At 71.8% G+C, this 57,671-nt stretch carries 36 protein-coding genes and 3 pseudogenes (1 of these 39 running past the window's edge); 18 read left to right on the top strand and 21 right to left on the bottom strand.

Annotation, left to right across the window (positions count from 1 at the left end):
- The 3 genes and pseudogenes from IEY86_RS36915 to IEY86_RS29205 all read right to left on the bottom strand — a co-directional run.
- A pseudogene (locus IEY86_RS36915) lies at positions 1-574 on the bottom strand (serine/threonine-protein kinase); its annotated part reaches 683 nt to the left of the window's first position; the annotation flags it as partial.
- Between the two features lie 273 nt (positions 575-847).
- Positions 848-2,335 carry a glycoside hydrolase family 16 protein gene (locus IEY86_RS29210; RefSeq protein ID WP_189134895.1) on the bottom strand — a complete coding sequence of 496 codons (1,488 nt, stop codon included), beginning with the start codon at positions 2,333-2,335 and terminating at the stop codon, positions 848-850.
- 232 nt (positions 2,336-2,567) lie between these two features.
- Complete coding sequence (locus IEY86_RS29205) at positions 2,568-4,280, bottom strand: serine/threonine-protein kinase (protein ID WP_189134894.1); 1,713 nt, start codon at positions 4,278-4,280, stop codon at positions 2,568-2,570.
- Between the two features lie 391 nt (positions 4,281-4,671).
- Here IEY86_RS29205 and IEY86_RS29200 point away from each other — a divergent pair, with 391 nt between their 5' ends.
- From IEY86_RS29200 to IEY86_RS29170, 7 genes are all read left to right on the top strand, one after another.
- Positions 4,672-7,383 carry an FtsK/SpoIIIE domain-containing protein gene (locus tag IEY86_RS29200; protein ID WP_189134925.1) on the top strand — a complete coding sequence of 904 codons (2,712 nt, stop codon included), beginning with the start codon at positions 4,672-4,674 and terminating at the stop codon, positions 7,381-7,383.
- Positions 7,384-7,769: 386 nt separating this feature from the next.
- Positions 7,770-9,158: an ABC transporter substrate-binding protein gene (locus IEY86_RS29195; protein ID WP_189134893.1), complete on the top strand. Its 1,389-nt coding sequence runs from the start codon at positions 7,770-7,772 to the stop codon at positions 9,156-9,158.
- A 10-nt stretch (positions 9,159-9,168) separates the two neighbouring features.
- On the top strand, positions 9,169-10,518 hold the full coding sequence (locus IEY86_RS29190) for a carbohydrate ABC transporter permease (RefSeq protein ID WP_189134892.1): 1,350 nt from the start codon (positions 9,169-9,171) through the stop codon (positions 10,516-10,518).
- A 17-nt stretch (positions 10,519-10,535) separates the two neighbouring features.
- Entirely contained in the window at positions 10,536-11,432 is an 897-nt protein-coding gene (locus tag IEY86_RS29185; protein WP_229698858.1) for a carbohydrate ABC transporter permease, read from the top strand.
- 153 nt (positions 11,433-11,585) lie between these two features.
- Positions 11,586-13,826 (top strand): bifunctional glycosyltransferase/CDP-glycerol:glycerophosphate glycerophosphotransferase, encoded by a 2,241-nt coding sequence (locus IEY86_RS29180; protein ID WP_189134890.1) that lies wholly within the window; start codon positions 11,586-11,588, stop codon positions 13,824-13,826.
- Between the two features lie 112 nt (positions 13,827-13,938).
- The gene (locus IEY86_RS29175) at positions 13,939-16,224 is read left to right on the top strand and encodes a bifunctional glycosyltransferase/CDP-glycerol:glycerophosphate glycerophosphotransferase (RefSeq protein ID WP_189134889.1); all 2,286 of its coding nucleotides are present in this window, start codon (positions 13,939-13,941) and stop codon (positions 16,222-16,224) included.
- Between the two features lie 235 nt (positions 16,225-16,459).
- A complete protein-coding gene (locus IEY86_RS29170; RefSeq protein ID WP_189134888.1) occupies positions 16,460-18,796 on the top strand; it encodes a bifunctional glycosyltransferase/CDP-glycerol:glycerophosphate glycerophosphotransferase in 2,337 nt (778 codons plus the stop codon).
- Here IEY86_RS29170 and IEY86_RS29165 read toward each other — a convergent pair.
- Positions 18,757-19,050, bottom strand: a pseudogene (locus IEY86_RS29165) (GtrA family protein); the annotation flags it as partial. The gene IEY86_RS29170 and the pseudogene IEY86_RS29165 overlap by 40 nt on opposite strands.
- Positions 19,047-20,027, bottom strand: a complete 981-nt coding sequence (locus tag IEY86_RS29160; RefSeq protein ID WP_189134887.1) for a glycosyltransferase family 2 protein — start codon at positions 20,025-20,027, stop codon at positions 19,047-19,049. The pseudogene IEY86_RS29165 and the gene IEY86_RS29160, both read right to left, overlap by 4 nt.
- Here IEY86_RS29160 and IEY86_RS36910 point away from each other — a divergent pair.
- A pseudogene (locus tag IEY86_RS36910) lies at positions 20,011-21,465 on the top strand (DUF6056 family protein); the annotation flags it as partial. The gene IEY86_RS29160 and the pseudogene IEY86_RS36910 sit on opposite strands and share 17 nt — an antisense overlap.
- Positions 21,466-21,506: 41 nt before the next feature.
- Here the strand turns inward: IEY86_RS36910 and IEY86_RS29155 are convergent.
- Complete coding sequence (locus IEY86_RS29155) at positions 21,507-22,640, bottom strand: acyltransferase family protein (protein ID WP_189134886.1); 1,134 nt, start codon at positions 22,638-22,640, stop codon at positions 21,507-21,509.
- Between the two features lie 177 nt (positions 22,641-22,817).
- Entirely contained in the window at positions 22,818-27,752 is a 4,935-nt protein-coding gene (locus IEY86_RS29150) for an NAD-glutamate dehydrogenase (RefSeq protein WP_189134885.1), read from the bottom strand.
- A 462-nt stretch (positions 27,753-28,214) separates the two neighbouring features.
- On the opposite strand from IEY86_RS29150, the gene IEY86_RS29145 reads away from it, so the two are divergent.
- Positions 28,215-28,781: a DJ-1/PfpI family protein gene (locus IEY86_RS29145; protein WP_189134884.1), complete on the top strand. Its 567-nt coding sequence runs from the start codon at positions 28,215-28,217 to the stop codon at positions 28,779-28,781.
- A 190-nt stretch (positions 28,782-28,971) separates the two neighbouring features.
- Here the strand turns inward: IEY86_RS29145 and pruA are convergent, their stop codons facing one another.
- Both pruA and IEY86_RS29135 read right to left on the bottom strand, forming a co-directional pair.
- Complete coding sequence (pruA, locus tag IEY86_RS29140) at positions 28,972-30,600, bottom strand: L-glutamate gamma-semialdehyde dehydrogenase (RefSeq protein WP_189134883.1); 1,629 nt, start codon at positions 30,598-30,600, stop codon at positions 28,972-28,974.
- A 68-nt stretch (positions 30,601-30,668) separates the two neighbouring features.
- Complete coding sequence (locus IEY86_RS29135; RefSeq protein ID WP_189134882.1) at positions 30,669-31,595, bottom strand: proline dehydrogenase family protein; 927 nt, start codon at positions 31,593-31,595, stop codon at positions 30,669-30,671.
- 227 nt (positions 31,596-31,822) lie between these two features.
- Here IEY86_RS29135 and IEY86_RS29130 point away from each other — a divergent pair, with 227 nt between their 5' ends.
- Positions 31,823-33,010 carry a PucR family transcriptional regulator gene (locus tag IEY86_RS29130; protein WP_189134881.1) on the top strand — a complete coding sequence of 396 codons (1,188 nt, stop codon included), beginning with the start codon at positions 31,823-31,825 and terminating at the stop codon, positions 33,008-33,010.
- 326 nt (positions 33,011-33,336) lie between these two features.
- On the opposite strand, the gene IEY86_RS29125 is transcribed toward IEY86_RS29130, so the two are convergent.
- The 4 genes from IEY86_RS29125 to IEY86_RS29110 form a co-directional block, all read right to left on the bottom strand.
- Positions 33,337-33,990 (bottom strand): HAD family hydrolase, encoded by a 654-nt coding sequence (locus IEY86_RS29125; RefSeq protein ID WP_189134880.1) that lies wholly within the window; start codon positions 33,988-33,990, stop codon positions 33,337-33,339.
- A 49-nt stretch (positions 33,991-34,039) separates the two neighbouring features.
- On the bottom strand, positions 34,040-34,546 hold the full coding sequence (locus IEY86_RS29120; RefSeq protein WP_189134879.1) for a DUF6912 family protein: 507 nt from the start codon (positions 34,544-34,546) through the stop codon (positions 34,040-34,042).
- Between the two features lie 118 nt (positions 34,547-34,664).
- Positions 34,665-35,729, bottom strand: a complete 1,065-nt coding sequence (locus tag IEY86_RS29115; protein WP_189134878.1) for an IS110 family RNA-guided transposase — start codon at positions 35,727-35,729, stop codon at positions 34,665-34,667.
- Positions 35,730-35,963: 234 nt separating this feature from the next.
- Positions 35,964-37,043 (bottom strand): patatin-like phospholipase family protein, encoded by a 1,080-nt coding sequence (locus tag IEY86_RS29110; protein WP_189134877.1) that lies wholly within the window; start codon positions 37,041-37,043, stop codon positions 35,964-35,966.
- A gap of 451 nt (positions 37,044-37,494) precedes the next feature.
- Here IEY86_RS29110 and IEY86_RS29105 point away from each other — a divergent pair, with 451 nt between their 5' ends.
- Positions 37,495-37,815 (top strand): Rv3235 family protein, encoded by a 321-nt coding sequence (locus tag IEY86_RS29105; RefSeq protein ID WP_189134876.1) that lies wholly within the window; start codon positions 37,495-37,497, stop codon positions 37,813-37,815.
- A 205-nt stretch (positions 37,816-38,020) separates the two neighbouring features.
- Here IEY86_RS29105 and secA read toward each other — a convergent pair whose 3' ends face one another.
- Entirely contained in the window at positions 38,021-40,810 is a 2,790-nt protein-coding gene (gene secA / locus IEY86_RS29100; protein WP_189134875.1) for a preprotein translocase subunit SecA, read from the bottom strand.
- A 293-nt stretch (positions 40,811-41,103) separates the two neighbouring features.
- On the opposite strand from secA, the gene IEY86_RS29095 reads away from it, so the two are divergent.
- Complete coding sequence (locus tag IEY86_RS29095) at positions 41,104-41,712, top strand: GNAT family N-acetyltransferase (protein WP_189134874.1); 609 nt, start codon at positions 41,104-41,106, stop codon at positions 41,710-41,712.
- Positions 41,713-41,859: 147 nt separating this feature from the next.
- The gene (locus tag IEY86_RS29090) at positions 41,860-43,050 is read left to right on the top strand and encodes a winged helix-turn-helix domain-containing protein (protein WP_189134873.1); all 1,191 of its coding nucleotides are present in this window, start codon (positions 41,860-41,862) and stop codon (positions 43,048-43,050) included.
- Positions 43,051-43,089: 39 nt separating this feature from the next.
- Here the strand turns inward: IEY86_RS29090 and IEY86_RS29085 are convergent, their stop codons facing one another.
- The 7 genes from IEY86_RS29085 to mtnA form a co-directional block, all read right to left on the bottom strand.
- Positions 43,090-43,815 (bottom strand): response regulator, encoded by a 726-nt coding sequence (locus IEY86_RS29085; RefSeq protein WP_189134872.1) that lies wholly within the window; start codon positions 43,813-43,815, stop codon positions 43,090-43,092.
- Between the two features lie 180 nt (positions 43,816-43,995).
- Complete coding sequence (gene hpf, locus IEY86_RS29080; protein ID WP_189134924.1) at positions 43,996-44,673, bottom strand: ribosome hibernation-promoting factor, HPF/YfiA family; 678 nt, start codon at positions 44,671-44,673, stop codon at positions 43,996-43,998.
- 314 nt (positions 44,674-44,987) lie between these two features.
- A complete protein-coding gene (locus tag IEY86_RS29075; protein WP_189134871.1) occupies positions 44,988-45,779 on the bottom strand; it encodes a ComF family protein in 792 nt (263 codons plus the stop codon).
- A gap of 128 nt (positions 45,780-45,907) precedes the next feature.
- Complete coding sequence (locus IEY86_RS29070; RefSeq protein ID WP_189134870.1) at positions 45,908-47,686, bottom strand: LpqB family beta-propeller domain-containing protein; 1,779 nt, start codon at positions 47,684-47,686, stop codon at positions 45,908-45,910.
- A complete protein-coding gene (mtrB, locus tag IEY86_RS29065) occupies positions 47,676-49,856 on the bottom strand; it encodes an MtrAB system histidine kinase MtrB (protein WP_189134923.1) in 2,181 nt (726 codons plus the stop codon). The genes IEY86_RS29070 and mtrB overlap by 11 nt, the downstream gene beginning before the upstream one ends.
- Positions 49,857-49,962: 106 nt before the next feature.
- Positions 49,963-50,640, bottom strand: coding sequence for a two-component system response regulator MtrA (gene mtrA / locus IEY86_RS29060; protein ID WP_189134869.1), 678 nt, complete (start codon positions 50,638-50,640; stop codon positions 49,963-49,965).
- Positions 50,637-51,761: an S-methyl-5-thioribose-1-phosphate isomerase gene (gene mtnA, locus IEY86_RS29055; RefSeq protein ID WP_189134868.1), complete on the bottom strand. Its 1,125-nt coding sequence runs from the start codon at positions 51,759-51,761 to the stop codon at positions 50,637-50,639. The genes mtrA and mtnA overlap by 4 nt, the downstream gene beginning before the upstream one ends.
- 197 nt (positions 51,762-51,958) lie before the next feature.
- Here mtnA and IEY86_RS29050 point away from each other — a divergent pair, with 197 nt between their 5' ends.
- From IEY86_RS29050 to IEY86_RS29030, 5 genes are read left to right on the top strand one after another with little or no spacing between them, the layout of a single operon-like run.
- Positions 51,959-53,341, top strand: coding sequence for a DUF7847 domain-containing protein (locus IEY86_RS29050; protein WP_189134867.1), 1,383 nt, complete (start codon positions 51,959-51,961; stop codon positions 53,339-53,341).
- Between the two features lie 4 nt (positions 53,342-53,345).
- The gene (locus tag IEY86_RS29045) at positions 53,346-54,014 is read left to right on the top strand and encodes a DUF4129 domain-containing protein (protein WP_189134866.1); all 669 of its coding nucleotides are present in this window, start codon (positions 53,346-53,348) and stop codon (positions 54,012-54,014) included.
- Positions 54,011-55,213: a DUF4350 domain-containing protein gene (locus IEY86_RS29040; protein ID WP_189134865.1), complete on the top strand. Its 1,203-nt coding sequence runs from the start codon at positions 54,011-54,013 to the stop codon at positions 55,211-55,213. The genes IEY86_RS29045 and IEY86_RS29040 overlap by 4 nt, the downstream gene beginning before the upstream one ends.
- Positions 55,210-56,175 (top strand): AAA family ATPase, encoded by a 966-nt coding sequence (locus IEY86_RS29035; protein WP_189134864.1) that lies wholly within the window; start codon positions 55,210-55,212, stop codon positions 56,173-56,175. The genes IEY86_RS29040 and IEY86_RS29035 overlap by 4 nt, the downstream gene beginning before the upstream one ends.
- A 6-nt stretch (positions 56,176-56,181) precedes the next feature.
- The gene (locus IEY86_RS29030; RefSeq protein ID WP_189134863.1) at positions 56,182-57,492 is read left to right on the top strand and encodes a DUF58 domain-containing protein; all 1,311 of its coding nucleotides are present in this window, start codon (positions 56,182-56,184) and stop codon (positions 57,490-57,492) included.
- Positions 57,493-57,671: the final 179 nt, after the last annotated feature.

Raw genomic sequence — 57,671 nt, 5'->3', positions numbered from 1 at the left:
GCGGCGGCAGTCCCTCGATGATCTCGGGCGCCAGGTAGTCGGGCGTGCCGATGATCCGGGTCGCGCGGGTGCGGCGGGGGGAGTCGACGAGGCGGGCGATGCCGAAGTCGGTGAGCTTTGCGGGCGGGGCGCCGCCGGGACCCGGGGTGGCGGCCGAGTCCAGCAGGACATTCTCCGGTTTGACGTCGCGGTGGACGACTCCGGCGGCATGGGCGGCGGCGAGGCCGTCGGCGACGTCCGCGGTGATGGCCACCGCGGCGGCCGGGCTCAGGCGCCGTTCGCGTTCGAGGCGGGAGCGCAGGTCGGTGCCGCGGACGAGCTCCATCACGAGCGCCAGATCGCTGCCGTCCACCACGAGGTCGCGGATGCCGACGATCCGGGGGTGGTCGAGGCTGAGCAGGGCGGTGCGCTCCTGGACGAAGCGGCCCACGAGTTCCTGGTCCGAGGCGAGGTCCTCGCGCAGCAGCTTGATGGCGACCGGGCCGTCGGGGCCCTCGCCCAGCCATACCGTTCCGGCGGAACCCCGCCCGAGCACCTGGTGGGCGGTGTACCGACTGCCGATCTTCCGTGCCAAAGCTGCTCCGACCCCTGAGTGGCTTCACCGCTCGCGCGTCGTCTCCGTCGCCGGGGCGGACGCGTTGGCGACAAAGTTACGCGGCCTGCCGCCGGTTCAGGGAACCGACGGCAGGTCTGCGTCGCTTTTCTTCGGAGAAATCACTCTCGGGAGTCGACAAATCTCCTGGGTCACCGCCCCAATTCCTCGATTCGCGGTGATTCCCGGTACCCGTTCCGCTGTCAACTCCAGTGCGGCGCCGCCGACTTCGGTGCGGTCGGCGGCGCCGGTGGGTCATGTGGTGGAGAACGTGAACCAGTTGAGGTTGACGAAGTCGGACGGCTGGCCGCTGGTGAAGGTCAGATAGACGTCGTGCTTGCCGGTCGTGCCGCCGATGTTGGCCGGAACGGTCTTCCAGCTCTGCCAGCCACCGGTGTCGGCGACGGCGAAGCTGCCGACAGGCGCGCTGGTGGGGCTGTCCAGGCGCACCTCGACAAGGCCGCTGACGCCGCCCGCCGCGCCCGAGGCGACCCGGGCCTTGAACTGCCGCGCGGGCGTGGAGCCGAAGTCCACGGAGTACTTCGCCCAGTCGCCGTTGGCGAGGCTGCCGAGGTTCTGGCCGCCGCCGGTGTCGGAGCAGGCCTCGGTGATGGTGCCGGTCTGGGCGAGGTAGTTCTCGGCCTGGAGGGTGGAGTAGGCGTCACCGCCGCCACCGGAGGTGCCCCCGGTGGTCGTGCCTGTGGTGGTGCCGGTGGTCGTACCGGTCGTGGTGCCGGTGGTCGTACCGGTCGTGGTCCCCGTGGTGGTTCCGGTCGTGGTGCCCCCCGAGCCGCTCGCCAGCACCTGGACGTAGTCCACGAGCAGGGAGCGGCCGGAGACGGTCGCCGCGGTCGGGGTCGTTCCGGCGAGCGCGTCGGGGAACGCCCCGCCCATGGCCAGGTTCAGCAGGATGAAGTGGCCGTGGTGGGTGGCGGAGGCCCAGGTGCCGGCGTCCATCTGTCCGGCGTTGACCGAGTGCCACTGCTGTCCGTCGACGAGCCAGCGCAGGGTCTCCGGGGAGGCGCTGCGGTCCCATTCGAAGGTGTAGGTGTGGAAGCCGGCCTGGCATGTGGCCCCGGGGCAGGGGCGGTTGTTGGCGATGCCGGAGGTCTCGTTGCACGGGCCGCCGGGGCTGACGCCGCAGTGGAGCACGCCCCAGACGGCGTTGATGCCGTTGACGTTCTCCATGATGTCGAACTCGCCCACGCCGGGCCAGTTCCAGTAGTTGCCCCGGTAGTTCTCGCCGAGGGTCCAGAACGCCGGCCAGTAGCCGAGCGCGGCGTTGCCGGTGACGTTCGGCATCTGTATACGGGCCTCGATGCGCAGCTTGCCGCCCGCCACGGGCTGGAAGTCGCTGCGCCGCGTCTCGACGCGGCCCGAGGTCCAGTTGCCGGCCCCGTCCTTGATGGCCGTGATCTTCAGATTGCCGCCGCCGTCCTGGCTCACGTTGGCGGGGTTGGCCGTGTAGTTCTGGATCTCCCCGGTGCCCCAGTTGGCGGGCCCGCCCGGGTAGGAGTGGCCGGTGTCGATGATCCAGTTGGTGCCGTTCGGAAGCGTGTTGGCCGCGCCGGTGAAATCATCGCTCCAGACCTGTGTCCAGCCGGTCGGTGGCGGTGGGACGCTGGCGTTCGCGGCCGAGAGCGCTCCCAGGACACTTGCGAGAAGAGCCATCGTTGCCCCGACCACCAACACCCGGAAACTGGTGAGCCGGCGGCGCCAGCCGCGCCGTTGAGTAGTGCGCATGACAAGTCCTCCTGCGAGGGGACGTGGGGTCGGAAAGGGTGCGCGGCGCAGGGAGACGGAAAAGACCACCGCCGCAGCCACTGTCCTGCGCTCCCGGCATCCCGTCAACACTTGGAGGCGTAAACGTTTCCGGCGTGTTTCCGCCCGCAAGAGGTGAAGGGGAACGTGAATATCTCGCGCGCCCCCTTGGCGCGGAGCCGGGAGGCACCGGATGGCGGAACCTCGCGTGCGTCTACTTGGGGGAGCCGCTGTTTTGGAGCTCGTTGATCCAGTGGTAGGCGTTCTTGATCCAGTCCCGGCTGGTCTCCCAGAAGTTGCGGCCGTTGGCGACCCAGTCGTCCAGCGGGCCGACCGTCCAGGCGAGCCAGACGATGATCGTCAGGATCACGATCACGGTCAGGCAGCCCTTGAGGCAGCCGAGGCCCGGAATGCGCGCACGGGTGCGCGGGCGGGGCTCGCGACGTGGACGGGGGGCGCGCGGCTCCGGGGCCGGGCGCTGCTGGGGCTGGGGCTGCGGTGCCGGACGAGGCTGCGGCTGGAGCGGCGGAGCGTACGGCGCCGGCGGGCCCGGGGCGGGCTGCTGCTGATACGGCTGCTGGTACTGCGGCTGCCGCGGATCGGCGTAACCCTGCTGGGCCTGCGGCCCGCGCTGGGGCTGCGCCTGGGGGGCGGCCTGGCGCCGGGGGCGGCGGCGCAGCGGATCCTCGCCGGGGTCGAGGTGCTGCTGGACCTGCGTCTGCTCGTTGCGGTCGCGTGCCGCGCGCATCTGCGACTGCCAGGGGTGCGGGCCCTGGGGCTGCTGGGAGGTGTCGCCGCCCGCGACCGGCGGCATGACGCGGGTCGGGTCGGCGTTCGGCACCGGCGGGAGCACGGTGGTCGGGTCGGCGTGGTTCCCACCGCCGTTCGATCCGCCATTCGGGCCACCCGGGGCGAGCACCTGGGTCGGGTCCGCGTCCGGGGCGCCGGAGCGGTTGGGCAGCACCTGGGTGAACGCGCTGTCGCCGCCACCGCTGCCGGGAACGGGCGCGGGGCTGGGATCGGGTGTGAGCAGGCCGGCGACGGCGAACGCGGCCTCGGCCTGCGCCGGGGAGGCGTGCACCCCGATGCCGTCCGCCACGACCCTCAGGGCGGCGGCGAGGTTCTCCGCGCTGGGACGCTCCTCGGGCTTCTTGCGCAGGCAGCGCTCCATCACCGTCCACAGCGGTTCGGGCACGGTGCTGGGGCGGCGCGGCTGCTCGCTGAGGTGCTGGTGGAGGACGGCGATGGGGTTGTCGCCCGAGAACGGGGGCCGTCCGGTGACGAGTTCGTAGAGCAGGATGCCCGCGCCGTAGATGTCGACGGCGGAGGTCTGCGGCCTGCCCTCCGCGGACTCGGGGGCGACGTAGGCGGGTGTGCCGACGAACTCGCTGGTCCGGGTGATGCCGGGCGAGTCCGCCAGACGGGCGATGCCGAAGTCGGTGAGGAGCGGGTGCATGAGCGAGCCGTCGGCGGCCTCGTCCGTGAGCAACAGCACATTCGCGGGCTTGAGGTCGCGGTGGACGACCTCGTCGGCGTGGCTGGCGGCGAGCGCGTCGGCGATCTGCGCGGTCAGGAGCGAGGCCGCGACCGGGCTGAAGGGCCCGTTCGCCCGCAGGTACCGGTGCAGGTCGGGGCCCTCGACGAGGTCCATGACCAGGGCGAGCAGATCGCCCTCGACGACCAGGTCGCGCACCCGGACGATATTGGGGTGGGTCAGGCGCAGGAGGACGGAGCGCTCCCGCAGGAACCGCATCACGATGTCGGGATCGGAGGCGAGCTCCTCCCGCAGGACCTTGATCGCCACGGTCTCGCCGGGGCGGGAGGCGGCCGCGTCACCGCTTTCGCGCACGTGGGCACGCCACACGGTGCCCGTGGCTCCGCGCCCGAGCGGCTCCTCGAGGAGATACTTGCTGCCTACCGGCCGCACGTCATGCGCTCCCTGGTCCTGTAATCGTGCTGGTCCTGCCTGAACCGCCCACTGTAATGGCGGGAGGCGGGCTCACGGCCCGCACGCACGGGTTGGGACGCGGTTTCCGCCGGGCTGGTTGCTTCTGGCCATGACGGGAACAGGCTGTTTCCTGGGCGTTTCCGCACCAGACAGGTCCATGGCCGACCGGATGAAGATCATGGATGGGGAGACCGGGAGCGCGCTGTCGGTGGCAGGTGGGAGGATGCAGGTCCACACCGGCACAGCATCCGGAAACCGGGGCGGGGCGCGGGAGTTCCGCGCCGAGCCGTGCCGAACCGCCGAAGCGCGGTGGGGGCGCCACGCTGCCTCCCTGCCGGGCGCGATGGGCAGAAGGGACCGCTGGTCGCGTATGCAGATCCGGCTGACCGTCCTCGGGCCGCGCAGCGGTCAGGCCTGCGACGTGCTCGTCACCGCGCCCGCCGGTACGCCGCTGAGCGCGGTCGCGGGAGCCATATCCGCCAGCGCCGGGGTGGGGCAGCCGTCCCGGTCCGGATCGGCGGTGACGCTGCACGCGGGCGCCGAGCGCCTCGCGCCCACCGCCGTGCTCGGCCATCCCCCGCTCGTCGACGGCGCCGCCGTCTCGCTGCACGGCCCGGCCGACGACCACGCGCTCCAGGCGCCCGGGCAGGTGCCGCGGCTCCAGGTGGTCGGCGGGCCCGACGCCGGCGGGGTGCACCTGCTCCACGGCGGACAGGTCCGCATCGGCCGCTCCGCCGAGGCGGATGTGCCCCTGGACGACCCGGACGTCTCCCGGCTGCACACCGCGGTCACGGTCGAGGCGGGCCAGGTCACCGTGGTCGACCTCGGCTCCACCAACGGGACCACGCTCGACGGGCTGGGCGTGGGACGGCGCCCGGTGCCGTTCGAGCCGGGCACACTCCTGCGGATCGGCGAGTCCACGCTCACGCTGGAGATGCCCGGCGCCGGGCGGGGCGAGGGCGCCGTTCCTCCCCCGCCGCCCAACCGGCCCGCCGTGCCGGACGGCGAGGGCCACCTCCAGGTCTCCCCCGTGCCCCGGCCGCCGTCGGTGCCCGTGCCGCCCGACGCGGGACCCGCTCCCGCGCAGGCCCCGGGATCACGGGCCAGGGCCCTGGCGAAGCGGCTGACCGCGGCCCGCTCGGGAGCGCGCGCCGCCGAGACACAGGAGCTGGACCGGCTCGCGGCGCGGCACCAGGAGATGCGCGCCCGACGCCCCGACCCGTCCGAGGTACTGCTGACGGCCATAGGGCCGGGTCCGCGCCTGTGGGAGCGCGGCCCGGGGCACCCGGACGCCCTGACCGTTCGCCTGGGCACCGTGGATGTGCCGGTCGCGGCGGCGCCGGTCGCCGTGGGACTGGGCGAGGCCGGGGTGCTCGGCCTGGCCGGGCCGGCGCCGAGGGTACGGGCGCTGGCCCGCTCGGTCGTGGCGCAGCTGGCGGCCCTGCATGGGCCGAGCGCCCTGGAACTCGTCCTGCTGGCCTGCGACGAGCAGGCCGAGGCATGGTCCTGGATGCGGTGGCTGCCGCAGCTGCGTCCCGCCCAGGGCCAGGACTGCCGCCTCCTGCTCGGGCTCGACGCCGATCAGCAGCAGCGGCGGATCGCGGAGCTGTCGGCGCGGCTCGAGCTCCCGCCCCCCAAGCGCGCCACGGTCGTCGTGGTGGACGAATCCTCCGGCCGCCGGGTGCGCGGGGATGTGGCCAGGCTGCTGGAGCGGGGGCCCGCCGCAGGGATCCACGCCCTCCACATCACCGCCGATCCGCAGCGGCTCTCGCCGGTCTGCGGCGCGCGGGCGGTGCTGACCGGCGAGGTGGCCGCGTATCTGGATGTGACGCTGCCGGACGGCTCGGCGATGGGCGAGGTGGTCGCGGACGCGGTCTCCCCCGCGTGGGCGGAGCGGTTCGCCCGTGCGCTGTCGCCGCTGCGGGAGGCGGAGGGGCCCCGGCCGCGCAGTGCGCTGCCGGAGCGCGCCAGGCTGCTCGACGCGCTGGATCTGGCGCTGGCCACGCCGGCGAAGATCTCGGCCCGCTGGTCGGAGCTGCCCGCCACGGGGGGTTCCACGGCCGCGGTCCTGGGGGTGGCCGCGGACGGCCGGTGCTCGGTGGATCTTGCGCAGGACGGGCCGCATCTGCTGGTGGGCGGGGCGCCCGGCTCGGGCAAGACGGAGCTCCTGCGCTCGGTGGCCGCCTCCCTGGCCGCCGCGGACCGGCCCGACCGGCTCTCGCTGGTCCTCGTCGACGGCGCCGGGGACGGCGCGGGCATCGGCGAGGGGCTGCGCACGTGTACGGATCTGCCGCACGTCTCCACGTATCTGGAGGCTTCGGACCCCGTCCGGATGAGGGAGCTGGCGCAGGCTCTGACGGCGGAGCTGAACCGGCGTGAGGACCTGCTGGACGGGCGGGACTTCGGCGCGTGGCAGGCGGAGCGGCTGCTCGCCGCGAGCCGGTTGATCGGGCAGCGGCGGCCGCATGAGGAGCGGCCCCGCAAGCCGTCGGAGCAGGGCGCGGTGAAGACCCAGGTACGGACGGAGCCGACGCTGCCGCGGCTCGTGGTCGTCGTGGACGACTTCGACGCCCTCGTGGCACCCGCGCTGGGCAGTCCGGGGCGGCCCTCGGCAGGGTCGATGGTGCGGGCGCTGGACGCGGTGGCGAGGCGGGGGGCTCGGCTGGGCGTCCATCTGGTGGCGTCCACGGGCCGCCCGGAGCGCACCTCGGGCGGTGAGGTCGACGAGCAGGCCCGCCTGAGAGTCGCCCTGCGCACCGACGATCCGGTCTCCTCCCGCCTGCTGGTCCACGTGGAGGACGCGGCGGGTCTGGACGAGGCGATTCCCGGGCGGGGCTACGTGCGGCGCCGGGACGGCTCCGTGACCCCTTTTCAGGCGGGGAGGGTCAGCGGCCGCATACCCCGGACGGCCACGCTGCGGCCGACGGTGGTCCCGGTGGAATGGCAGCGCATGGGCGACCCCCCGACCCGCCGCCCCGTCCGCGAACTGGGCAATGGCCCAACGGACCTGGCCCTGCTGGCCAGCGCCCTCCAGCGCGCCGCGGAATCCGCGGGCGCGCAGCCGTGCCCCCCGCTGATCTGAGCCCGGCACGGCCGGTGGGGTCATGCCGTTGTGACGGCCCACCGCGCTGGGGCGGTTCGGCCCGCGCGCGCCCCCGCCTCGCTCGGCGACTCCTGCCGCACCCCGTTCCATGGACCGTTGGACCAGCGGGGCTCCCCTGCCGCCCGGTCCCGGCTCCAGGGGTTTCCGACTCTCCATCACATCCTGATCACGATAGAAAGCGAGACGTCACAGGGAGCCTTGCGGGGGTATCCGCTACGGGCGTAGGACTGACGGACAGCAAGCCTCGCCCTCGGCGAATCTCGCGGTGAACGCGACCGGGAAGCACGCCGTGCCGGCGGGGGAACGGGGTTCGAGCGGGACGAAGCGGGGACTCGTCGACTCAAGCGGCATCCCCGCGCGGAGGGATGGAAACGATGCACGCACCACGCATATCGCGCGGGGGCCGCCGGGTGCTCGCCGTGACAGCTGTAGCCGCGCTCGCCCTCACCGCCGCAGGCTGCGGCGACGACGGGGGCGGCGGGAGCAAGAACGACAAGAGCGACAAGAGCGGCGGCGCGAGCAACTCCTCGGTTTCCCTCCCTGAACTCGGCGGCCAGAAGCTCCAGGTGGCCGCCGTCTGGACCGGCGCGGAGCAGGAGAACTTCCGCAAGGTCCTCGACGAGTTCGAGAAGCGCACGGGCGCCAAGGTCACCTTCGTCCCCACCGGGGACAGCATCTCCACCTTCCTCGGCACCAAGATCGAGGGCGGCCAGCCGCCGGACGTCGCGATGCTCCCGCAGGTCGGCGTGCTCCGGCAGTTCGCCAAGTCCGGCTGGGCCAAGCCCGCCGGGCCCGGGGCCACCGCCCAGCTCCAGAAGAACTACGGCAAGGGCTGGCAGGACCTCGGCGCCTACAACGGCAAGCAGTACGGCGTCTACTTCAAGGCCGCCAACAAGTCCCTGATCTGGTACAACACCGCCGTCTTCGAGAACGCGGGCGTCAAGGAGCCCAAGACCTGGGACGAGTTCCTCAAGACCGCCCAGACGGTCGCCGACTCCGGTGTCGAGCCGGTCTCGATCGGCGGCGCCGACGGCTGGACCCTCACGGACTGGTTCGAGAACGTCTACCTGAGCCAGGCGGGTCCCGAGAAGTACGACCAGCTCGCCCAGCACAGGATCAAGTGGACCGACCCCTCCGTCAAGCAGGCTCTGACCACCCTCGGCCGGCTGTTCGGCAAGAAGGAGCTCGTCGTCGGGGGCCAGAGCGGCGCCCTGCAGACCGAGTTCCCCAAGTCCGTCTCGCAGACGTTCGCCACCGACGACAAGGCCGGCATGGTCTTCGAGGCGGACTTCGTGGCCGGGGTCATCGGCTCCGAGACCAAGGCCAAGGTCGGCTCGGACGCCAAGGTCTTCCCGTTCCCGTCGGTCGGCGACTCCTCCCCCGTGGTCAGCGCGGGTGACGCGGCCGTCGCGCTCAAGGACGGCAAGGGCGCTCAGGCCCTGCTGACCTTCCTCGCCTCCACCGACGCCGCCAGGATCTGGGCCCAGCAGGGCGGCTTCATCTCGCCCAACAAGTCACTGGCCGACTCCTCCTACCCCGACGAGGTCTCGCGCGGCATCGCCAAGGCGCTCATCGCCGCGGGCGACGACTTCCGGTTCGACATGTCGGACCAGGCCCCGGCCGCGTTCGGCGGCACCAAGGGCTCGGGCGAGTGGAAGCGGCTCCAGGACTTCCTGAAGAACCCCAAGGACGTCTCGGGCGCCCAGTCGAAGCTGGAGGCGGACGCCGCCAAGGCCTACAAGAACGCCGGCTGAGGCAAGCCCCGTGGCCACCGCGACCGCGGGAGGCGCCGCCCAGCCGGGCAGCCCTCCCGCGCCGAGGAAGAGCGTTCTGGGGACACCGCGCTGGGTGGCGGTCCTGTTCCTGCTGCCCGCGCTGGTACTGCTCGGCGCGCTGGTCGTGTACCCGATCGGATATTCGATCACGCGCAGCCTGTTCAGCGCCGACAGCTCGCATTTCGTCTGGTTCGACAACTACGGGGAAGTGTTCACCAACCACGACACCCTGACCGCGGTCAAGAACAACGCGATCTGGGTGATCGTCGCCCCGACGGTCGCCACCACCCTCGGCCTGATCTTCGCCGTGCTGACCGAACGGGTGAGCTGGGGAACGGCGTTCAAGCTCCTCATCTTCATGCCCATGGCGATCTCGATGCTCGCGGCGGGCATCATCTTCCGCCTCGTCTACGAGCAGGACCCCGACAAGGGCGTCGCCAACGCGGTGGTCGTCGGCGTCCATGACACCTTCGCCGAAGCCTCCGCCTATCCCAGGGCCAGACCGCGGCCCAACGGGGATCTGGCCCCCTCCGGCGGTGGCGCGTTCACCACGAAGGCCCCCCACGAGGCGTCCACCCCGGTCGCCCTGCCGCTGATCGGCATCCTCGCCAAGGACCTGCCGGACGCCAGGCCCGCCAAGCCCCCGGAGCAGGCGAAGGAGGGCGGCAAGGGCGTCACCGGCACCGTCTGGCTGGACTTCAAACCGGGCGGCGGCGGCAAGCCGGGCCAGGTGGACCCCGGTGAGAAGGCGCTCAAGGGGGTGAAGGTCGAGGCCGTCAAGGACGGCAAGGTGGTCGCCTCCACCAGGACCGCCGACGACGGCACCTTCTCCCTCGACACCTCCGGGCCGGTGCGGCTGCGGCTGCCCTCGTCGAACTTCGCCGAGCAGTACGCGGGGGTCGACTGGCTCGGGCCGGACCTCGTCACCCCGGCGATCATCGGGGCGTACATCTGGATGTGGGCCGGGTTCGCGATGGTGCTCATCGCCGCCGGTCTCGCCTCGGTGCCGCGTGAGCTGCTGGAGGCCGCCCGGGTGGACGGCGCCAACGAGTGGAAGGTCTTCAGCCGGATCACGGTGCCCCTGCTGGCGCCGGTGCTGGTCGTCGTCCTCGTCACGCTGATGATCAACGTGCTGAAGATCTTCGACCTCGTGTACATCATCGCGCCCGGCTCCACCCAGGCCGACGCCAACGTCCTGGCGCTCCAGCTCTACCTGGAGTCGTTCGGCAGCGGCAACAACCAGGGCGTGGGCAGCGCGATCGGCGTCCTCCTCCTGCTGCTCGTGGTGCCGGTGATGATCTTCAACATCGTCAGGATGCGAAGGGAGGCGCGCCGATGACCACGATGGACGACGCCATGGCCCCCGGGGAGGCCGTCGCCTCGCCGCCGTCCGAGCGGCGGGACCCGGGCCTCGCCTCGCGGATCGCGGCCAGGACCGGGGGCGGGGTCCTGCGGGTCTTCCTCGTCCTCGTCGCCCTGTTCTGGCTCGTGCCGACGTTCGGCCTGCTCGCCTCCTCCCTGCGCGGCCCGTCCGACATCGCCGCCAGCGGCTGGTGGAAGGTCTTCTCCGAGCCGGCGCAGCTGACGTGGAGCAACTACGACAAGCTGCTGTCGAACGACACGATCACCAACTCGCTGTGGAACACGGTGCTCATCACCGTGCCGACCACGCTCCTGGTGGTCGTGGTCGGGTCGCTGGCGGGGTACGCGTTCGCCTGGATGGAGTTCCCCGGCCGGGACTGGCTCTTCCTGGTCCTCGTGGGCCTCCTGGTCGTGCCGATCCAGATCGGTCTGATCCCGGTCTCGAAGCTCTTCGGCGATCTGGGCCTGTTCGGGTCGATCACGGGCGTGGTGATCTTCCACACCGCGTTCGGCCTCCCCTTCGCGATCTTCCTGCTGAGGAACTTCTTCGCGGAGATCCCCCGTGAACTGCTGGAGGCGGCGCGGCTGGACGGGGCGGGCGAGCTGCGCCTGTTCGCCACCGTCGTGATGCCGCTGGGGGGCCCGGCGATCGCCTCGCTGGGCATCTTCCAGTTCCTGTGGGTGTGGAACGACATGCTGGTGGCGCTGATCTTCGCCGACCCCGACTCGGCGCCGATCACGGTGGCGCTGCAGAACCAGGTGCGGCAGTTCGGCGCGAACATCGATGTGCTGGCTCCGGGTGCGTTCATCTCGATGATCGTCCCGCTGGTGGTGTTCTTCGCCTTCCAGCGCCAGTTCGTCTCCGGCGTGATGGCGGGGGCGGTGAAGTAGAGCGCCCTTCCCCGCACCGCGCACCCGGCACCCCCATGGCCCGACTGGCGGCCATGGGGGTGTTCGACAGTCAGTGATCGGTTGACTACCGTACCTTTTGCCGGATTGTCCGGTATTGGTTGGGTTTCATAGTCGGATCACTTGGATGAGGCCTTGGTGCGATTCAGCATTGTCGTCCCCGTCTACAAGGTGCAGGCCTACCTCCATGAGTGCCTGGAGTCGGTGCTCACCCAGTCCTTCACCGACTTCGAACTGCTGGCCGTGGACGACTGCTCTCCCGACGCGTGCGGGGACATCGTGGACGAGTTCGCCGCACGGGACGGCCGGGTCAGGGCCGTCCACCTCCCCGAGAACACCGGCCTCGGCCCCGCCCGCAACGCCGGGCTCGAGCGCGCCACCGGGGAGTACGTGCTCTTCCTCGACAGCGACGACACCATGCTGCCGGGGTCGCTCCAGGCCATCTGCGACCGGTTGGAGGCGACCGGCAGCCCCGACATCCTCGTCTTCGACTACGCCCGCACCTACTGGAACGGCCGCACCGCGAGGAACGAGCGCGCCGAACTCGTCGCCGAGGACTCCCCCGAGGTCTTCACCCTCCATGAGCGCCCCGCCCTGCTGATGCTGCTGAGCGTGGTGTGGAACAAGGCCTACCGCCGCGACTTCGTCACCGCTCGCGGCCTGGCCTTCCCTCCGGGGGTGTACGAGGACGTCGCCTGGACCTATCCCGCGCTCGTCGCCGCCGAGCGCATCGCCTGCCTGGACCGCGTCTGCGTGCACTACCGGCAGCGCCGCCGCGGCAACATCCTGGGCACCAGGAGCCTGAGCCACTTCGACGTCTTCGACCAGTACGACCGCGTCTTCGCCCATCTGGACGCCCAGCCCGGGGCCGCCTCCTCCAAGGCGCTGGTCTTCGGCCGGATGGTGGACCACTTCTGCACGATCCTCAACAAGCCGGAGCGGGTGCCGCCCTCGGCCCGCGCCCGCTTCTTCCGGTCCGGCTCACGGCACTACCGGCGCCACCAGCCCGGCGACTACAGCCCGCCCAAGGGCGTCCCCGGACTGCGCCACCTGCTGATCAGGCTGCGCGCCAGGCCGCTCTACCAGGCGCTGTGGCACGCCAGAGCCACCCCTCCCAGGCTGCGCGAGCGACTGCTCGCGCCGAGCCGCAGGCTGGCCTCGGCCGTCCTCCACCTGCACTACCGCCTCCAGCGCCTGCGGCCGGTGGACCCGCGTCTGGCGGTCTTCGGCGCCTACTGGAACGGCGGCTACGCGTGCAGCCCCGCGGCGATCGAGGCGAAGGTCCGCGAGTTGGCGCCCGGGGTGCGCACCGCGTGGGTGACGGGCGCCGAGCACGCCCACACCCTGCCGGGCGCGGTGGAGCGGCTGGACCCCCGCTCGCTGCGCTTTTGGACGGTGATGGCGCGCGCCAAGTTCTTCGTCAACAACGTCCACTTCCCCCACCGCATGGGCAAGCGCCCCGGCACCGTCCATGTCCAGACCCACCACGGCACCCCGCTCAAGCACATGGGGGTGCACCTGCTCAACCATCCGGCGGCCGCGGAGGGCATGGACTTCGAGCGGCTGCTGGAGCGCTGCGACCGCTGGGACTTCAGCCTGTCCGCCAACCGCCACTCCACCCTCACCTGGGAGCGCGCCTACCCCAGCGGCCACCGGGCACTGGAGTACGGCTGCCCGCGCAACGACGTCCTGCATGCCGCGACCGCCGAGGACGTGCACGCGATCCGTGCACGCCTGGGCATCCCCGAGGACCGTACGGCGATCCTCTACGCGCCGACGCGGCGCGAGTATCTGAGGGACTTCCGCCCGCGCTTCGACCTCGAGGGGTTCGCCAGGGCGCTCGGCCCCGGCCATGTCCTGATGGTGCGGGCGCACTACTCCTACGCCGACCGCCCGGGGCTGAGGGAACTGCACGAGCGGGGGGCGCTCATGGACGTGTCGGCGCACCCGAGCGTGGAGGAACTGTGCCTGGCCGCCGACGCCCTGGTGACGGACTACTCGTCGATCATGTTCGACTACGCCAACCTCGACCGCCCGATCGTCGTCCACGCCGACGACTGGGAGGTCTACCGGGCGGTGCGCGGCGTCTACTTCGACATCCGGACCGAGGGGCCGGGCGTGGTGACCTCCACCGACGAGGAGCTGATCGAGGCGTTCACCTCGGGCGAGTGGTGCGGAACGCGCGCCACCGACATGCGCGCCGCTTTCCGGAAACGGTTCTGCGCCTTCGACGACGGGCGGGCGGCCGAACGCGTCGTACGCCATGTGTTCCTCGGGACGCCGGACGCGGTGCCCGCCGTCGTCCCCCTCGATGAGCGCTCCCCGGCCCCCGCGGCAGGAACCGTGCGGGCGTCGGCCCCCCTCGCGGGCGCCTGACCCCCGAACCACCCCGCCCCCGAACCACACCGCCCCCCGAAGCGCGCCGCCGCCCCCGGCGACCGCCCCCCACCCCGCACCGGCACGCAGCCCCTCGAACCCCGGGAGCGTCATGCCTCGTTTCAGCGTCATCGTCCCCGTGCACCGCGTGCGCGGGTATCTGCGCGAGTGCCTGGACTCGGTGCTCGGCCAGTCCTTCACCGACTTCGAGCTCATCGCGGTGGACGACCGCTGCCCCGACGGCGGCGGGGCGGTCATCGACGAGTACGCGGCCAGGGACCAGCGGGTCGTGCCCGTGCACCTGCCCCGCAACGTGGGTCTCGGGCCCGCCCGCAACGAGGGGATGGCCCGCGCGCGCGGCGACTACCTGCTCTTCCTCGACAGCGACGACCGCTGGACCCCCGGGACCCTGGACGCGATCGCCGCCCGGCTGGCCGGGACCGGCGACCCGCAGATCCTCGTCCTCGACTACGCCCGCACCTACTGGTGGGGGCAGGTGCAGCGCAATGTCCTGTCGCGGATCCTGGCCGCGGACGGGGTCTTCACCGTCCGCGAGCGCCCGGAGCTCCTCGACCTGATCATGGTCGCCTGGAACAAGGCGTACCGGCGTGACTTCGTCGAACGCGAGGCCTTGGCCTTTCCGGCCGGCGCCTACGAGGACACCGCCTGGACCTTCCCCGCCCTGCTGTCCGCGCGGCGGATCGCCTGCCTGGACCGGGTCTGCGTGCTGTACCGGCAGCGCCGAACGGGCAGCATCCTCACCACGCCCGGCAGGGCGCACTTCGACGTCCTCGACCAGTACGACCGGGTCTTCGCGTTCACCGCGCACAGCCCCGCGACCGCCGAGTGGCGGCACGACCTGCACCGCACGCTCTACCGGAAGATGGCCGAGCACTGCCTGGAGGTCCTGGCCAGGCCGGACCGGATCCCGCGCACCGCCCGCGCCGAGTTCTTCCGCAAGGCCGGGCTGCGCTACCGGCGGTACCGGCCGGTGGGATACCGGGGACCGCGGGGCATGGCCGGGCTCAAGTACGTGCTCGTGCTGCGGGGCGCCCACCGGACGTTCGAGGCGCTCAGGGCGGCCAACAGGCTGCGGGTGGCGGCGCGCGAGCGCCTGGGGCCCCTGCGCGCGGCCGCCTCCCGTGCCCGCACGGCCCTGTACTACCGGGCGCAGCTGCGGCGGCCGGTGGACGAGAACCTGGCGGTCTACAGCTCGTACTGGGGCCGCGGCTACGGCTGCAACCCGGCGGCCGTGCACGCCAAGGCCCTCGAGCTCGCCCCGCACATCCGCGGGGTGTTCCTGGTGACCGAGGACGCCCGTGAGCACGTCCCGCCCGGGGTCGAGGCGGTGGTGATCGGCAGCCGCCGCTACTGGGAGGTCATGGCTCGCGCCAAGTACACGTTCAACAACGTCAACTTCGAGATGGCCGTGCGCAAGCGCGAGGGCACCGTGCATGTCCAGACCCAGCACGGCACACCGCTCAAGCTCATGGGCGTGGACCAGCACGTCTTCCCCGCGGCGGCACGCGGCGAGAACTTCACCAAGCTGCTGGAGCGCGCCGACCGCTGGGACTACTGCCTGTCGTCCAACCGGCATTCCACGCGGGTGTGGGACCGCGCCTACCCCTGCGGGTACCGGACGCTGGAGTACGGCTATCCGCGCAATGACGCCTTCTACACGGCAACTCCCGAGGAGGTGCTGCGGATCCGGGAGAGGCTGGGTCTGCCGCCGGGGACGGTGGCGCTGCTCTACGCGCCGACGCACCGCGACTACTCCCGCGACTTCGAGCCCCAGCTCGACCTCGAGCGCTTCTGCGCGGCGCTCGGCCCCCGGTTCACGGTGCTCCTGCGGGCGCACCACTTCTACGACGAGTCACCGCGGGTGCGGGCGCTGGTCGAGAGCGGAAAGCTCGTCGACGTCACGGGCCACCGCTCGCCCGAGGAGGTCTGCCTGGCCGCGGACGCGCTGATCTGCGACTACTCCTCCATCGTGTTCGACTACGCCAATCTCGACCGCCCGATGGTGGTGTACGCCAACGACTGGCAGGTCTACCGGGAGACCAGGGGCGTCTATTTCGACCTGATGGCCTGCCCGCCGGGGCCGGTGGCCGGGACGCAGGAGGAACTGGTCGAGGTGTTCCGGTCGGGGGCGTGGTCGGACGAGCGGTCGGCGGCGGCCCGGGCCGCGTTCCGGGAGCGGTTCTGCGAGTTCGACGACGGGCGCGCCGCCGAGCGGGTGGTGCGCGCGGTCCTGCTGGGCGAGGCCGAGGTCCCGCCGGTCGCCCCGCCGCACGAGCGCACCCCGGCCGTCTCCCCCGAGCGGGCCAGGCTGCTGGTCCGGGGAACGGCCGCGATCCCCCAGCCGGGGCACGCCGCCGTCACCGCGGCGCCGTCCTGAACCCGTCGGTCCACCGTCGCCGCACCGGAAATCCGCCGCACCGGAGTTCCGCAGCAAGCGCGCCGCACCGGAAGTCCGCCCCACCGGAAATCCGCCCCACCGGAGGTCCGCCCCACCAGAAGTCCGCCCCACCGGAGGTCCGCCGCACCGGAGGTCCGCCGCAAGCGCGCCGCACCGGAGGTCCCCGCACCGGCGGCGGCGGTCCGCGCCACCGACACCGGAAAGCCGAGGAGCCATGCCCCGACTGAGCATCGTCGTCCCCGTCCACAACGTCCGCGGCTACCTGTCCTCCTGCCTGGACTCGATCCTGACGCAGTCCTTCACCGACTTCGAGGTCATCGGCGTGGACGACGCCTCACCCGACGGGTGCGGGCGGATCCTCGACGAGTACGCCGCCCGGGACCCCCGGATCACCGCCGTGCACCTGCCGCGCAACGTCGGGCTGGGCCGGGCCCGCAACGCGGGCGCCGCCCGCGCCACCGGCGACTACCTGCTCTTCCTCGACAGCGACGACTCCTACTCCCCCGGCGCCCTGCGGGCCGTCGCCGAGCGGCTGGCGGCCACCGGCGACCCCGACATCCTGGTCTTCAACCACGTCCGGACCTCCTGGCGCGGATCCGGTGGCCGCAGCGACACGGTGGACCTGCTGCGCTCGGCGGGGAAGGACACGTTCACCGTCCATGAGCGCCCCGAGTATCTGCGCCTGTTCCTGGTGGCGTGGAACAAGGCGTACCGGCGGGAGTTCTTCACCGGGCACGGACTGGCCTTCGCCCCGGGGCTCTACGAGGACGCGCCGGTCACCTACCGGGCGATGCTGCTCGCGCGGTCCATCGCCTGCCTGGACCGGGTCTGCGTGGAGTACCGGCAGCGCCGCCAGGGAGCGATCACCTCCACGCCGGGGCGCAAGCACTTCGACATCTTCCCGCAGTACGACGCCCTGTTCGACTTCCTCGACGGCCGACCCGACCTCGACGACCTGGCGCCCGCGGTCTTCACGCTTGCCATCGGGCACTTCCTGAGCACGGTGGACAACCCCCAGCGGGTGCATCCCGCCGACCGCAGGGAGTTCTACCGCGCGGCCTCCCGCTTCTACCGGCGCCGGCTCCCCGAGGGCTTCCGGCTGCCCGAGGGGCCGTCAGGAGAGCGCTTCGCGCTGCTCGCCCGGGGAGCGGGCCCGGCCTACACCGCGCACCGCAACGCCGCGGCACGCGAGCGCCTGCGGTCGGCGGCCGCACGCGGACTCGGTCCTCACCTGCGGCGGCTGCGGCGGGCCGCCGACCGGTACGCCTACCGCCGCCTGCTCAGGCTCCCCCTGGACGAGAACCTGGCCGTCTTCACCGCCTACTGGAACCAGGGGGTGTACTGCTCGCCGGCCGCCCTCGAACGCGCCGCACGCGAGCTCGCCCCCGGCCTTCGCTGCGTGTGGGTGGTCAAGCCCTCTGCGGTGGAGTCGCTGCCGCCGGGCACCGACCATGTCGAGCCGGGCACCCGCCGCTACTGGGAGGTCATGGCCCGCGCCGCATACTTCATCGGCAACACCGACTTCCCTCACGACATCGAGAAGCGCGAGGGCAGCGTCCATGTGCAGACCCACCACGGCACCCCGCTGAAGACCATGGGCCTGGACCGGCTGCCCCGCCCGGCGGCGGCCACCGGGGTCAACTTCGGCCGGATGCTGCGCCTGGCCGACCGCTGGGACTACAGCGTCGTCGGCAACCCGCACTCGGCCGAGGTGTGGGAGCGCGCCTACCCGGCCGCGTACCGGACGCTGGCGCACGGGACTCCGCGCAATGACGTCTTCTTCACCGCGACCGCCGCCGATGTCGCCCGCGTCCGCGCCGGGCTCGGTATCGCCGAGGACCGCACGGCCGTGCTCTACGCCCCGACCCGCCGCGACTACCGCAAGGGGTACCTCCCCCGGCTCGACGTGGAGCGCCTCGCCCGGCGCCTCGGGCCCGGATACCAGTTGCTGGTGCGGCTGCACCACTCCTACGCCGAGGACCCGCTGCTGGCTCATCTGGCGGCCGAGGGTCTTGTGCTCGATGTGTCGGCGCACCCCGGCGTGGAGGAGCTGTGCCTGGCGGCGGACGCCCTGGTGACGGACTACTCGTCGATCATGTTCGACTACGCCTGCCTGGACCGGCCGATCGTCGTGCACGCCGACGACTGGCCGGTGTTCACCGCATCGAGGGGCGTCTACTTCGACCTGCTGTCCGGGGCACCCGGCGACACGCCGGGGGTCGTGGCCAGGACCGAGGACGAACTCGTCGAGGCGTTCGTAGGCGGGCTCTGGGACTCGCCGGAGGCGGCACGGCTGCGTTCCGCGTTCCGGGAGCGGTTCTGTGTGTTCGAGGACGGCAGGGCCGCCGAGCGGGTGATCCGCTCGGTGGTGCTCGGCGAGCCGGACGAGGCACTGCCGCCGTTCGCCCCGATGGCGGAGCGCACCCCGGCGCCCGGGCCCCGGCCCAGGAGGACCCGCCTGGTGACCAGGAAGGTCACCGGCATGACGGCCGCCCCGCTGATGAGCGGGGCCACCTCCTCGGGCACCGCGAGCCAGGACACACAGCAGTAGAGGGCCGCCGCCCCACCGAGCAGGTTCACCGCGCCCGTGATCGGGTAGAGCGCGAACGCCCGCCAGGTGGGGCGGGTCCGGCAGGTCACCCAGGAGTTCAGCAGGAAGGAACCGGTCAGGCCGGCGGAGAAGGCCAGGGCATGCGCCACCAGATAGGGCAGCCGGGGAATGAGCGCCAGATAGGCGGCATAGTAGGTGGCGGTGTTCAGCACCCCGATGAGCGCGAAGCTCAGGAATTGCCGCCGAAGGCTCATTTCTGTCCCACGGCCGCGGCTTCGCCACTCTTTTGGCGCAATGGAATCGCACGGAAGTCCGCATCGGTTTCCCTTACGACATAGTGGGGCCGCTGCTTGCTTTCCCGGTAGATCCGTCCGACATACTCGCCGACCACTCCGAGGGTCACCAGCTGGATTCCACCGAGCCCGACGACAACGGTGATCAGCGTGGCGTATCCGGGGGTTTCCACACCATGGAGGAGTACCCCGCAGATGATCCAGACGGCGTAGGCGGACGCGGCGGCGGCCAGCGAGATACCGACGTGGACGGCAAGCCTCAGCGGCTTGCTGTTGAACGAGATCAGACCGTCGACGCCGTAGTTGAGCAGGTTCTTGCCGCCCCATTTGGAGCGCCCGGCGGCGCGGGCGCTGTTGGGGTAGTCGAAGCAGACCGTGTCGAAGCCGATCCAGGAGAAGATCCCCTTGGAGAAACGGTTGCTCTCCGGCAGGGCCAGGATGGCGTCCACCGCCTTGCGCGAGAGCAGCCGGAAGTCCCCGACCCCGTCCATGAGCTCCACATCCACGTACCGGGTGGCCAGCCGGTAGTAGAGCCGGGACAGCAGCCTGCGCACCAGCCCCTCGCCCTGGCGGTCCCGTCTGGCCACCACCTGGTCGTAGCCGCGCCGGTACAGCTCCACCATCCGGCCGATCAGCTCCGGCGGGTGCTGGAGGTCGCCGTCCATGAGCACGGTCGCCTCCCCCGTGCAGGAGCGCAGCGCGGCCAGGACCGCCGCCTCCTTGCCGAAGTTCCGGCTGAACGACACATAGCGCACCCGGTTGTCGGCGGCGGCGAATTTACGCAGGGCCTCGCGCGTTCCGTCCGAGCTGCCGTCGTCGACGTAAGTGATTTCGAAGCTCTCCGTGATCCTCGCCAGCGACTCGAGCAGCGTCGAGTGAAATAGCCCGATCACATCGACTTCGTTGTAGCACGGCACCGCAATGGAGATTTCGACCACATCGCGGACACTACACTGCGAAAAATCTCATCGGCTCGAACAACAGGCGCTCACCATGAAATCCATTGATTTGGCCGAACCCCGGCTGGAGACACCCGAGGAGAAGGACACCCGCACTCCCGCGCGACTGGTCGCGCTGGGGGTTTCCGCCCTCGCGCTCGGAATGCTGACCGTGGCCTCGTGGGCCGGTCTCGATGTGCGGCCCAGCGGCGACGACTGGTGCTTTCTGCCGAAGGTGCGCGACCACGGAATCGGGCGGCTGGTCCACGACTTCTACTTCGCCGAGAACGGCCGGATCGCCAACGCGGTGGCGGTCGGCCTCTACAGCAGGGCCGGACTGCTCGGGCACCGGCTCTTCCCCGTCGTCACCGCCGTGGGGACGGTCGCGGTGCTGTTCGCCCTCGTCAGCGCGCTGTGGCGGGCGCTCGGCCTGAGCGCCCCGGCCGCCGTCCGCCTCGCCGCGGCGGCGACCGCCTCCGCGCTCTTCCTGCTGGCGCAGCCGAATCCGTACCAGACCCTCCTGTGGCCGGCGAGCTCCGTCTCCCACACCGTGCCCCCGGTGCTGGCGCTTGCGGCGGTGGCGTTCGCGGTCGGGGCGCGGCGGCCCCGGTACCGGTGGTGCGCCGCCGCCGTGGCGTTCCTGACCGGGGTGTGCCTGGGCACGCTGTCCGAGGAGACATCGGTCGTCGCCCTCGTGTCGCTCGGCGCGTTCCTGCCGGCGCACCGCCGGATGCTCGCGGAGGGCGCACGCCGGTACGCGGCCGTCTGCGCGGGCCTGGGCGTGGCCGGTCTGGCGACGGGGCTGGCCGTGCTCGCCACCTCGCCGGGCGCGCGTGCGCGCCGGGCACGGCTGGGGGTGCACTCCTCCGCCTTCTCGCCGGGGGAGCAGGCGGCGGCCGTGCGCGACTGGCTGAGGATCATGGTGACGCTGGCCTCCACCTGGCAGTACCTGGCGGCCGTCGCCGTCGGCCTTCTGCTCGGGGTGGTCACCCAGGCCGCCCCCCGGGTGCGCGTTCGCCCTCTGCTCGCCCTGCCCGCCGGGGTGTTCGCGCTGGCCGCCCTTGCCGCGACCCTGGTCGTGAGGCCCGCGTTCGGCAAGTGGACCTCGCTGTCCTCGCGCACCTGGAACGACTACCTGCTCCTGCTGGTGGTGGTGCTGGTCGGCTACGGGGCGCTGCTCGGGATGGCGGCCCGCCGGTGGCAGCGCCCGCCGACCGGCGTCACCACGGTGCGGGCCGCCGTGTTCTCGGCCGTCGTGGCCGCCTGGTGCGTGGCGGGACTGGCGCCCCCCACGTTCCGGATGGCCGCGGACACCGCCGCCCGGGCGGCACGCTGGGACCGGCAGGACGCCCGCCTCGAGGCCGCCGCCGCCCGAGGGGTCCGCGCACCCACCTATGTCCCGCAGCCGATCGGCGGCCTGCGCGAGCCCTTCTCCCTGCCGAGGAACCGGGACTGGGCGGCCACCTGTGTGGCCCGCTACTACCGCGTGCCCTCGGTGAGCCCTTCGGATGCCGGGGACGGCACGAATCCGCCGGGCCCGCGCCGGCGCAGCGGTCCCGTCAACGCGCGCAGCACCGACCGCGGCTCGACGGCCCAGCGGGTGGCCCTTCTGACCGGCTCCGAGGTCAGGACCACGGCGAAGGCGGCGGAGCCCGCGGTCACCATCACGGCGCCGAATACCCCACCCCAGGCGGCGAGCGAGTACAGGCCGTAGGCCTGCGCCGCCTGCACCACGAGGCCGTGCAGCAGGTACGGGTACATCGTCACCGTGCCGAGCGCCGTGAACGCGGCCCGGTGGCGCGGCACCCAGGCGAAGAAAGCCACGACCAGTGCGCCCGAGACGACGAGCATGGCCGCGCGCACCACCAGGTACTGCGTCAGGCCGACGTGCAGCTCGGTGTGGCTGTACTGCATCGGCATCCAGTTGGGGCTGGCCCTCGGCGCGATCCACCACGCTCCGGCGGCGGCCGTGGCGGCGGCGCCCACGCCGAAGCGGCGCACGGCCGGACGGCGCAGCCGCCGGAAGTGCTCGGGGGCCATCCGAAGGCCGATGACGAACCAGGGCAGGAACTGCAGCACCCGCGGCAGCGCCAGGTCGTAGTGGATGAACGTGGTCCCGGAGGCGAGGGAGACCACGACCGACACGGCGACCGGTCGGCGCACCGCCGTCCACACGGGGACGGTGATCCGCCACACGAACAGGGCGAGGAGGAACCAGCACAGATAGGTGGGGGTGGTCGGGGTGATCGCGAACGGGCGGCCCCAGGCCAGGGTGAACAGGGCGGTGTAGGCGGTCTCGAAGATCAGATACGGCAGCAGGACGGTGGCGGCCAGCTTGCGGATCTGCTCGGGGCGGCCGGTGAAGCCTCGTGAGAAGTAGCCCGAGAGCAGGACGAACGCGGGCATGTGGAAGCTGTAGAGGAACAGATAGGCCGCCTTGACCACACGCATCTCGTTGATCAGCGGCCCCCAGTTGTGGCCGATCACGACGAGCACGACGAGCAGGAACTTGGCGTTGTCCAGGAACGGGTCGCGCGCCGGCGCCGGCCTGGACCGGGCGGACGGCACCGGTGACTCGACGGCGGCTCGCGAGAGGGCGGCGGGTGCGGTCATTGCACGGAGGCTAGTGACGCCCTTTTTGTCTGGATGGCCGACTCACGCACGTTTTACGGAAATCCGCCAGTAGGACAACCCGAACGGCGCACCGGCGCCAGGCAGTCGAGCGAAGCCCCCAACGCCGAAGGGCGGCCCTCCCGCGGGGAGGCCGCCCTTCGGTCATCGTTCGAACGCTCAGTGGAGCGTCTTGTTGCGCAGCAGGGTGCGGATCGTGCGCATGGCCACGGACAGGTTGGCCAGGTCGAACTGCTCCGACCCGCGGATCTCCTCCAGGGTGGTGCGGGCACGGGTGACCAGTGCCGCGTTCTTGCCCTCCCAGGCCTGGAAGCGCTCCTCCGGTGTGCCCTCGGCCGTGACGAGCACGTCCGCGGTCAGCGCCGACTGTGCGGCGAACAGGTCCTCGCGGATGGCCGCACGCGCCATCGACTGCCAGCGGTCGGCCCTCGGCAGCTCGATGATCCGATCCAGCAGCTGGGTGATCTGGAGCCGGTCCCCGAGGTCGTAGTACACCTCGGCGACGTCCAGCGGCGCCTTGGCCGTGCGGTCCGCGACGTCCACGATGTCCAGGGTCGGGAACGCCGAGGAGAAGCCCGCGACCTTGGTCGCCGGTTCGTCCGGCACGCCCTCCTTGGTCAGCTCGTCGTGGATGCCCTGGTACCACTCCAGGTCCGAGCCGCGCAGCAGTTTGGGCAGCTGCGCCCAGACCTGGGAGACGCCCTCGGCGAACAGCTCGATGCTCTTGGCGATGTCCAGCGGCTGCGGGCGGTTGTTGAGCAGCCAGCGGGTGGCCCGCTCGACCAGGCGCCGCGAGTGCAGGCGGATCCGGGTCTGGACCCCGGCCGGGACCTTGTTGTCGAGCGCCTCGACCTCGTCCCAGATCTGGTTGTGCTTGAAGATCGCCCGGGCCGCGGTGTGCGCCCGCACGATCTCCTCCGTGGACGCCCCGGTCTCCTCGCGCAGGCGGTGGATGAAGGTGATGCCGCCGGCGTTGACCGTGTCGTTGACCAGGACCGTGGTGACGATCTCGCGGCGCAGCGCGTGGCTGTCGATCTGCCCGGCGAACTGCTCGCGCAGCGGCTTGGGGAAGTACTCGTGCAGGAGCTCGCGCAGGTACGGGTCGTCGGGCAGGTCGGTGGCCAGCAGCTCCTCGGCCGTGACGATCTTGGTGTAGGCCAGGAGGACGGCCAGCTCCGGCTGGGTCAGGCCCTGACCGGCGTTGAGCCGCTCGCGGATCTGGCGGTCGGCGGGCAGGAACTCCAGCGCCCGGTCCAGCAGCCCGTCGCGCCCCAGCTTGCGCATGAACCGCTGGTGGGCCTGCAGAAGGCTGGGGGCCTGGGCGACGGAGTTGGCCAGGGCGACGTTCTGCGCGTAGTTGTTGCGCAGGACCAGGGCGCCCACCTCGTCGGTCATGTCGGCGAGCAGCTTGTTGCGCTGCTTGACCGTCATGTCCCCCTCGGTGACCACGCTGTTGAGGAGGATCTTGATGTTCACCTCGTGGTCGGAGGCGTCCACACCCGCGCTGTTGTCGATCGCGTCGGTGTTGATCCTTCCGCCCTGCTGGGCGAACTCGATGCGGCCGAGCTGGGTCAGGCCCAGGTTGCCGCCCTCGCCGACGACCTTGACCCTCAGGTCCTGGCCGTCGACGCGGATGGCGTCGTTGGCCTTGTCGCCGACGTCGGCGTTGGACTCGGTGGAGGCCTTGACGTAGGTGCCGATGCCGCCGTTCCACAGCAGGTCCACGGGGGCCTGGAGGATGGCCTTCATCAGCTCGGCGGGGGTCATCTTGGTGATGTGCGGCTCGATGCCCAGCGCCGCCCGCACCTGCGTGGTGATCGGGATCGACTTCGCGCTGCGCGGGAAGATCCCGCCGCCCGCCGAGATCAGGCCGGTGCCGTAGTCCGCCCAGGAGCTGCGCGGCAGCTCGAACATCCGGCGCCGCTCGGCGTAGGAGGTGGCCGCGTCCGGGGCCGGGTCGAGGAAGATGTGCCGGTGGTCGAAGGCGGCCACCAGCCGGATGTGCTCCGACAGGAGCATGCCGTTGCCGAACACGTCACCGGACATGTCGCCGACGCCGACGACCGTGAAGTCCTGCGTCTGGGTGTCGTGGCCGAGCTCGCGGAAGTGCCGCTCGACCGACTCCCAGGCGCCGCGGGCGGTGATGCCCATCTTCTTGTGGTCGTAGCCTGCCGAGCCGCCGGAGGCGAAGGCGTCGCCGAGCCAGAAGCCGTAGGCGTTGGCGACCTCGTTGGCGATGTCGGAGAACGTGGCGGTGCCCTTGTCGGCGGCGACCACGAGGTAGGTGTCGTCCTCGTCGTGGCGCACGACGTCCTGCGGGGGCACGACCTCGCCGCCGACGAGGTTGTCGGTGATGTCCAGCAGACCGGAGATGAAGGTCTTGTACGAGGCGATGCCCTCGGCCAGCCAGGCCTCGCGGTCCACCGACGGGTCGGGCAGGTGCTTGCCGACGAAGCCGCCCTTGGCGCCCACCGGCACGATCACCGTGTTCTTGACCATCTGCGCCTTGACCAGGCCCAGGACCTCGGTGCGGAAGTCCTCGCGGCGGTCGGACCAGCGCAGGCCGCCTCGGGCGACCTTGCCGAAGCGCAGGTGGACGCCCTCGACCCGCGGCGAGTACACCCAGATCTCGAACGCCGGGCGGGGCGCGGGCAGATCCGGGATGGCCCGCGGGTCGAACTTCATCGACACGTACGAGTGCGGCTGGCCCTGCGAGTCGCGCTGGAAGTAGTTGGTGCGCAAGGTGGCCTTGATGAGTGTGAGGAACGAGCGCAGGATGCGGTCCTCGTCCAGGCTCGCCACCTTGTCCAGCGCGCCGTCCAGCTCCTCCAGCAGCCCGTCGGTCAGCTCGCTGCCGGCCGCCTGGTGGCCCGGGGACAGCCGCGCCTGGAACAGGTTCACCAGCAGGCGCGTGGTGTGGACGTTGGTCTGGAGGGTGGTCTCCATGTAGTCCTGGCTGAACGTGGAGCCCGCCTGGCGCAGGTACTTGGCGTAGGCGCGCAGCACCGTGGCCTGGCGCCAGGTCAGACCCGCGCGCAGCACCAGGGAGTTGAAGCCGTCGTTCTCCGCACGCCCGGTCCACACCGCGGCGAAGGCGTCCTGGAAGCGCTCGCGGGCGTCGTCGCTCAGATCCCCGGAGGAGACGTCCACGCGCAGGCCGAAGTCGTAGACCCACGCCTTGGAGCCGTCGGCGCGGCGCAGCTCGTAGGGCCGCTCGTCGACGACCTCGACGCCGAGGCGCTGCAGAACCGGCAGGACCTCGGTGAGGATGACCGGCTCACCGGTGCGGTAGATCTTGAACCGGCGCTCACCCGGGGCGGCGCCCACCGGCTCGTACAGGCTCAGGGTGAAGTCGCCGCCCGGCCACAGGCCCTCGATGTGCTGGAGGTCGGCGACCGCGGTGCGCGGCGGGAAGTCCGCCTTGTAGCCCTCGGGGAAGGCCTGGGCGTAGCGGCGGGCCAGGGCCGCGGCCCGCTCCTCGCCGCACTCGGACAGCAGCGCCTCGGCGAAGCCGTCGGCCCAGGAGCGGGCGGCCTCGGCCAGCCGGGCCTCGATCCGCTCGACCTCGGCGTCGGGGAGCTTGCCGAGCTCCGTGCCGGGCTCGACCCGCACCACGAAGTGCAGCCGGGAGAGCACCGATTCGGTGTGCAGGGCGGTGAAGTCCACGGCCCGGCCGTTCAGCTCCTCCATGAGGATGCCGGTCAGGCGCAGCCGCACCTCGGTGGTGAAACGGTCCCTCGGCACGTAGATCAGCGCCGAGTAGTAGCGGCCGTACTCCTCCTTGCGCAGGAACAGGCGCAGCCGGCGCCGCTCCTGGAGGTAGAGCACGCTGGTGGCGATGGACAGCAGTTCGTCGACCGAGGTCTGGAAGATCTCGTCGCGCGGGTAGGTCTCGAGGATCTGGAGCAGGTCCCGGCCGTCGTGGCTGTTGGCGGAGAAGCCGGCCTTGGCCAGCACCTCCTCGACCTTGCGGCGCACCACCGGCACCCGGCGCACGGACTCGGTGTACGCGGCCGAGGAGAACAGGCCGAGGAAGCGGCGCTCGCCGATCACATTGCCCTCGGCGTCGAACGTCTTGACGCCGATGTAGTCCAGATAGGACGGGCGGTGCACGGTGGCGCGGCTGTTGGCCTTGGTGAGGACGAGCAGCTGCTTGTCACGGGCCTTGGCGCGGGCCTGCGCGGTCAGGCGGCCGAACGAGTGGGACAGCGGGTGGCCGGAGTCGCCCTGCTGGGGGTCCGAGCGCAGTATCCCCAGGCCCGTGCCCGGCACCGCGACGAGCATGTCCTCGGGGTCTCCGCCGTCGCCGACCTCGGTGGTCAGCTCGTACTCGCGGTAGCCGAGGAAGGTGAAGTGGTCGTCGGCCAGCCAGCGCAGCAGCTCCCAGGCCTCGCCGACCTCCTGCTCGGGCAGCGGCGGCGGGGAGGTGGCCAGCTCGTCGGCGACACGCAGCGCCGAGTCGCGCATCTTCGCCCAGTCCTCGACGGCCTCGCGGACGTCGGACAGGACGCGGCGCAGGTCGGCGGCGATCGCCTTGAGGTCCTCGCGGTCGGTCTCGCGGTCGATCTCGACGTGCATCCAGGACTCGGTGACCGCGTCCGGGGGCAGCTGCTCCTCCTCGCCGGTGCCGGGGCGGCAGGAGGGGCCGATGATCTCCAGGAGCTTGCCGGTCACGTCACGGCGCACGACCACCTGGGGGTGGATGACGATGTGGATGGCCCGGTCCTGGCGCGAGAGCTCATTGGTGACCGAGTCGACGAGGAAGGGCATGTCGTCGGTGACGACCTCGACCACGGTGTGGCTGCACGTCCAGCCGTTCTCCTCGACCGTGGGCGTGTGGACGCGCACGTTCGCGGTGCCCTGCGGGCGCTGTCCGGCGAGGCGGTAGTGCGACAGGGCCGCCCCGTAGACGTCGACCGGGTCCCGGTCGAGCAGGTCCTCCGGGGCGGTGTGCAGGTAGTACCGCTGCAGAAATGCCTCGAGAGCGCCAGGGGCGAGGCCCTGCTCCGGTTGTCCCCCCGCGGGGCTGTTCTCAGCTACCCGGGCGGCTCGCTTGAGCAGCTCGGCCTTGGCTTCGTCCAGCTTGGTCTGCATGGTCCTCTGGCTCCTGTCGCGCGCCGTTGCGTGACGTTAGATGAGTGCGGTGATCGGCCGCGCGTGTCTGGCGCGGAACCGGAAAACCGGCCCCTTGACGACGGTAGGCCGGATTGCGGTTTCTCGGGCTGTAATCCGAGGGAAGTGTCCGCTCGCTGTGGGAACGGTCGAGCGATCCGCCCCGGTCACGGCACGGCGGGGTCCACGCGGCCGGGCAGAGGCACCATCGCCCCCGGCGGGTATGGGGCTGATCACGAGGTCCAGGCTATCGCCCCCCGGGGCGGGCCTGTCAGCGGCCTTATATGTACAAACCGATGAGTAGATGTGGACGCCGTGGACAGTGCGGCACGGCGGCTGTCCTCTTGCCGGAACGGGGACGGACAGGCACGTTGGGAACGTCGGATCCGGGCCCGCCGGAGGCGGGTCCGCTGGTGTTGCGGACCGGATGGGCGGTGCGGTGCGATGGCGGCGAAGATCCTCATGGTGACCGGGGACGCGGCGGAGTCCCTGGAAGTCCTCTACCCCTACCAGCGGCTTCGTGAGGAGGGGTACCACGTCGACATCGCGGCGCCCTCCCGCAAGAGGCTGCAGTTCGTCGTCCACGACTTCGTGGACGGTTTCGACACCTACACGGAGAAGCCGGGCTACACCTGGCCCGCGGACCTGGCCTTCGCCGAGGTCGAGCCGCGGGACTACGTGGCCCTGGTCATCCCCGGCGGACGGGCGCCGGAGTACCTGCGCAACGACGCCGACCTCCAAAGGATCGTCAAGCACTTCTTCCAGGCCGAGAAGCCGGTGGCGCACATCTGCCACGGTCCGCTCGTCACCTCGTCGGTGGGGGCGCTCAAGGGGCGGCGCACCGCCGCGTACCCGGCGCTCGAGCCGGACGTCCTCGCGGGCGGGGGCTCCTACGAGGACGCGGAGGCGGTGGTGGACGGAGTGCTGGTGTCCGCGCGCGCCTGGCCGGACCACCCGGGGTGGATGCGGGAGTTCCTGGACGTGCTGAGGGCCAAGGCGCCGCTGGGCTGAACGCCGCGGCGGCCGAGGGCGGCCGGGCGGCCATCCGCGCGGGAGCGGGAGCGGGCTTCGCGGCGGCCGAGGGCGGCCGCCGCGGGCGCTGCCGCGGCCGGTTCCGGGTGAAGGCACGCAGCGCCCCCGGCCCGCTTCCTGGAGTTCCAGGGGTTCCAGCGGGTGGGGGCGCTCCGGGTGTCCATCGCTGTCAGCCCATGTGGGGGTAGCGGTAGTCGGTCGGCGGGACCAGCGTCTCCTTGATGGAGCGCGTGGAGGTCCAGCGCATCAGGTTCTGCTTGGCGCCGGCCTTGTCGTTGGTGCCGGAGGCCCGGCCACCGCCGAAGGGCTGCTGGCCGACGACCGCGCCGGTCGGCTTGTCGTTGACGTAGAAGTTCCCGGCGGCGAAGCGCAGCACCTCGGCGGCGTGCGCGGCGGCGGCGCGGTCCTGGGCGATGACGGCGCCGGTGAGCGCGTAGGCCGAGACCGACTCCATTTGGGCGAGCATCTCGTCGTACTTGTCGTCGTCGTAGACGAAGACACCGAGGATCGGGCCGAAGTACTCGTCGCGGAAGATCTCGTTGTCCGGGTCGGTGGAGGCCAGGACGGTCGGCCGCACGAACCAGCCCACCGAGTCGTCGTAGGTGCCGCCGGCGACGACCTCCACCGTCGGGTCGGCCTTGGCCCGGTCGATGGCGGCCTTGTTCTTGGCGAACGCCCGCTCGTCGATGACCGCGCCCATGAAGTTGGCCAGGTCGCCGACGTCGCCCATGGTCAGGCCCTCGACCTCGGCGGCGAAACCGTCCTTGATCCGCGACCAGAGCGAGGCGGGGACGTAGGCGCGCGAGGCCGCCGAGCACTTCTGGCCCTGGAACTCGAACGCCCCGCGGGTCATCGCGGTCTTGAGCACGGCCGGGTCGGCGGACGGGTGCGCGACGATGAAGTCCTTGCCGCCGGTCTCGCCGACCAGGCGCGGGTACGACTTGTAGTTCTCGATGTTGTTGCCGACCGTCTTCCACAGGTGCTGGAAGGTCCGGGTCGAGCCGGTGAAGTGGATGCCCGCCAGGTCCGGGTGGGCCAGGGCCACCTCGGAGACGGCGATGCCGTCACCGGTGACCATGTTGATCACGCCCGGAGGCAGCCCGGCCTCCTCCAGCAGCCGCATCAGCAGGTGGGCGGCGAAGGTCTGCGTCGGGGAGGGCTTCCACACCACGGTGTTGCCCATGAGGGCGGGAGCGGTCGGCAGGTTGCCCGCGATGGCCGTGAAGTTGAACGGCGTGATCGCGTAGACGAAGCCCTCCAGGGGGCGGTGGTCGCTGCGGTTCCACACGCCGGGGGAGTTCACCACAGGCTGCTCGGCCAGGATCTGGCGGGCGAAGTGGACATTGAACCGCCAGAAGTCGACGAGCTCGCACGGGGTGTCGATCTCGGCCTGCTGGGCGGTCTTGGACTGGCCGAGCATGGTCGCGGCGGCCAGGGTCTCGCGCCAGGGGCCCGAGAGCAGGTCGGCGGCCTTGAGGAAGACCGCGGCGCGGTCGTCGAAGGACAGCGCCCGCCACGCCGGGGCCGCGGCCAGGGCGGCGTCGACCGCGTCCTGGGCGTCCCGCGTCGTCGCGTTGCCGAAGGTGCCGAGCCGGGCGCCGTGGTTGTGCGGCTGGACGACGTCGACACGCTCGCCGCCGCCGAGGCGCTTGGTCCCGCCGATGGTCATGGTGAGCTCGAGAGGGTTGCTCGCGAGCTCCTTCAGCTTGGTCTCGAGCCGCGCCCGCTCGGGGGTGCCGGGTGCGTACGTGTGCACCGGCTCGTTGATCGGCGCGGGGACCTGGGTCACAGCGTCCATGGCCGTGTCTCCTTCGATCGTCGGGTCTTCATCGAACGTAGTGGCGCGGCGGCGGGGGCCGCGAGGGCTCAGCCGCGGGTGGCCAGGGACCTCAGGAAGAACGCGAGGTTGGCGGGGCGCTCGGCGAGACGGCGCATGAAGTATCCGTACCAGTCTGTTCCATAGGGGATGTACACCCGCATACGGTGCCCCTGCGACACCAGCCGCTCCTGCTCGGCCTCGCGGATGCCGAAGAGCATCTGGAACTCGTACTCGTCCGGCTTGCGGCCGCCCCGGTGCGCCAGGTCCTGCGCGATCGCCACCATGCGCGGGTCGTGCGAGCCGACCATGGGGTAGCCCTTGCCCGCCATGAGGATCTTCAGACAGCGGACATACGCCTTGTCCACCTCGTGCTTGTCCTGGAACGCGACCGTGGCGGGCTCCTTGTAGGCGCCCTTGACCAGGCGGACGCGCGAGCCCTCGCCGGCGAGGGCGTGGCAGTCGTCCTCGGTGCGGAACAGGTACGACTGCACGACCGCGCCCGTCCGCGGGAAGCGCTCGCGCAGCTCCGCCAGGATGGCGAGCGTGGAGTCCACGGTGGTGTGGTCCTCCATGTCGAGGGTGACCGTGGTCCCGGCCTGCGCCGCCGCCTCGACCACCGAGGTGACATTGGCCAGCGCCAGGTCGTGGCCGCCGGGCAGGGCCTGGCCGAAGGCCGACAGCTTCACGGACATCTCGGCGCGCACCCCGAGGTCCTCGGCTTCGAGGGCCTCGGCCAGGGCGAGGTAGGCGTCGCGGGTGCGCAGCGCCTCGGAGGCGTCGGTGATGTCCTCGCCCAGGTGGTCGAGGGTGACCTCGAGGCCGCGGGCGTTCAGGGACCGGACGGCGGCCAGGGAATCGTCGAGGGTCTCCCCCGCCACGAAGCGGTCGACCACGGGACGGGTGACCGGTGCGGCCGAGACGGCACGGCGAATGCCGTCGCTGCGCGCGGCGGCCAGGAGCACGGGACCCAGCACGGGACACCTCCACGATTTCCACGATCGGACTGCTCGGTCCGGGTTCCACGGTGAGGAACACGGGCCCTGGCGTGGCCGCGTCCCGGGGGTGGGGGAACGGGCGGCCACGGCAAGGCGAACCACTGTGAAACCTAGGGACCGGCCGGACCGCCCACCATCGACAGCTGTCACGCGTTCATGGCCCGGATCTCAGACAGATGTATGAAGCCCTGGGGGAGAATGGGCCCATGCGCGGCGATTACCAGGAACTGGTCGACGAGATCTCGGCGGCGCTCGCGGCGCCCGCGACGCTCGAGGACCGGGACTTCGGGCTGATCGCCTTCGGTGCCCACGACAGCGACGACGACCTGCCGATGGATCCGGTGCGCACGCGGTCGATCCTGGGCAGGCGCTCCACCCCGGCGGTGCGGCAGTGGTTCGAGAGCTTCGGGATCGCCCGGGCGCGGGGGCCGCTGAGGATCCCACCGGACCCGGCGGCCGGCGTGGTGATGGGCCGGATCTGCCTGCCCGTGCGGCATCAGGGGATCGTCCACGGATATGTGTGGCTGCTCGACGACGGGCACCTCGCCGATGTCGAGGTGGGACGGCCCGGGGTGCGGCCGGATCCCCGGCTGGAGCAGGCGATGGAGACGGCCGCCCGTATCGGGGCTCTGCTGGCCGCGGAGGCACTGGCCGGTGCTGAGCTCGGGGAGATGCTGCGGGCGGTGCTCACGGGGCCGCCGAGCGGCCGGGAGACGGCAAGGACGCAGCTGCGGGCGGCGATGGGACCGGCGGCGGACGGCCCGCTGGCCGTGCTCGCCGTCTCGTCGTGGTCCCTGGACTCCGACTCGCCCGACAGCGCCGGCACCGGCCCGGTGCCGGCCCCCGCCGCGGTGCCGGGCGCGGCGGCCGTGTGCGGTCTGCCCGGCTTCGGCCTCGGCGCCCTGGTCCGCCTGCGGACCCTCACCTCCCTGGAACCGGCCCGCACGGCGGCCTCGCGCCTGCTGAAGTCCCCGAGGGCGGCAGGGGCGGCCGTGGGCGTCGCGATGCCGAGGAAGGGCATCGAGGACCTGCCCGAGGCCTGGTACGAGGCCACGGGCGCGGCCAGGGCAGCGCGTGCCGACGCGCGGCTGGGCACGGTGGCCCTGTGGTCGGAGATCGGCCCCTTCCGGATGCTCACCGCGCTCCCCGAGGCGATGCCGGCGGACCCGGCGCTCTCCCCCCTGCTGAACCCCGCCAACCTCCAGCTCGCCCACACGGCGGAGGTCTTCCTCGACTGCGCCGGGCAGGTGGCCAGAGCGGCGGCAGCCCTGGGCATCCACCGCCAGACGCTCTACTACCGCCTGTCGAGAGTCGAGAAACTCACGGGCCTGGACCTCGACGAGGGCGAAGACCGGCTGCTCCTGCACATGGCGCTGAAGGCCGCGAGGCTCTAGCGGGCGGGGCGGCGGGTCCTCGGAACCAAGCGGCGCAGGCGCTGGGGAGCAAGCGGATGCCGGAGTCCCGGGCAGCCGGGCCCCAGGCCGCCGTGTCCCAGACAGCCGGGTCCAAGCGGCCGGGTCCCAGACAGCCGGGTCCAAGCGGCCGGGTCCCAGACAGCCGGGTCCAAGCGGCCGGGTCCCAGGTAGCCGGGGCCCAGACAGCGGTGGTCCCAGACAGCGGGGTCCCAGGCGGCCGGGCCATGGATGCCGCCGGTCTCCCGGCCTGAAGGCCGTCGGACTTTCGGCCGGGTCCAGGGGCCGCGCGCCGAGTTGCGCGGCTCTCAGGCAGCCAGTTCCTCCGCCATCTCCACCGCCTTCGCCAGGGAGTCCACGACCGGGACACCGGCGCGCTCCAGGCTGCCTCGGCTGTGTGAGCCACCGGTGTACAGGACCGCTTGGGCGCCGACGTGCGCGGCGGCCACCGCGTCGTCCACCGCGTCGCCGATCACCACCGTGCGCTTGACCGATATGCCGTCCAGGCCCGCGAGGTGGCGCACCATCTGCTCGGCCTTGCCGGCCGTCGAGTTGTCCTGGCGTCCGTCGACCCGCAGGAAGTGGCTCTCGATGCCGTGGCTGCGGATCAGTGGCAGGAGTTCGGCGTGCGGGGCGAGCGAGCACAGCGACTGGGTCCCGCCGGACGTCACCCGGGCCGCCAGCAGCTCCGCGGCCCCCGCCGCCAGACCGCAGGACTCGGCGAGCGCCCAGTAGTGGCGGTGGAAGGCGGCGTCCATCACGACCCACTCGTCGTCGGTGGGCAGGCGGCCCATCAGCCGCTCGTAGAAGCGGGGCACGGGCACGCAGTACAGCTCCCGGTACCGGTCCAGCGTGATCGGCGGCAGCCCTATCTCGGCGAAGGACGCGTTCGTGGCGTCGATGACGGCGTCGATGTCGTGCAGGAGCGTGCCGTTCCAGTCCCAGACGATATGAGTGCTCACACCAGGACCGTACCCGCCGCCAGTGACAGCGGGGCAGGGGACCGGGTGCTCACGGGAGCAGAGCGGTGATCTCCTGGGTGGCGTACCAGAGCAGCTCGTGGTCCTCCGCGCCGTCCACGGTGAAACGCGCGTCGTCGTCCCCCAGGTCCGCCGGGACGACCGCGTCCGCCGCCGCCGAGATGTCCGCCTCGGCGTCGTCGGCGTCCACGTGCACCGCCGCCGCCTTCGCCAGCGGGATCGGCTCCGCGAGGCGTACCGCGCCCAGCGTGGACGGGTCGAGACCGCGCTCGGGGTCGGCCACCGCCTGCGCGTCGGGGATGTCCACCGCCACGACGACCCGGCGGCGCGGGGCCTTGGCGTCGGCCGCCAGTTGGCGCAGCGAGGCCTGGGCGGCGCGCACCAGCGCCACGTACTCCAGCTCCTCGATGTCGTCCGAGCGGTACCACTCGCGCAGGCCCGGGGTCACCGCGTACGCGTCCAGCGGGCCGGGGCCCAGCTCACCCGCCTCGTGCGCCTCGGCCAGGCCCGACAAGGTGGTGGGAATGTACACACGCATCGGCAGGCCACTTCTCCGGGACGGGGCGGGACAACGGTCCCAGGATAAGGGCGCGGCACCGGCCGCGCCCGGGAAGGCCCGGCCCCCGGGAGGTCCGCGGGGAAGCTCCTATAGATCGTCAAGCGGTCTGTGGAAGCGGTTTGGTGGTGTGGATCATGTGGGGTAGGTGTCGGTAGACCTCGCGGGCGACGAACCGTTTCAGGCAGCGGATGACGTCCTTCTTGGTCATGCCTTCGGCGGTACGGCGGGCGACGTAGTCCCGGGTGCGTTGGTCGTACTTCATGCGGACCAGGACGATGGTGTGGAGGGCGTTGTTGGCCTGGCGGTCGCCGCCGCGGTTGAGGCGGTGGCGGTTGGTGCGGCCGGAGGAGGCCGGGACGGGTGCGGCCCCGCAGAGGTGGGCGAAGGCTGCTTCGGAGCGGAGCCGGTCGGGGTTGTCGCCCGCGCTCGTCAGCAGCTGGCCGGCGGTTTCGGGGCCGAGGCCCGGCAGGGCGATGAGTCTCGGGGCCGCTTTGGTGACCAGAGGTCCGATCTCCTTGTCCGCCTCTTTGATCTCCTCGTCGAGTGCTCGGTAGCGGCGGGCGAGCCGCCGCAGGGCGGTCTTGACCGCGCGGGCGGGATCGTCGAGTCGACCGGCCGGACGCGAGCGGGCCAAGGTGTCGGTCAGCTCTGGTGTGGACAGTCCCCGCAGCTTGTCCCGCACCTCGGAGGGAGCAGTGACGATGAGGGTGCGGATCTGGTTGATGGTCTGGGTGCGGGCCTTGACCGCGCTCTTGCGGACGACCCGCAGGGCGCGGATCGCCTCCACGGTTCCGTTGCGTGTCTTGGGTGTTCCTGCGGCCCGGCCGGACAGGACCGCGGTCGCGGCCCCGTAGGCGTCGATCGGGTCGGATTTGCCGTGGTCCCGCATTGCCTTGCGGTCCGGCCGGTCCACCTCGACCACCGTGATCTCGTTCGCGGTGAGGAACCGGGCGATCCCGGCGCCGTAGGCGCCGGTTCCTTCGATTCCCACGGCGAGGACCTCGCCGTGGGACCGGAGCCAGTCCAGCAGCCGCCGGTATCCCTCCGGCGTGGTCTCGAACCGTTCGGTGGCCAGGTGCCGGCCGATGTGGTCGATGACCGCCACCTGGTGGAGGTCGGTGTGGGTGTCGATCCCGCCGACCACCGCTGTCTCGTCTGCCATGCTGGTGTGTGCTGCCCTTCCAACGCCCAACGGTGGGAGGGCGCGAGCCGGTCGGGCAGACGGACAAGACAGTGATGGGACCTTTGGCCGGGCTCCTATGAAGTCACGGAAGCCCGACCGGCCACGCGCCGGACGGCATCGCCCGGCAGGCCGACGATTCCCCAAGAGGACAACGGAAGCGTCAGTCAGGCGGAGAGTCAGACCTCCGGGCGATGCCATCGCCAATCCTCACTGTCAGGCGGTGGCCGCCCGCAGCGCCGCCGCGCTGGTGCGCAGGGAGGTCTCCAGGACCCTCAGCCGGTGGACGGGGTCCATCATGTTGGCGCCCATCACGGTCAGGTCCTGCGGTCCCGGCACGACCAGTTCCACGCGGGCGCCCTCCTCCTCAAGCGCCTTCGCCTCCCGCAGCATCTTGCGGGTGACCGAGCGCCGGTAGCGGCGTTCCACGCGCGCGGGCAGGCTGCGCGGCTGGTCGAGGTCGCGGGACGCCATGGGCGCCAGCACGTACACCTCGTCCATCTCGTGGCCGAGCAGGAGGTCGATGCTGGTGGCCGACCACGTTCCGCCGTCCACGTAGCGGTGGCCGTCGATGGTCACGGGGACGAACCAGCCCGGGATGGCGCACGAGGCCAGCACCGCCTCCCCGACTCCCGCGGCAGGAGCCTCGGGGGCCCCGAACGCCACCCGCTCACCGGTGTCGTAGTCGACGGCGACCATGCGCAGGCCGGCGTGGTCGGGCCAGTCCTCCACGGGGCCCAGAGCGGCGAGCAGGACCCCGATGCCGTCCATGGTGGCGCGGCCGGTGGGCAGGAACGCCGACACCACCGTCTGGAAGGGGTAGCTGCGCGGATGGCGCACGGTGCGCCGCAGCAGGCTCGGCGAACCGATGCCCAGCCGCGGGGGCGGCGGCAGCGGGCCGCCGGTGGCGGTGTCGTAGTCGAACAGCAGGCCGCTGAGCGGGCCGCTGGTCAAAGGGGTGCCGCGCTGGTGGTCGCGCAGCTCGCAGGGGCTGACACCGGAGGAGAGCAGAGCGCCCAGGATCGACCCCGCGGAGGTTCCGACGATCACGTCGGCCGACCGCGGATCCCAGCCGGTGGCCTCCTCGAGGGCGCACAGCGCGCCGATGGCCCAGGCCGCGCCGAGCGTTCCTCCGCCGCCGAGGACCAGTCCGCGGCGCGGCCGCGGACCGCGGCTGCGCGACGCCGCCCGCACCCCCGCCTTCGCCCCCGCTTCGGCGCCGGCCCTTGCTGCCGCCCGGGCAGCGCCGGGCTTGTCGGCTTCGGGTTCGGAGACTCCCTCCGCACTGGTGGTCACGTCGCACCGCCACCTCTCACCTCGTGCGCAACAGGGCTACTGGTTCGGAAGAACGGCTGGTCCAACCACTACTTCCCGATCTTCCCCTCTCGGCACTCCACTCGCAGCGCTGTCCACCTTCGGGTGACCGGGGCTCCGGCACCGTTCGACCGAGGCCCGGCGCGCTCTCCGGGCCCTGGCCCGCCACCAGGCCAAAAACCGGGCAAATTCACCCAGATAGGTGAATCCACATGGAGGCGGGACCGCAGAGGCACTTCGTTGCCCGTTCACCGCCCGAGCGACTAGAAGTTTGATTACTCAGCGCTACGACCTGACACGGGGGTTTCGGGCAATGGCGGTATCAGCAACGGCAACACCGGGGCAGCGGCGACGACAGAGCGTGACCGGTCCGCCCCGGCGAGAGGATTCACGGCGTCCTGGCGGGGTCGCACGGCCGGGCGCCCGGGCGGCCGTGGGCGGCGACGTGCGCCGCTGGTTCGCGCAGGCACTGCTGGACGCGCTCACGGGACGGCGTTCGGCCACCACGTTGATGCGGGTGACCAGCAACGACGTCTACGAGCGCCTGTGGGAGCTCGCCGAGGAGGGCTCCTTGCGGCACAGTCCGCGCATGCCGGACGCGAAGGTGATCACCTGTCGGCACTCGGCCCCCGCGCCCGGCGTGCTGGAGGTCGGCGCGGTGGTGTGGGCGGCCGGGAGGTCGCGGGCGCTGGCCTTCCGCCTCGAACGCGGCCGCGACCAGCGCTGGCGCTGCACCGCCCTGGAGACGGGATGAGCGCGGACCGGGGCGGGACACGGGCGGGAGCTGTCCGGAGCCCCTGGCGCGGGACACGGTCCGCGCCGGGCGCGAGCCCCTGGCGCGGAACACGGGCGGCCCCGGCGCGGCCGGGCGCGGGACACGGCGGAGGCCGGTCCCCTGGTGGGAACCGGCCCCTGTCACCGTTCGCGGGTCACGCGGCGTTCACCGCTCGCGCCGCGCGTCACTTCTTGCGGCGACGGCCGCCCTTTTGCGCCTTGCGGCGCTCGGCGCGGGTCATCCCCGCCTCCGGGCCGGCGTCCGCACCGTCCTCGGACTCCAGGTCGCGCTCGACCACGCCGCCCTCGCCGTCCACCGTCGGAGCGGAGAAGTGCAGACGGTCCGGGCGCCGGCGCGCCTCCAGGCCCTTGGCCCGGATCTCGGGACGGCCCGCACCGGCCGGGACGGCGTCCTCCTTCTCCAGCGAGGGCGCGCCCTCCTGCTCGGGCACCGCGTCCACGGGGACCTCCTCGACCTGCTGCTCGACCTGGACCTCCAGGTTGAACAGGTAGCCGACGGACTCCTCCTTGATGCCCTCCATCATGGCCGTGAACATGTCGAAGCCCTCGCGCTGGTACTCCACCAGCGGGTCGCGCTGCGCCATGGCGCGCAGGCCGATGCCCTCCTGGAGGTAGTCCATCTCGTAGAGGTGCTCACGCCACTTGCGGTCGAGGACGGAGAGCACGACCCGGCGCTCGAGCTCACGCATGATCTCGTCGCCGAGCTCGGCCTCGCGGGCCTCGTACTGCTCGTGGATGTCGTCCTTGACCATCTCGGAGATCAGTTCGGCGGTGATGCCCTCGCGGTCCCCGGCCTCGTCCTCGACGTCGTCGAGGGTGACCTTGATCGGGTAGAGCTGGCCGAACGCGGACCAGAGCTTGTCCAGGTCCCACTCCTCGGCGAAGCCCTCGCCGGTCTCGGCGTGGACGTACGCGTCGATGGTGTCGTCCATGAAGTGGCGCACCTGCTCGTGCAGGTCCTCGCCCTCGAGGACGCGGCGGCGCTCGCCGTAGATGACCTCGCGCTGGCGGTTGAGGACCTCGTCGTACTTCAGGACGTTCTTGCGGATCTCGAAGTTCTGCGTCTCCACCTGCGACTGCGCCGAGGCGATGGCGCGGGTGACCATCTTGTTCTCGATCGGCACGTCGTCGGGGACGTTGGCCATCGCCATCACCCGCTCGACGAGCTGCGCCTTGAACAGGCGCATCAGGTCGTCGCCGAGGGAGAGGTAGAACCGGGACTCGCCCGGGTCGCCCTGGCGGCCGGAGCGGCCTCGCAGCTGGTTGTCGATGCGGCGCGACTCATGCCGCTCGGTGCCCAGCACGTACAGGCCGCCGAGGTCCTTGACCTCCTCGTGCTCCGCCTTGACCGCGGCCTTGGCCTTCTCCAGGGCGGCCGGGAGGGCGGCGGTCCACTCCTCCGGGGTCTCCTCGGGGGACAGGCCGCGCTGGAGCAGCTCGGCCTCGGCGAGGTGGTCGGCGTTGCCGCCGAGCTGGATGTCGGTGCCGCGGCCGGCCATGTTGGTGGCGACGGTGACGGCGCCCTTGCGGCCGGCCTGCGCGACGATCTGCGCCTCACGGTCGTGCTGTTTGGCGTTGAGCACCTCGTGCGGGACACCGCGCTTGCGCAGCTGCTGGGACAGGTACTCCGACTTCTCGACCGAGGTGGTGCCGACGAGGACCGGCTGGCCCTTCTCGTGCTTGCCGACGATGTCCTCCACGACCGCGGCGAACTTCGCCTCCTCGGTCCGGTAGATCAGGTCGGACTGGTCGACGCGGCAGACCTGGCGGTGCGTGGGGATCGGCACCACGCCGAGCTTGTAGATCTGATGGAACTCCGCCGCCTCCGTCATGGCCGTACCGGTCATGCCGCCGAGCTTGTCGTAGAGGCGGAAGAAGTTCTGGAGGGTGATCGTGGCGAGGGTCTGGTTCTCGTCCTTGATCTCCACCCCCTCCTTCGCCTCGATGGCCTGGTGCATGCCCTCGTTGTAGCGGCGGCCGGCGAGGATACGGCCGGTGTGCTCGTCGACGATCATGACCTCGCCGTCCATGACGACGTAGTCCTTGTCGAGCTTGTACAGCTCCTTGGCCTTGATCGCGTTGTTGAGGTAGCCGACGAGCGGGGTGTTCACCGACTCGTAGAGGTTCTCGATGCCCAGCCAGTCCTCGACCCGCTCGACGCCCTTCTCCAGGACACCGACGGTGCGCTTCTTCTCGTCGACCTCGTAGTCGCGGTCGCGCTGGAGGCGCGTGACCAGCTTGGCGAAGTCGGCGTACCACTTCGTGGCCTGGTCGGCGGGGCCGGAGATGATCAGCGGGGTCCGGGCCTCGTCCACGAGGATCGAGTCGACCTCGTCGACGATCGCGAAGTTGTGGCCGCGCTGGACCAGCTCGTCCTGCGACCACGCCATGTTGTCGCGCAGGTAGTCGAAGCCGAACTCGTTGTTCGTGCCGTACGTGATGTCGGCCCCGTACGCCTGGCGGCGCTCGGCGGGCGTCATGTTCGCCAGGATGCAGCCGACCTCGAGCCCGAGGAAGCGGTGGACACGGCCCATCCACTCCGAGTCGCGCTCGGCCAGGTAGTCATTGACCGTGATCAGGTGCACGCCCTTGCCCGACAGGGCGTTGAGGTACGCCGGCAGGGTGCCCACCAGGGTCTTGCCCTCACCGGTGCGCATCTCGGCGATGTTGCCCAGGTGCAGGGCCGCGCCACCCATGATCTGGACGTCGTAGTGGCGCTGGCCGAGGACGCGCTTCGCCGCCTCACGGACGGTCGCGAAAGCCTCGGGCAGCAGCGAGTCCAGGGACTCTCCGTCCGCGTAGCGCTCCTTGTACTCGTCGGTGAGCGTCCGAAGCTCGGCGTCCGTCAGGTTGACGAAGTCCTCTTCGATGGAATTGACCTGGGCCGCGATGCGGTTCAGCTTGCGAAGGATCTTGCCTTCCCCCGCGCGGAGGATCTTGTCGAAGACGGACACGTAAGCTGGCTCCTTGCCGATACGAACCTCACGCGCTTCTCCACGCGCCGGCACGGCGGACATGGGACCACCGCAACGGCCATCGTATGCGAGGTGCTACGCGGCGTGGGAGGTCCGGCGTCCCGCCGGTGCCGCGGTTCGCCGGGGAACGGCCGCGCGAGGGCCGGGGGAAGTGCCGAGGGACGGGTCGGGGGACGGGTCGGGGGAAGTGCCCGGCGGCGGCTGCCGCGGGAGCCCGCGAGCACCCGCAAACCCCTTTCGGGGCAGGCGTCCGCCTGCGGAATACTCCGGTCATGGAACCCGTGACACTCGCCACCGACCGGCTCCTGCTGCGCCCCTTCGGCCCCGCGGACGCCGACGAGGTACTGCGCGCCTGCCAGAACGCCGACATCCAGCGCTGGACGACCGTCCCCTCACCCTATGAGCGGCGGCACGCCGAGGGGTTCGTCTCCGAGATCTCCCCGAACGGCTGGCGTGACGAAACGCTGTTCAATTTCGGCACCTTCACCAAGGACCGGGGCGAGCTCGTCTCCTCCGTCGGCCTGGTCGGGGTGGGAGGCCTTCGCACGGAGGGGCGCACAGCCGAGATCGGGTTCTGGACGGCGAAGGAGCAGCGCGGGCACGGCTACACCGTGGAGGCGGTCCTGGCGGTGGCGCGCTGGACGTTCACCGCGCTGGGCGCCGACCGCCTGGAGTGGTACGCGGAGGTCGGCAACGAGGGATCGCGCGCCGTGGCCGTCAAGGCGGGCTTCACGATGGAGGGCACTTTGCGCTCACGGCTGGTGCACCGCGGCACCCGCCGCGACGCCTGGACCGGCTCGCTCCTGCCCTCCGACCTGAGCCTGCCGGGACGCACACCGTACGTGCCGAGCCCGCGGCAGGGGCGGGGAGCGCTGCGGTAGCGACGGTGGCCGGCCCGCCTGGTCCGGCCGGGACCGGCCATGTGGGTACCGAACGGGGGCGGCGGGACGAAGGACACGAGGGGGAGGGGCGGGGGCGGGGGGAGGGGAGGGGGCCCCGTTGTCAGTGACGGCTTCTACCCTGCCCGCATGACCACCACCGTGCCCGCTCCGACCGTCACGCTGTCCGCCGACGACGCGCGCAGGATCGCCCTGCGTGCCCAGGGGCTGCTCGGCGCGCCCGACCGCAGGGCGGGGGTGCGGGGGATGCTGCGCCACCTCGGCGCGGTGCAGCTGGACACCATCTCCGTGCTGGCCCGCTCGCACGAGCTGGTGCCCTACGCCAGGCTGGGCGCCGTCGGGCGGGACGCGGTGGAGACGGCGTACTGGGGCTCGGGGGCGGCCTTCGAGTACTGGTCGCACGCCGCCTGTGTGCTGCCCATCGAGGAGTGGCCGCACTTCGCGTTCCGGCGGCGGGCCCGGCGCGCGCGGGGTCACCGCTGGCATGTCATGGAGGACGCCGACCGCTCGTGCGCGGCGGTGCTGGACCGGCTCGAGGCCGAAGGGCCACTGACCTCGACCGAGCTGGGCGGCGCGAAGAACGGCGGGCCGTGGTGGGACTGGTCCGAGACGAAGATCGCGGTGGAGTGGCTGCTCGACACCGGTGATGTCGTCTGCGCCCAGCGGCGCGGATGGAAGCGGGTCTACGACCTGGCGGAGCGGGCGGTGCCCGACGCGCTTCTCCACGACGACCTCGACGACCGCGAGTGCCTGCGTCGGCTGGTGGCGCTGGCCGGGCAGTCGCTGGGGGTGGCGACGCGCACCGATCTGGCGGACTACCACCGGCTCAGGAACGAGCAGGTGGACCTCGTGGTCGCCGATTCCGGTCTGGTGCCGGTGGCGGTCGAGGGCTGGGGCAAGGCGGCATGGGCGGACCCCGCGGCGCTGGAGATCGCCCCTCGCGGGCGGCACCGCACGACCCTGCTCTCCCCTTTCGACTCGCTGGTCTGGGACCGCGCCAGGACCGAGCGGGTGTTCGGCTTCACGCACCGGCTGGAGGCCTATGTGCCCAAGCCCAAGCGCGTCCACGGATACTTCGCGATGCCTCTGCTGGCGGGCGGCAGGCTGCTGGGCCGGGTGGACCCGGGGCGCGAGGGCCGGACGCTGATCGCCCGGCATGCCTCGCTGGAGACGCCCAAGGCGGTGCAGCCGATGGCCGCGGCGCTCCTGGAGGCCGCCCAGTGGGTGGGCTGCGAGGAGGTGCGGGTGGAGCGGGTGACCCCCGCCGAGCTGGCGGCTCCGCTCACGGCGGCGGTGGCCGAAGCCTCGGCCGCCATATGACGGACCCGCGCCGCTGGAAGGCGGCGGGATCCGCCGGCTCTATCTGATCTCGAGGATCTTCTCGCGCATGGCGTAGACGACCGCTTCCATGCGGGAGTGCAGCTGGAGCTTCTCCAGGATGTTGCGCACGTGGTTCTTCACCGTGTTCTCGCTGATGAAGAGCTCCTTGGCGATGTCGCGGTTGTTCATGCCCGTGGCCACGAGCTTGAGCACTTCGAGCTCGCGGTCGGTCAGCCGGGGCGCCGGAACCAGTCGCCGCTCGTCCGTGCGCTGGATCATCGACTTGAACTCGGTGAGGAGCTTCGACGCCATCGAGGGGCTGATCTGGGACTGGCCGTCCGCGACGGCCCGAATCGCGGTGGCGACCTCGTCCGTGGAGATCTCCTTGAGCAGGTAGCCGGTGGCTCCCGCCTTGATCGCCTCGTAGAGGTCGGCTTCCTCGTCGCTCATCGTGAGCATGATGATCTTGGCGCTGGGGGCGACCTCCTTGATGGAGGTACAGGCCTCGATCCCACCGCGCTTGGGCATCCTGACATCCATCAGGACGATGTCGGGAAGCAGGTCGGCGGCCTTGTCCACGGCCTCCGCGCCGTCCCCGGCCTCGCCGATGACCTGGATGTCCTCCTCCTGCGCCAGCACGATCTCCAGACCGCGCCTGAACAGGGCATGGTCGTCGACGACAAGGACCCGGATCGGCTCCTCCCGTGACGCCGCCCTCATGGGGCCGTCCTCCCCCACGGACGCGGGCTCGAAGCCGTCCGGCATCCGTTCCTCCCCCTAAGGCCAGTTCGGTGTGCCGCCATGATTCCACGTTCCAGCGGCAGTTCGGACTCCGGACGGTCACCCTTGGCCGTTCCATGAAGGACCCGGGGTGGCTGTGTGCGCACCCCGGGCCCTGTGGCATGCCCGGCGACCCGGCCGCCGCGGCGGGCGTCTCCGGCGGTTCTAGCCGCCCAGCGCCCCGCCTGCGCCCATGGGCGTGTCGTCACCGGCCGCGTCCGACTTCAGGTGGATCACACCGTAGTCGTATCCGTGCCGGCGGTAGACGACGCTCGGCTGTCCGGTGTCGGCGTCCACGAACAGGTAGAAGTCGTGCCCGACCAGCTCCATCTCGTAGAGGGCCTGGTCGAGCGCCATGGGTCCTGCGGCGTGGGTCTTCTCTCGGACCACGCAGGGCCCCTCGCCCGTGATCTCCAGCGATCCGACCCTGCGGGTCGGCACCTCGTCCTCTTTGGTGCTCTCTGCGATGTGGCCGTTGATCTCCGCTGCCAGCGGGGCGGTGGCCGCCGCGACGCTCATCGGGGTGCGGCTGCCGCCTCGGTGCACGCGGCGCTTGTCGGCCACCTTGCGCAGCCGGGCTTCCAGCTTCCCGACCGCCAGATCCAGCGCTGCGTACGGATCGCTAGCCGCGGCCTCCGCCCGGATGACCGGTCCACGACTGTGGCACGTGATCTCGACCCGGTCGGAACTCGCGGCCCGCCGAGGGTTGTGCTCCTTCGAGATCTCGACTTCGAGGCTGATCACCTTGCCGTCGAGCTTCTGGACCTTGTCCAGTTTCTCTGCCACGTGCTTGCGGAACCGCTCCGGCACCTCGGTCTTGCGACCCTTGACGACGATGTCCACGCAGAACTCCGATCGCTTGCTCTCCACCGGCGGGCACGCGGCCCGCTCGGCCTTGAGTTCCGTTGCAACCACCCGTCCCCCGATGCTGCCGGAGAGGGGCGGCGCAGCGGCTCTCACCTCCTCCTCCCCCACCGAGAAGATCGAAACCCATCCGAGTCGGATGAGTGCCGAAAGAGAGAGGATTCACCTTTCCGGCAGAAATCGCATTACCGGCAAGGTCGTGCATAGCACCCTTGCCTCTCCCTCCCGAACATAGCTCCAGTGGACGGGTGTCGGCACCCCCGGGAAGCGCACAACTCCCGCCGAGTGAATCCTCACTGCTCCGACCTGCACGGATGCCCGCCCGACCTGCGCGGACGCGCGTTCTCCGGCCCCTCTTTCCGGCCCTCGGCGCGAGCCCTGGCCACCGGGTAGTACGCGGCGGCGACGACCGCCGCGCCGATCACCCGCCCTCGGGCCCGCCGCACCGCGCGAGCCGCTTCCACCAGCGAGGCTCCAGTGGTGAGCAGGTCGTCGACCAGCACCACGGGACTGCCCGCCACGGATCCGGCCGCACGCGCTTCGAACGCCCCCGCCACGTTCGACAGCCTCGCCCGTGCGTCCAGTCCGGACTGGTCCCTCACTTCCCGGCGCTGCGCGAGCACGGCCGCGACCCGCACCGGCAGCCCGTCCCGCCGCAGCCGTGACGCCGCGGCGAGCGCGATCCGGCGCGTGGGGTCGTGTCCGCGCGCGGCCACCGACCGACGCGCGGAGGGCACCGGCACGAGCAGGACCCGTCCCTTCTCCCCGGGGCGCTCCCGCACGGCCTCGCGGACCGCGAGGGCCAGCGCCTGCCCCAGCGGCCGCGTGAGCGCCAGTGCGCCCCGCTCCTTGTGTGCCAGCAGCACCGCCCTGACCGGTTCCCAGTAACCGGCAGAGGCGTACACCGGTGGCAGCCCCCTCGGCGCGGGATCCGGGCGCACCCTGCGGGCACCCCTGCCGCACAGCGGCTCCAGGCAGCCGCCGCACAGCACGGCCCCGGGCCGACCGCACCCCGCGCATTCCATGGGCATGACCAGATCGGCCAGGCCCCCGCACCATTCCCGCGTGAGCCATGACTCGCGCATGGCCACCACTGTGCACGGCCCGGCCGACATCGCACCAGGGCCTGTGGAAAACTCGAGCAGGCGCCTGGAAAACCCCCCGCGGGTTTCGCCGCCCGGCGCCGTACGCCAGTCCCGGAGTGGGCCCGCGCCTACCCCGGGTAGACCGGGAACGAGCTGCCCTTGGGCGCGACCCGCTTCCAGTTGGCGTCCGGCGGGAGCTGGTAGATGCCCTCGGAGGTGTCCGCGAGGATCGGCTGCGCCTGGTCGGGGGAGGTCGCCACCGCGTTGACGCCGCTGATGGCGGGTAGCGTCGGCGCGAAGGGCATGGAGCCGTCGGTGTCCACGTACTGCATCTGCCGCACGCCTTCGGACTCCTGGCCGACCACCAGCAGCCTGCTCAGCCCCGCCCACGAGGCCGCCGCCACGTCCTCGAGCTGCGGGGCCACCTGCCGCAGGTCCTTAACCGAGATCTCCGGGTCACCGTGGCGCTGTCTGCGCTCGACGCGGCCGAGTTGCAGCACCGTGCGGTCCCCTTCGCGCACCAGCAGCGCGATCCGGGCTCCGTCGGGCGCCACCCGCAGGGCCTGGACGCGCCCCTTGGCGAGATCCGGCACGTCCACGGTGATCTGCTGGCCGTCGCGCAGCACCAGCAGCCGGGCGTTCTTCGGGTCCCGGTCGGCCACCCACAGGTCGCCGAGCCCGTCCCAGCTGGGCTGCGCGAGGCCGTCGTCCGGCTTGGCGGCCTTGCTGGTCAGCACCGGCTTTCCGAGCTCGGCCCCGTCCTGGAAGTCGGCCAGATAGAGCGCCTTGCCGTCGCGCCGCACCCCGGCCGCGGCCTTTCCGTCCGAGCGCACGGCCACGTAGCGAAGCCCCACCCGGCCATCACCGAACGGGCCGGGAACCTGCACAGCGCCCCCGCCCTGCTGCTCCAGGCTCCTCAGCCGGTGCTCGGCGTCGACGAAGAACAGCTTGTCCGCTGCGTCGAAGGCGCGCAGCGGGTCGTACTCGCGGGCCTGCCGCTCGGTGAGCGCGCACGCGTCCTTGTCGTTCTCGTCCGCCAGTTCCACGAACTTGACCTTGGTGGCCGCCTCCTCCTGGACGGTCCTGAGGACCTGGGCGGCCATCCACTCGCACTGCCGCTCGGGGGTGCCGCCCAGTCCGTTGAGCCGTACCCGCAGCCGATCGGTGTCGCCGAGTTCGATCCCGGCCAGGGTGGTGCCCTCGGGGATCCTCGAGGCCACCACCGGCGAGAGCCAGTCGGTGGGCCCGTCGAGGAGCGACCTCACCGCGGACTTGATGGGGTCTATCCCCTTGCGCAGGTACACCGGATCGGGGACCAGGACGTCAGGGTCGGCCGTGGCGGCGAAGTAGTACATATTGACCGAGCGGTAGACGCGCTGGAAGTCGGGCTGGCTGAAGACGAGGCCGTTGGGCAGGTCCTTGATCCGCCACTGCCCCCGTTCCTTCTTCAGGCTGAAGGTCGCGTGGTACGCCTCTTTGTCTGGTTTGTATGCGTGCTTGCTGTCAACGGCCGCGGCCTTGTCACCCGACAGGTCGATCTGCGCCGACGCGTCGGGGGCGGGCTCCCGGCGGTTGACGAACCGCAGGAGCGGGCTTCCCGTGAGCACCGTGATGCCCGCCTCGGGGTTCCACTCCTTGGCCGTCTCCTTGGCCAGGTACAGGCGGGCGGTGTCGTAGTTGGCCTCGTCGCTGGTGGTCGCTTCCAGGAAGCCGTGGACGACGGCCATGGGGTCGTCGTCCTTCTGCGGCTTGACTCCGATGATCCGCACCTGCGACTCGGCGTCCGTGCGCGGGGACTCGGTCACCTTCTCCACCGACCCGGTGTCGGGCATGGAGGCACAGCCGGTCACCAGGAGCAAGGTGGCGAGCGGGGCGCTCCACAGCGCGCGACGGCGATCAGCGGGCATGGTGCTCGTCCCCTTCCTGGATGCGCTCGGCGTCCTTCGGGCGGTCCCCGTCGCGCGTGCCGTCCCCGTCGCGCATGCCGTCCTCGTCGTTCGGGCGGTCCCCGTTGTACGTGCGGCCCTCGTCCTTCGGGCGCCGCTCGTCAGGGCGCTGGGGTGCCGGCTCGGTCGGGGCGGGCGGCTCGGTCGGGGCAGGCGGGGCGGGCGGGGCGGGCGGGGCGGGGGGCTCGGTCGGGGCGGGCGGGGCGGGGGGCTCGGTCGGGGCGGGCGGACCGGGCGGGGCGGCCCGCCCGACGACGCGGGAGACGGTCCCGCCATTGCCGTTGTCCGCGTTGGGCACCGCGGTCGGGGCGGCGGAGGGCGGCGGCGGATGGGCGGCCCCGAGGGGCTGCGGGACGGGTATCGGCCCGCGTCGCGCCGCGTCCGACACCGCCGAGGCGCCGGCCGGGACCGTCCGGCGGTTGGGCGCGCCGGAGGTGTTGAGGCCGCGGTTGCGGCGGGAGTCCTTGGGCTCCAGGGGCAGCGGGGAGCCGCGCAGTACGCCTCCGACGGCGACCGGCAGGGTCATCCGGAACTGCGAACCGCCGCCCGGCTCGCCCCACGCCTGGAGCCAGCCGCCGTGCAGGCGCGCGTCCTCCAGGGCGATCGACAGGCCCAGGCCCGTGCCGCCGGTGGTGCGAGCGCGCGCCGGGTCGGCGCGCCAGAACCGGTTGAACACCCGCGAGGCCTCGCCCGGCTTGAGCCCCACGCCGTAGTCGCGCACCGCGATCGCCACGGCGGAGGAGTCCGCGGACACGGCGAGCTGCACGATCACGTCGCGGCCCTCGCCGTGCTCGACGGCGTTGACGACGAGGTTGCGCAGGACGCGCTCGACGCGCCTGGGGTCGACCTCGGCGACGACCGGCGCTCCCGCTCCCCGTACGACCAGGGTCGTTCCCTTGCGCTCGGCCAGCGGCTCGGCGCCCTCGACCACCCGGTTGACGACGTTGCGCAGATCCACGGGCTCGGCCTCCAGCGCGGCGGCGCCAGCGTCGAAGCGGCTGATCTCCAAAAGCTCGGACAGCAGCGACTCGAACCGGTCGAGCTGGTTGCCCAGCAGCTCCGCCGAGCGGGCGGTCACCGGGTCGAAGTCCTCGCGGGCGTCGTAGATGACGTCCGCGGCCATGCGCACCGTGGTCAGCGGGGTGCGCAGCTCGTGCGAGACGTCGGAGACGAAGCGGCGCTGCATCCGGGACAGGTCCTCGAGCTGCTGGATCTTGATCTGGAGGTTCTGCGCCATCTTGTTGAACGACTCCCCCAGCCGGGCGATGTCGTCCTCCCCGGAGACCTTCATCCGCTCCTGGAGGCGCCCGGCCGCGAGCCGCTCGGCGATCCGCGCCGCCATCCGCACGGGCGTGACCACCTGCCGCACGACGAGCCAGGCGATGGCGCCGAGCAGGACGACGACGAAGACGCCCGCGGTCGCCAGGGTGCCCTTGACCAGGTTGAGCGTGTCCTCCTCCTGGGTGAACGGGAAGAGGTAGTACAGCTGGTACGGCTTGTTGTTGACGTCGCGCAGCTGCTTGCCGATCACCAGCGCCGCCTCACGGCTCTTGCTGCCGTCCCGCTTGATCGACCAGGACTGGATGTGCATGTTCAGGCTGTCGCTGTCGATGGCCGCGCGCATCTCCTTGGAGATGCTCCCCTCCGGGTCGACATGGCCCGTCGTACGGGGGCTGCGGCTGCCGGAGACCGCGTCGTCGAGCCCCTGGCCCTGCGGGTCGGAGCTGAGCGCCACCACGGCGTACAGGCCCTGGCCACCGCTGGCCAGCTGCTCGACCAGGTCGTTGAGCCAGGTGCCGGACTCCACGGTGCCGCCGTCGGCGGTGCCTGCGGTGCCCCCGCCGGGCGGCTGGGCACGCGCGTCACGAGAGGCGGCGTCCGCCCGGTCCTGGGCAGCCTTGAACCCGCCCAGGGCCTGGCTCTGGGCGGACTGGCGCTTGGCGTCGAGAAGCCCGTTGCGGACCTGCCCGATGACGACCACACCGAGCAGGAGCACCACGCCGAGGGAGAGCAGCAAGGTGGTGGCGACCACCCTGAGCTGGATGGAACGCCGCCACGCCCGCACCGCGACGCGCACCGGCCGCCGTACGTACCGGATGAGCGAGCGCAGCAGGGGAAGCACCCCGCCCATCGGGTCGGGGTAGCGGCTCTCCAGCAGCGCCCGTGCCTCGGCCGCCCGCCGCTCCGCCGGTCCGGGGCCGTCCCCGGTCTCGGCGGATTCGTGCTGCCCGGTCACCTCAGCCCGGTCCCGCCTTGTATCCGACGCCGCGCACGGTCACCACGATCTCGGGGCGCTCCGGGTCCTTCTCGACCTTGGAGCGCAGCCGCTGCACATGCACATTGACCAGGCGTGTGTCGGCGGCGTGCCGGTAGCCCCAGACCTGCTCGAGCAGCACCTCCCGGGTGAAGACCTGCCACGGTTTGCGGGCGAGCGCCACCAGCAGGTCGAACTCCAAAGGCGTCAGGGCGATGGTCTGCCCGTCCCGCTTGACCGAGTGGCCGGCCACATCGATGACCAGGTCACCGATGGCGAGCTGCTCGGGTGTGGGTTCCTCGGCGCGGCGCAGCCGGGCACGCACGCGCGCCACGAGCTCCTTGGGTTTGAACGGCTTGATGACGTAGTCGTCGGCCCCGGACTCCAGGCCCACCACCACGTCCACCGTGTCGCTCTTGGCGGTGAGCATGACGATCGGCACCCCGGACTCGGCGCGGATCTGGCGGCAAACGTCGATGCCGTCCCGGCCGGGGAGCATCAGGTCGAGCAGGACCAGGTCCGGCTTGGTCTCACGGAAAGCGGCCAGGGCCTTGTCGCCGTCGGACACGAACGACGGCTCAAAACCCTCCCCGCGGAGCACGATGCCGAGCATCTCGGCCAGTGCGGTGTCGTCATCGACGATCAGGACACGTCCCTTCATATCTTCATCGTCTCATTACCCGATCGTGACCTGTCGCACAGGCTGGCCAGTCCCTCCGCCTCAATGGGGGACAGAACTCCATTTTCGGTAACAATCGCAGTGATGAGCTCGGGCGGTGTGACATCGAACGCGGGGTTGTACGCCTGGGCTCCCAGGGGAGCCAGCGGGAACCCGCCCCCGCCGGAGGGAGGAAATTCGGTCACTTCGTGGGCCGCCCGCCGCTCGACCTCGATGGACGCCCCCTCGGGCGTGTCCAGGTCAACGGTGGTCATGGGAGCCACCACCACGAACGGCACCTCGTGGTGCTTGGCCAGCACCGCCAGCGGGTAGCTGCCCACCTTGTTCGCCGTGCTGCCGTCCGCCGCGATCCGGTCGGCGCCTATGAGCACCGCGTCCACCATGCCCGCCGCGAACAGCGAGCCGGCCGCGTTGTCCGCCAGCACCGTGTACGGCATCTCGTGCCGCGCCGCCTCGTACCCGGTCAGGCGCGCCCCCTGCAGGAGCGGCCTCGTCTCGTCCACCCACAGCCGGCGCAGCTGTCCGGCCCGGTGCGCCGCCAGGGCCACCGCGAAAGCCGTGCCCTCGCCGCCGGAGACCAGCACGCCCGTGTTGCAGTGCGTGAGGATCCGGTAGCCGCCGCCCGGCACCAGCCGCTCCAGCAGCTCCAGGCCCGAGCGGGCCATCGACCGGCTCGCCTCCGCGTCCTCGCGGTGCAGCTCCCTCGCCACGGCCAGGGCCGCCGCGGCCGCCGCCTCCAGGCTCTTGCCGGCGCGCAGAGCGGCGGTGTGCGCCTTCGACGCCCGCCGCACACCCCGGGCGAGGTTCACCGCGGTCGGCCTGGCGTGCGCCAGCAACTCGGCCGCCTCGCCGACGTCGAACCCGCGGGCCGCCGCCAGCGCCACCCCGTACGCCCCCGCCAGCCCCAGCAGGGGCGCTCCCCGAACCGTCAGGGACCGGATGGCGTCGACGAGGGTGTGCACATCCGTGCAGACCAGCTCCACCTCCTGCGCCGGAAGCCTGGTCTGGTCCAGCAGCACCAGCACAGGGCCCTCCGGTGGCTCCTCCCATCGCAGGACCGGAACGTCGGCGGACAGGGGCTTGGGAGAGGGGTCAGCAGCCATTTCACCAGTCTGCCCTCTCCTACCCGCCGGTTTGAATGGTGCCGACCGCCCCGGAGCGCTGCGGAACCGGAGCCGGGCCCGCCGCGCGGGCCCCGGGTGCACCGCCCACGCTCCCGGGTAGGAGCCGGACAGGCCATGGCACGATGGGGCGCACCGGCGTCACCAGGTGGCCGGAAACATCAGAAGGAGCAGCAGCGATGACGGACACTCCGGGCTGGGCCTCGCCCTCCCCGTCGCCGGACGACGACGCCCCGGACTCTTCCGACAAGGCTGCGCCCCAGCCCCCTGGCCCCCAGGACTCCCAATCTCACCAACAGCACCAGCCGCACGAGCCGCACCAGCCCGGGACGCCGTCGGACCCGCCACCGAACTGGTCGAAGGCCCAGCCGCCGCGCGCCGACTGGACCACCCCCGGATGGGGCGGCCCGCAGGCCCCCGGCGGGGTGGGCGGCGGAGGCCATCAGCCGCCCCCCGGATGGGGTGCCTCGCCCGGCTGGGGCGCCTCACCCGGATGGGGCGGCCAGCCCCCGTTCCATCAGCACTGGGGCAACCACCCCCAGGCCGCCAAGCCCGGCGTCATCCCGCTGCGGCCGCTGGGGGTGGGCGAGATCCTCGACGGGGCCGTCTCCACGATGCGTGCGCACTGGCGCACCGTCCTCGGCGTCGCCCTGGTCGTCGCGCTCGTCACCCAGACCGTGAGCACCCTCGCCACCTGGTGGATGTTCAGCGGCTTCGACGCCAAGCTCAACGACCTCGACAACAACCCCGACCCCTCGGTCAGCGACGTCATGAGCGTCTTCAGCGCCATGTTCGCCGGGCTCGGCTTCGCCCAGCTGGTCAACCTCCTCGGCACCCTCGTCGTGACCGCGATGCTCACCATGGTCGTCAGCCGCTCCGTGCTCGGCCGCCCGGTCAACGCCGGTGAGGCCTGGAAGGACGCCAAGCCCCAGCTCCTCAAGCTCCTCGGCCTCACCCTGCTCATGCCGCTGATCGTCGTGGCCGTCCTCGGTGTCGCGGCAGTGCCCGGAGTCGTCGCCCTGGCCGCGGGCTCCGAGCCGCTCGCCGCCACCCTCTTCATCCTCGGCGCGCTCGCCGCGGTGGGCGTCGCCGGGTGGCTGCTCGTCCGCTTCAGCCTCGCCCCGCCCGCCCTGATGCTGGAGAAGCAGGGCGTGGCCAAGTCGATGGCCCGCTCGGCAAAGCTGGTGCGCGGCTCCTGGTGGCGCGTCTTCGGTGTCCTCGTCCTCACCGCGATCATCACCATGGTCATCTCGAGCATCGTGCAGACGCCGTTCACGGTGGGCTCGCTCCTCGTCGGAGGCGACACCATGGGCGGCCTCTTCAGCGGTGAGTCCACCGGCGACCTGAGCCTGGCCTCGCTCACCATCACCGGCATCGGCGCGGCCATCGGCATGACCGTCACCTTCCCGATCAGCGCGGGCGTCACCGCGCTGCTCTACATCGACCAGCGCATCCGCCGGGAAGCCCTCGACATCGACCTCGCCCGGGCCGCCGGGGTGTCCGGGTACGAGTCCCCGGGCAGCACCCAGCCCCGGACCGACGCCGCAGCCCCCGGGAACTGACACGGTGACCGGGGGCCTGGCGAACTTCGCACTCACCGACGACCTGCCGGTCACCATCCCGCGCGATCCTGCCCGCGAGGCGGCCGAGCGGGAGCTGTCCAAGCCGATCTACCACGAGCACGACCCCAACCTCGTCCAGCGCGCCATCGACTGGTTCTGGAACAGGGTCGGCAGCCTGCTCGACGCCGCCGCCGGAGCCACCCCCGGAGGCTGGGTGGGCCTGCTCGTTGTCGCCGTCCTCGTCGTCATCGCCCTGATCGCCCTGCGTCTGCACCTCGGCCGGATCCGCACACCCGGCGGCGAGCGCGAAGCGGTGTTCGACACCCGGCCCCGCACCGCCGCGGAGCACCGCGCGGCCTCGGAGGCCCACGCCGCCCGCGACGAATGGGACGACGCCGTACGCGAACGCATGCGCGCCATCGTCCGCGGCCTGGAGGAACGAGCCCTGCTCGACCCCCGCCCCGGCCGCACCGCCGACGAGGCGGCCAACGAGGCCGGACGGTCCCTGCCCGACCTCCGCACCCGGCTGCGCGCCGCCGCCCGCGCCTTCGACGACGTCAGCTACGGCGGCCGCCACGCCACCGAGAACGCCTACCGCGAACTACGCGAACTCGACACGGACCTCGAACGTGCCCGGCCCCGCCTGACCACCACCGGCGGTGCCCCCGCGTGACCACCGACACCTCCACCTCCCCCTCACTCGGGTGCACCTCGCTCGCGCCGACCGCACGCCACCTGTGGACCCGCTCCCGGGGCCTGCTCGCGGCGCTCGCCATCGTCCTGGTCTTCGGCGTCGCCTACGCCGCCTTCCGCTCGGGTGAGCACCACGGCCGGCTCGACCCGCGCTCCCCCGACCGCTACGGCAGCCGGGCCGTCGCCCAACTCCTTCTCCAACGCGGTGTGCACGTCGACGTCGTCACCTCCGCGGCCGACGCCGCCGCGAAGGCCGGCCCCGACACCACCGTCCTTGTCACCGCCCCCGATCTGCTCCCCCCTCCCCAGCTCTCCGCACTCCACGACGCCACCGCTGGAAGCGGCGGCCGCACCGTCCTGCTCGAACCCGGCCCCGCGTCCCTGTCCGTGCTCGCGCCCGCGGCGCAGGCCATCGCCCCGGCCGACGTCCGCGCCCGCGCCCCCGGATGCCGCCTCCCCGAGGCCGAGCGCGCCGGCAAGGCCGAACTCGGCGGCATCGCCTATGAGACGGCCGCGCCCGGCGCCGACTCCTGCTACCGCTCCGGCGGCCACCCCTCCCTCGTGCGCCTGCCGGACAGCGCCGGAAAGGGCGACACCGTCGTCCTCGGCGCCCCCGACGCCCTCTACAACCGCCGCCTGGACAAGCAGGGCAACGCCTCCCTCGCCCTCCAACTCCTCGGCCGGCATCCCCGCCTCGTCTGGTACCTCCCCTCGCTCAGCGACAACTCCGTGGGCGCCGCGCGGCAACGCGGCTTCCTCGACCTCGTCCCGGGCGGCTGGATCTGGGGCGGGCTCCAACTCGCCGTCGCCGTCGCCGTCGCTGCCCTGTGGAGGGCACGGCGACTCGGCCCCGTCGTGGCCGAACCCCTGCCGGTGACCGTTCGCGCCGCCGAAGCCACCGAAGGCCGGGCCCGCCTGTACCGGCGGGGCAACGCCCGCCCCAGAGCAGCGGAAGCACTGCGCCGGGCCGCCCGAGCACGACTGGCACCGCTCGTCGGCGTCCCCCCGACCCGGGCCCACGACACCGAGGCGCTGGTGGCCGCCGTCGCCGCCCACTCGGGCACACCGGGGCCGGAAGTACGCTCCCTCCTGTACGGCCCCGCCCCCGGCGACGACGCCGCGCTCATCCGTCTGGCCGACCGACTCGACCATCTGGAAAGGCAGGTACGAACCACGTGACCGCCCCCACCGCCGATAGCGCCCGAGCCTCCCTGGAAGCCTTGCGCTCCGAGATCGCCAAGGCTGTGGTCGGCCAGGACCCGGCCGTCACAGGACTGGTCGTCGCCCTGCTGTGCCGGGGCCACGTGCTTCTCGAAGGCGTCCCCGGAGTCGCCAAGACCCTGCTCGTCCGCACCCTTGCCGCAGCGCTCCAACTCCAGACCAAACGCGTCCAGTTCACCCCCGATCTGATGCCCGGTGACGTCACCGGCTCCCTGGTCTACGACGCGCGCACCGCCGAGTTCTCCTTTCAGCCCGGCCCGGTCTTCACCAACCTCCTGCTCGCGGACGAGATCAACCGCACCCCGCCCAAGACGCAGGCGTCACTCCTGGAGGCGATGGAGGAACGCCAGGTCTCGGTGGACGGCATCCCCCGCCCGCTGCCCGAGCCCTTCCTCGTGGCCGCCACCCAGAACCCCGTCGAGTACGAGGGCACCTATCCGCTGCCCGAGGCACAACTCGACCGCTTTCTGCTGAAGTTGATCCTTCCTCTCCCCGGCCGCAACGACGAGATCCGCGTCCTCACCCGCCACAGCGAGGGCTTCAGCCCCCGCGACCTCGAAGCGGCAGGCGTCAAGGCCGTCGCCGGCCCGGTGGACCTCGACGCCGCCCGCGCCGCCGTGGCCGAGGTGACCGTCTCCCCGGAGATCATCGGCTACGTCGTGGACCTGTGCCGTGCCACCCGTGAATCCCCGTCACTCACCCTCGGTGTCTCCCCCCGAGGAGCGACGGCGCTGCTCGCCACCTCACGGGCGTGGGCCTGGCTCACCGGACGTGACTACGTCACCCCCGACGACGTCAAGGCCCTCGCCCTCCCGACACTCCGTCACCGTGTGCAGCTGCGGCCCGAAGCGGAGATGGAAGGCGTCACCGCCGACTCCGTCGTCAACTCGATCCTCGCCCACGTCCCCGTCCCGCGCTGACCTGCCATGGCCATCACCGGACGCACCGCCCTCCTCGCAGCCCTCGGGGCACTCTTCGTCGGTCTCCTCCTTCCGGGGTGGACGGGCCTGCTCGCCGTGGAGGGCACCCTGCTCCTCGGTGTCCTCATCGACATGGTTCTGGCAGGCAGGGTCCGCACCCTTCAACTCTCCCGCTCCGGTGACACATCGGTCCGCCTCGGCGAACAGGCCCATGTCACTTTGACCGTGGGAAATCCCGGACGCCGCCCGCTGCAAGCCCACCTCAGGGATGCCTGGCCCCCCAGCAGTTGGGAACCCGGCACCGAAATGGCCGCGTCCCGGCACCGGTTGACCGTGCCACCGGGCGAGCGACGCCGCGTCACCACGGTGCTGCGTCCGACCCGGCGCGGGGACCGCCAGGCCCACCGCGTCACCATCCGCTCCCTCGGCCCGCTCGGGCTCGCCGCACGCCAGGGCTCTCATCGCTCGCCCTGGACGATCCGTGTGCTCCCTCCGTTCGCCAGCCGCAAACACCTCCCCTCGAAGCTGGCCCGCCTACGGGAACTCGACGGCCGGACATCTCTCCTGATCCGCGGTCAGGGCACCGAGTTCGACTCGCTGCGCGAGTACATCCCCGGAGACGACACCCGGTCCATCGACTGGCGGGCCACCGCCCGCCGCTCCGCGGTCGCCGTCAGGACCTGGCGTCCCGAACGCGACCGGCACATCCTCATCGTCCTCGACACCGGCCGCACCTCGGCCGGCCGCGTGGGCGACGCCCCTCGCCTGGACGCCGCTCTCGACTCCGCGCTACTCCTGGCCGCACTCGCATCCAAAGCAGGCGACCGCGTCGACCTGCTCGCCTACGACCGCCGCGTCCGTGCGTCGGTCCAAGGCCGCTCCGCCACCGAACTGCTTCCATCACTGGTCAACGCCATGGCCGGACTCGAACCCCAGCTGATCGAATCCGACGCCCGCGGAATGGCGGCCACGATCCTTCATCGCGCGCCGCACCGCTCACTCGTCGTCCTTCTCACGGGACTGGACACGGCCCCCGTCGACGAGGGGCTGCTACCGGTCCTGCCTCAGCTCACGCATCGCCATGAAGTGCTCATCGCATCTGTCGCCGACCCGCGCCTGGACGAGATGGCACAAGCCCGCGGCTCTCTCGAAGGTGTCTACGAGGCCGCTGCCGCGGAACAGGCCCGGGCGGACCGTCGCCGAACCGCCCAGCGGCTGGGCCGCCACGGCGTCACCGTCGTGGATGCGTCACCCAGCGCTCTGCCCCCCGCCCTCGCGGACGCCTATCTTGCCTTGAAGGCTAGCGGACGCCTCTGACAACGCCGTGGGACGGACGCCTGTGGGGACGGACGGACGCGGGGACGGACGTGGGGACCGTGGGGACCGACGTGGGGCAGCTCGGGCTCCAAACGCAAAAAGCTCCGGCTCCCGCGATCCTGAAAGGACCGGGGAGCCGGAGCTCAACAATTGTTCGGCGGCGTCCTACTCTCCCACAG

Source organism: Wenjunlia tyrosinilytica (assembly GCF_014646055.1).
Classification (GTDB): Bacteria; Actinomycetota; Actinomycetes; order Streptomycetales; family Streptomycetaceae; genus Wenjunlia; species Wenjunlia tyrosinilytica.
Note: the sequence above shows the minus strand (reverse complement) of the source record. Positions and strands in the feature narration are given on the sequence as shown.

Bases quoted from the DNA above. Each gene is read 5' to 3' on its own strand.
- pruA (WP_189134883.1), bottom strand. From the start codon at position 30,600: ATGGACGCTGTGACCCAGGTCCCCGCGCCGATCAACGAGCCGGTGCAC.
- IEY86_RS29145 (WP_189134884.1), top strand. From the start codon at position 28,215: ATGGCGGCGAAGATCCTCATGGTGACCGGGGACGCGGCGGAGTCCCTG.
- IEY86_RS29030 (WP_189134863.1), top strand. From the start codon at position 56,182: ATGGCCATCACCGGACGCACCGCCCTCCTCGCAGCCCTCGGGGCACTC.
- mtrA (WP_189134869.1), bottom strand. From the start codon at position 50,640: ATGAAGGGACGTGTCCTGATCGTCGATGACGACACCGCACTGGCCGAG.
- IEY86_RS29210 (WP_189134895.1), bottom strand. From the start codon at position 2,335: ATGCGCACTACTCAACGGCGCGGCTGGCGCCGCCGGCTCACCAGTTTC.
- IEY86_RS29070 (WP_189134870.1), bottom strand. From the start codon at position 47,686: ATGCCCGCTGATCGCCGTCGCGCGCTGTGGAGCGCCCCGCTCGCCACC.
- IEY86_RS29050 (WP_189134867.1), top strand. From the start codon at position 51,959: ATGACGGACACTCCGGGCTGGGCCTCGCCCTCCCCGTCGCCGGACGAC.
- IEY86_RS29175 (WP_189134889.1), top strand. From the start codon at position 13,939: ATGCCTCGTTTCAGCGTCATCGTCCCCGTGCACCGCGTGCGCGGGTAT.
- IEY86_RS29115 (WP_189134878.1), bottom strand. From the start codon at position 35,729: ATGGCAGACGAGACAGCGGTGGTCGGCGGGATCGACACCCACACCGAC.
- IEY86_RS29195 (WP_189134893.1), top strand. From the start codon at position 7,770: ATGGAAACGATGCACGCACCACGCATATCGCGCGGGGGCCGCCGGGTG.
- IEY86_RS29150 (WP_189134885.1), bottom strand. From the start codon at position 27,752: ATGCAGACCAAGCTGGACGAAGCCAAGGCCGAGCTGCTCAAGCGAGCC.
- IEY86_RS29185 (WP_229698858.1), top strand. From the start codon at position 10,536: ATGGCCCCCGGGGAGGCCGTCGCCTCGCCGCCGTCCGAGCGGCGGGAC.
- IEY86_RS29095 (WP_189134874.1), top strand. From the start codon at position 41,104: ATGGAACCCGTGACACTCGCCACCGACCGGCTCCTGCTGCGCCCCTTC.
- IEY86_RS29170 (WP_189134888.1), top strand. From the start codon at position 16,460: ATGCCCCGACTGAGCATCGTCGTCCCCGTCCACAACGTCCGCGGCTAC.
- IEY86_RS29085 (WP_189134872.1), bottom strand. From the start codon at position 43,815: ATGCCGGACGGCTTCGAGCCCGCGTCCGTGGGGGAGGACGGCCCCATG.
- mtnA (WP_189134868.1), bottom strand. From the start codon at position 51,761: ATGGCTGCTGACCCCTCTCCCAAGCCCCTGTCCGCCGACGTTCCGGTC.
- IEY86_RS29120 (WP_189134879.1), bottom strand. From the start codon at position 34,546: ATGCGTGTGTACATTCCCACCACCTTGTCGGGCCTGGCCGAGGCGCAC.
- IEY86_RS29130 (WP_189134881.1), top strand. From the start codon at position 31,823: ATGCGCGGCGATTACCAGGAACTGGTCGACGAGATCTCGGCGGCGCTC.
- mtrB (WP_189134923.1), bottom strand. From the start codon at position 49,856: ATGGGCGGGGTGCTTCCCCTGCTGCGCTCGCTCATCCGGTACGTACGG.
- IEY86_RS29075 (WP_189134871.1), bottom strand. From the start codon at position 45,779: ATGCGCGAGTCATGGCTCACGCGGGAATGGTGCGGGGGCCTGGCCGAT.
- IEY86_RS29200 (WP_189134925.1), top strand. From the start codon at position 4,672: ATGCAGATCCGGCTGACCGTCCTCGGGCCGCGCAGCGGTCAGGCCTGC.
- IEY86_RS29090 (WP_189134873.1), top strand. From the start codon at position 41,860: ATGACCACCACCGTGCCCGCTCCGACCGTCACGCTGTCCGCCGACGAC.
- IEY86_RS29155 (WP_189134886.1), bottom strand. From the start codon at position 22,640: ATGACCGCACCCGCCGCCCTCTCGCGAGCCGCCGTCGAGTCACCGGTG.